Below are 56134 nucleotides of genomic sequence, written 5' to 3'. Positions count from 1 at the left end.
CATCACGACGGCGCTGCCGGCGGTCAGTTCGCGGAAGTGCGCCATGTCCTCGGGCACGTGCCAGGGGATGCCCCCGCCGTCGCCGATCACCCCACCGCGGGCCTCGGCCCAGATGAGCGAGACGGTCACACGGCCACCGCGGCGCGGATCGCCGGGTGGTGCTCGTACCCGACGACCTCGAAGTCCTCGTACTCGTAATCGAAGACACTCGGCCGCTCGGCCGTGATGCGAAGGGTCGGCGGGACGAACGGCGCCCGGGTGAGCTGCTCCTCCACCTGCTCGACGTGGTTGTCGTAGATGTGGCAGTCCCCGCCGGTCCAGACGAATTCGCCGAGGCCGAGACCGGTCTGCGCCGCGATCATCTGGGTCAGCAGCGCGTAGCTCGCGATGTTGAAGGGCACCCCGAGGAACAGGTCGGCGCTGCGCTGATAGAGCTGGCACGAGAGCTTGCCGTCGGCCACGTAGAACTGGAACAGGGCGTGGCAGGGAGCCAGCGCCATCCCGGGGATCTCGGCCACGTTCCAGGCTGACACGATCATGCGACGCGAGTCGGGGTCGGTGCGGATCGTGTCGATCACCTGCTGGATCTGGTCGATCTGCTGCCCGTCGGGGGTCGGCCACGACCGCCACTGCACCCCGTAGACCGGGCCCAGCTCGCCGTCGGCGTCGGCCCACTCGTCCCAGATGCTGACCCCGTGCTCATGCAGCCAGCGCACGTTGCTCTCGCCGCGCAGGAACCACAGCAACTCGTACGCGATCGACTTGAAGTGCACGCGTTTGGTCGTGATCAGCGGGAAGCCCTCGGCGAGATCGAACCGCAGCTGACGGCCGAACACACTGCGTGTTCCGGTGCCCGTGCGGTCGGACTTCGGGGTGCCGTGCTCGAGCGTCTCGCGCAGCAGGTCTTCGTACGGAGTGGCGATGGCGGAGGTCACGCTTCGACCTTATCCGCTGGCGCCGACGCGTGGTCGAAGTACGCTGAGCACCGAGGGAAGGACGCACGACGTGAAGCGGATCAACATCCTGTACGCAGGCAAGCAGTACTCCATCTCGGGGCGCGATCTCGAGGAGGTCAAGGAGGAGATCCGCTCCGCCGTCGAGACCGCCGTGCCGTCGTGGCTCGAGGTCAACGTCGGCGAGGGCCGCTTCAAGCGCGCCGACATCCTGCTCTCGCCCGGCGTCGACATCACGGTCATCGGCATCGACGCCGACAGCTGACCCTCTGCCCCCACCATGACCCCCGCCGCCCACCCGCCCGACGCCGCCCGCGACGGCGCCGACCGCCCGTCGGACTCTGCCGCCAGCCCCCTCGACGCCGGCCGCGATGCCGCCGACCGTACGTCGGACCCGGCCGCGCATCCTGCCTACCGGCGGGAACCCGAGCCCATCGACCGGATCGCACCGCCGCTCGCCGGCCTGCTGCACGAGCAGGACTGGCAGTCGCTGACCTTCCTGCACTGGCGGGTCGACCCCGACGAGGTCGCGCCGCACCTTCCACCCGGAACCCGCCCCGACGTGTTCGACGGATCGTCCTGGGTCGGCCTCATCCCGTTCCGCCTCGCCAATGCCACCGCACCCGGCTTCCACGCCCTCGGCCCGATCCCCTACGCCGGGACCTTCCCCGAGATCAACGTGCGCCTCTACTCCGTCGGCCCCGACGGTCGCCGCGGTGTCGTCTTCTCGTCTCTGGAATCGTCCCGGCTGGCCGCGGTCTCGGCGGCGCACGCTCTCTTCGGTCTGCCCTACCGCTGGGCCCGCATGTCCATCAGCACGGCCGCTGACGGCACCATCAGCTATCGCTCCGAGCGCCTGGGTCGCAACGGCTTCGGCGGCGGCCCCGGCCCGCACTCCCGGATCGACGCGCGTCCCGGCACCGACGATCGTTCCACCGACCCCCTCGCACTGTTCCTCACCGCCCGCTGGGGCCTGCACACCGCCGCCCGACCCCGCCGGCCCCGCGGCCGCGGAGGCCGCACCCTGTTCATCCCGAACGAGCACCCGCCGTGGCCCCTGGTCGACGCCGAGCTCCGCTTCCTCGACGACGAGCTCCTCGCCGCCGCCGGCTTCCCCGACCTCGCCTCGCGCGCCCCCGACTCGGTGCTCTTCTCGCCCGGCATCCACACCGCCTTCGGCCGCGCCCTCCCCGCCACCTGACCGCGCGCCGTCTCCTGGACTCGCGCCTCCATCTGACCGCGCGACGCCCCCTGGACTCGCGCTTCCACCCGACGGCGGCGCGGATGGCCACGCAACCCAACCCGACCGCGCAGCGGCGTCGCACGCGAGCCGGGCACGGAGAGGCGACCGTGCGGGGTCCGAGCGCGCATCCGCCGCCCGGGATAATGGTCGGGTGACCCCTGAGACCCCCGCCCTAGGCCTGCTGCTCGACGTCGACGGGCCGATCGCCAACCCCGTCACGCGCAGCATCGTCATCCCCTCGATCGCCGCCGACCTCGTGGCGCTCGCGAACGCGGGGATTCCGATCGCGTTCAACACGGGGCGCTCGGACGGCTTCCTGAAGGGCGAGGTGGTGGGCCCCCTCGTGGATGGCGGACTCGGCCAGGACGCCCGCGTGTTCGGCGTCTGCGAGAAGGGCGCGGTGTGGTTCGCGATCACACCCGACGGGGCGGGGGAGCTGTTCATGGCGGAGAGCCTCGTTCCGACGAAGGAGTTCTCGACCGCGGTCGAGCGGATGGTCGACGAGCGCTTCGCGGAGTGGATGTTCTTCGACCACACCAAGCGCGCGTCGCTCGCCGTCGAGCAGCGCACCGACGTCGAGTCGTCCGACTATCTCGCAGTGCAGGACGACTTCTGCCGCGCCGCCGTCGATCTGTGCAGAGAATTCGACTACGGCGTGATGTGGAGGAACGAGTCCTTCCCGGCTGCCGACGGCCGTGTCACCACGCGCATCGACCCCACGATCATCTCGGTCGACATCGAGTCGATCGTCGTCGGCAAGGACTACGGCGCCGAACGCGCCATCGCCCTGATCGAGGCGACCGGCGCGGTGCCCCGCCGCTGGCACACCGTCGGCGATTCCCGCACCGACTACGCGATGGCCGACTGGCTGCACGCCCGCGACTTCGACGTCGAGCATGTCGACGTGCGCCCCGCCGACGGCCTGCTCGCCAAGCCCTACCCGGTGCTCACCGCGACCGACCCGTCACTGACGAACGACGCCGCCGGCGCCGCGTTCCTCCGCACCTGGACGACAGCCCTCCTCGGCGCCTGAAGCCCGACCGCTCAGCCCCGCCGGATCCGCCCGACCCGCCCCCGCACGACCTCCACGAGATCCCCCGGCGCCAGCTCGATGTCGAACCCCCGTCGCCCGCCCGACACGAAGATCGTCTCGAACTCCAGCGCCGCGTCGTCGAGCACGGTGTCGAGCGGCGTCTTCTGCCCCACGGGCGAGATGCCGCCGACGACGTAGCCGCTCTTGCGCTCGGCGACCGCCTTGTCGGCCATCGCCGCCTTCTTCGCCCCGAGCGCCCCCGCCAGCGCCTTGAGGTCGAGCTGGTCCCGCACCGACACGATCCCGATCCCGAACCCGGCGTCGGTCGCGACCATCAGCGTCTTGAACACGCGCGCCGCGTCGACGCCGAGCTCCCGCGCGGCCTCGGCACCGAAGTCGGTCGCGGCAGCATCGTGCTCGTACACATGCGGCACGAAGCGGATGCCCGCCCGCACCAGCCCCAGCGTCGCCGCCGTCGTGGGCCCCGCCCCCGCGCCGCCGCCCTTCCGCTTCACCACGGCCGGGCCTCCGCCGCCCGCCTCACGCCATCCCCTCGAGCCCCAGCGTCACCCGCAGGAACGCCGACACGTCGTCCATCTCCTCCCGCGAGATCGAGTGCGCGATCCCGGGGTACACCCGCTCCACCACCCGGAACCGTCCGGGCACGAACTCTGCGGTGCGGGCGATCGCGTCGGCCGCGATCACGGGGTCGGCCACGTCCCGGCCCCAGAACAGCGGCGGCTGCACCGCGGCGAGCTCCTCGTCCGTCGGGAGGACGCCGGGGGCGCTCGCGCCCGAGAGGTTCACGGCCGCGGCGAAGCGGTGCACGCGCATCCCGAGCAGCTGGATCGACATCATGCCGCCCTGCGAGAAGCCCATCGCCGCGATGGCGCGCGGCGCGCCGTACTCGGCCTCGACCCGGTCGAGCCAGCCGAGCACCGCGTCGGCCGCCGCACTCGCGGCCGAGGACGTCACGCCCCCCGGCGCGTCGAGCGGGAACCAGCTCCAGCCGCCGAGCCCCCACGGCGCACCCGAGATCGGCGCGCGCAGGAAGGCGTAGACGGCGTCGGCCGGCAGCATCGGCAGCAGCTGGGCCAGGTCGTTCTCGTGCGAGCCGCGGCCGTGCATGACGATCACGAGCGGCGCATCGACGAGCCGCTCGGACAGTTCCTCGCGCGGCACCGACCACACCACGGCGCTGTCGTCGAGGACGAGATGGGTGTCGTTCATGGTCCGAATCTACCGCCCCGCCCGCGCACCTTCCGCTCGGGCCCGAGGCGGGCGTAGCATGCCGGGCATGGAGCATCCGCGGCTGTTCGACCCCGCCGACACGGTGGTCGGCCGCCTGCGCGAGCTCTGTCTGCTCTACCCCGAGTCGGCCGAGGTCGAGGCCTGGGGGAGGCCCACCTTCCGCGCGGGCAAGAAGCTGTTCGCCATCGCGGGCGCCTCGATGCACCGGGCGTCGAGCGTGGTGTTCAAGCCGGCGACGGATGAGCATCCGGCCCTCATGGAGCTCGACGACGTCTTCGTGCCGCCCTACTTCGGCCCCGCGGGCTGGCTCGCCATCGACCTCGGCCCGCGCACCGACTGGACGTTCGTCGCCGAACTCCTCGACACCTCCTACCGCCAGGTCGCCCTCAAGCGCCAGATCGCCGCCCTCGACGCGGCCACGGAGGCCCCGCTCCGCACAGGAGCGCCCTGACCGCCGCCACCGCGAGGCCCGCCCAGCAAGCGTGCACTCGGCCCCCGCCCGCCATGCGAGCGTGCACCCGGCACCACCCGCCATACGAGCGCACACCCGGCAGCACCCCGCCCATAACACCTACGTCTGGCAGTGCGGGCACCAGTACGTCTCCCGCAGCGACAGCTCAGTCGCCCCCAGCTGCCCGTGACGGATGCGCGTTCCGCACCGACGGCACGGCTTGTTCTCGCGCCCGTACACCCAGACCTGCCGCCCCGGCCGGAGGTCGCCAGTGGTCGTGCGCTCGACCCGGTCGCGATTCACCGTGATCAGCTTCTTCGCCAGCGCCACGACCGCCGGCAGGTCGGGCACCTCGGCCACGGGCCGCTGCGGTCGCACCCCGCGGAGGAAGCACAGCTCGTTCGCGTAGACGTTGCCTAGCCCCGCGAGGTTGCGCTGGTCGAGCAGCGCCACGTCGATCTCGCGATCTCCGTCGGCCGCCAGGCGCCGCACCGCCTCCTCGGCGTCCCAGTCGGGGCCGAGCAGATCGGGCCCGAGGTGGCCGACGACCTCGTCCTCCCTGTCGCGCGGCACGATCTCGACCGTGCCGAGGTCGAACCCCACCGTGACCCAGTCGGCATTCTCGAGGATGATGCGCGCCTGGTGCGTCGGCCGCCGCCACGCGGTGCCGTGCCGGTAGATGTGCCACGACCCCTCCATCTTCAGGTGGGTGTGGATGCTCGCCGCCCCCACCCGCGTCAGCAGGTGCTTGCCCCGCGCCACCACCCCTTCCACGAGCTGGCCCGTGAAGTCGACGGCGGCATGCTGCGGCACCCGGATGTCGCAGCGCGTGAGCACCCTCCCCGCCAGCGCCTCGTCGAGGTGCACGGCGGTTCGGTAGACGGTGTCTCCCTCAGGCACGGAGCCTCAACCCCCGCGGCGTGCCGGTGAAGCCCGCGGCCTCGAGCGCACCGCCCACGGTGGTGCCCAGCACGAAGTCGCCGTTGACGCGCTCGACCGCGAGCTTGTCGACCCGCCCGGTGGTGACGGCCTGGGCGAGCGAACGGGTGGCCACCGCCAGCACCTCCTCGGAGTCGCTGAAGGCCAGCGCCGTCTTGCCGCCGCGCTCGAGGTAGAGCGTGAGCTCGCCGTCGACGAGAACCACGAGCGCTCCCGCCTTGCGGCCGGGCTTGTGCCCCTCGACCGTCGGCCAGGGCAGGGCGGCGCCGAACGGGTTCGCCGGATCGGTCGCGGCGAGCGTCATGGCTTCCGGTGGACGGTCACGGCCGCTGTCGCGCCCGACCGCGTCGGGAGCGAAGCCCCGGAGGCGGTCGATGGTGCCTCCGGTGGCGAACTGCGCGGCGCCGAGTGTCTCGACGAAGTAGCCGCGACGGCAGCGCCCCGACTCCTCGAACTGGCTGAGCACCCGGTAGACCAGCGCGAAGCCGCCCGGCACCCGCTCGTTCATCACCGAGCCGCGCGTGACGAGGCCGTAGCGGTCGAGCAGCATCTCGGCGGTGCCATGGGCGCGCAGGGTGGCGTCGCCCACCGGCTCGGGGAGCAGCGACCAGCGCCCACCCGCGGTGGGCGGCCCGACCCGGGTCTGCATCGAGGCCCGGGCGATTCCGCGGCCGCGGTACATGCGCGAGCGGGCGGCCGGGCGCTTGGTGGCGTGCGCGGCCTTGCCCGAGCCGGTGAGGGTGCGCAGCGGCGCGACGGTGTCGTTCGTGACGAGACCGGCCCAGACCAAGTCCCAGATCGCGTCGACCACGGCCTGGTCGGTGGGCGGCACCACGAGCGCCGAGGAGGCCGGGCGCGGGGCGGACTCAGCCGTATCGGCGGCGGAGGCGTCATCAGGAGCTGACGCACCCCGCAGGATCGCCGCCCCCACCTCGTCGGCCAGCGACCGGAAGAAGTAGGCGCCACCCCGCGACAGCGCCGCGAGCACCGCCGCGTGCACCGGTGTCTCGTCGAAGGGCTCGGGCGGCGTCGCCGACAGCGGCAGCGTGTCGAGCGTGTGGAAGGCGACCCACCCGTCGCTGCCCGGCAGCGAGCCGCGCCCCGACCAGACGACCTCGCCCGACGCGGTGAGCTCGTCGAGCATGGCCGGGCTGTAGTCGCGCACCCGGGCGGGCAGCACCAGGTTCTCCCAGGCCGACGCCGGCACGGGCACACCGGCGAGCTGCTCGATCACGGTGAGCACGCCGTCGACGCCGCGCAGGGACCCGCCGACGTGCTGCCACGACGGCAGGAAGCGCGCCAGCGTCTGCGTGCCGACGGGCTCGACCTCGTGGCGCAGTGCGGCGAGCGAACGGCTGCGCAACCGTCGCAGCACCTCGGCGTCGCACCACTCGGTGCCGCCGGCCTGCCCGAGCGCCGGCAGCACGGCAGGCGGGTCGCCGTCGAGCACGGCGAGGGATCCACCGGCATCCGCCGCCGCATCGCCGGCCCCCACACCGCCCAAGCCCGCGCCGCTACCGCCCGCACCGACAGAACCTTCACCGCCCGAGCCCGAACCCCCGGCACCCGCATCCGCGACCACCACCGGCCCCGACCCCGTCGGCCTGAACTCCCCCTCGACCACCCGTCGATCGGCCGAGAGCCGCCGCAGCGCATCCGTCACCACCGCCACACCCAGCCCGAACCGCGCCGCCACCTCGTGAGCGAGGAACGGCCCGTGCGTGCGGGCGTACCGGCTCACCAGGTCGATGACCGGATGCTCGACCGGCGCGATGAAGGCATCGGGCACGCCGAAGGGGATCGGCACCCCGAGCGCGTCGCGCAGCCGCCCCGCGTCTTCGATGCTCGCCCACTGCGACCGCCCCGCGAACGTCACGGGCAGTGCCCGCTTGGCGGCCACGAGCTCGGTCAGCGCCGCGGTCACGTCGAACTCCTGCGACCGGGCGGTCACCTCGGCCGTGGTGAGCGGCCCGAGCATGCGCAGCAGGTCGGCCACACCCTCGAGGTCGCGGGCGCGACGGTCGGGAGCGAGTCGTTGCAGCTCGCGCTCGGTGTCGTCGATCACCGAGGGGTCGAGCAGTTCGCGCAGCTCGGCGCGACCGAGCAGCTCGGAGAGCAGGCTCGGGTCGAGCGCCAGCGCCGCGGCCCGGCGTTCGGCCAGCGGGCTGTCGCCCTCATAGACGAACGAGGCGACGTAGCCGAACAGCAGCGAACGGGCGAACGGCGACGCCTCGCCCGATTCGACCTCCACCACCCGGATGCGCCGCGAGTCGAGATCGCGGGCCAGCGCGAGCAGCGACGGGAGGTCGTAGACGTCTTGCAGGCACTCCCTTACGGTCTCGAGGATGATCGGGAACGACGGGTACTTGCGCGCCACCTCGAGCAGCTGCGCCGAGCGCTGCCGCTGCTGCCAGAGCGGCGACCGCTTGCCGGGGTTCTGCCGGGGAAGCAGCAGTGCCCGGGCCGCGTTCTCGCGGAACCGCGAGGCGAACAGCGCCGAGCCGCCGACCTCCTCGGTGACGAGCTGCTCGAGCTCGACCGGGTCGAAGAGGAACAGCTCGGCCGACGGGGGCTCGCTCTCGGTGTCGGGCAGGCGCACGACGATGCCGTCGTCGCTCGCCACCGCGTTGGCGTCGATGCCGAAGCGCTCCCGGATGCGCGCGTTGATCGCCAGCGCCCAGGGCGAGTGCACCTGCATGCCGTACGGGGAATGCAGCACCACCCGCCAGTCGCCGAGCTCGTCACGGAAGCGCTCGACCACCATCGTGCGGTCGCTCGGCACGTGCCCGGTGGCCTCGCGCTGTTCGGTGATGAAGGCCACGAGGTTCGCCGCGGCCCATTCGTCGAGCCCCGCCCGCTCGGCCAGCTCGCGCGCTCCCTGCTCGTCGGCCGCCGCCACCGAGCGGGTGAACTCGCCGATGGCGCGACCGAGCTCGGCGGGGCGGCCGATGCCCTCGCCGCGCCAGAACGGCAGTCGCCCGGGCTGCCCGAACGCTGGTGTCACGAGCACTCGGTCGTGGGTGATCTCGTGGATGCGCCAGCTCGTCGCCCCCAGCGCGAAGACGTCGCCGACCCGCGACTCGTAGACCATCTCCTCGTCGAGCTCGCCCACCCGGCGGCCCGGTGCGGAGCGCGCCGTCCCGGTCGACGGATCGGCATCCGTCGGCTCGCCGCCCACCATGAAGACGCCGAACAGCCCACGGTCGGGGATGGTGCCGCCGCTCGTGACCGCGAGTCGCTGCGCGCCGGGCCGGCCCGTGAGGGTGCCGGCGTCGCGGTCCCAGACGAGGCGAGGCCGCAGCTCGGCGAACTCGTCGGAGGGGTAGAGCCCGGAGAGCAGGTCGAGCGTGGCCTCGTAGGCCGAGCGGGGGAGGTTCGTGAACGAGGCGCTCCGCCGCATCACGTCGAACCACTCCTCGACGTCGATGGGCTCGAGCGCACAGGCCGCGACCGTCTGCTGCGCGAGGATGTCGAGCGGGTTCGCGGGCACCGACAGCGTCTCGATCAGCCCCTCGCTCATGCGCAGCGAGACCACCGCCGAGTGGATGAGGTCGGCCCGGTGCTTCGGGTAGAGCAGACCCTTCGACACCTCGCCGACCTGGTGCCCCGCCCGGCCGACGCGCTGCAGGCCGCTGGCGACCGAGGGTGGCGCCTCGACCTGCACCACGAGGTCGACGGCACCCATGTCGATGCCGAGCTCGAGGCTCGACGTGGCGACCACACAGCGCAGCCGACCCGACTTCAGGTCGTCCTCGATGATCGCCCGCTGCTCCTTCGAGACCGAGCCGTGGTGCGCGCGGGCGAGCACCAGCTCGGCGCCCTCGGTCTGGCCCGCCTGACCCATCAGCTGCGCAGGTGGGGCGGATGCGCTGGCGGCACCCTCCTCGGGCGGCATCGTGACGACCGCCCCCGCTTCGCGCAGCAGACGCGCGACACCCTCCTCGAGCATCGCGTCGACGCCGCGCTCGAGCTCCTGGGCCGTGGCGAGCCGCTCGCTGTAGATCTCGTTCAGGCGTGCGGTGAGCCGCTCGGCGAGACGGCGGGAGTTGGCGAACACGATCGACGAGCGGTGCTCGAGGATGCGGTCGACGATGTCCTCCTCGACGTGCGGCCAGATCGAGCCCTGCTCGGGTGCGCTCGCCGCCGCCGCGGACCCCTCGAGCACCGACCGGTTCTCGGCGGGCGGGATCTGCGACATGTCCTCCACCGGCACGATGACCCGCAGGTCGAACTTCTTCGTCGACGGCGGGGCGACGATGGTGACCGGGCGGCCGCCGGCGAGGAAACGGGCGACCTCCTCGCGGGGTCGCACGGTCGCCGACAGCCCGATGCGCTGCGCCGGCTGGGGCAGCAGGGTGTCGAGCCGGTCGAGGCTCACGGCGAGGTGGGCGCCGCGCTTGGTCGCGGCGACCGCGTGCACCTCGTCGATGATCACCGTGGTGACCTCGGCGAGCGACTCCCGCGCGCTCGAGGTGAGCATGAGGAAGAGCGACTCGGGGGTGGTGATGAGGATGTCGGGCGGGTTCTTCGCGAGCCCACGACGATCGGCGGCCGGGGTGTCGCCCGAGCGCACGCCCACGGTGATGACCGGGGGCTTCGCACCGAGACGCTTCGCCGTCTGCGTGATGCCGACCAGCGGGGAGCGCAGGTTGCGCTCGACGTCGACCGCCAGCGCCTTCAGCGGCGAGACGTAGAGCACCGAGGTCTTGCGCGGGGTGTCGTCGCGCACCGTCGTCGCGAGGCGGTCGATGGCCCAGAGGAAGGACGCGAGCGTCTTGCCCGACCCGGTGGGCGCCACGACGAGCGCGTGGGCGCCGCTGGACACCGCCGTCCAGGCGCCGACCTGCGCCGCGGTCGGCCCCGAGAAGGCGCCACGGAACCACTCGCGGGTCGCGGGGGAGAACTGGTCGAGCACGTCGCTCATCCCCTCATCCTGTCCCACACCACCGACATCGGCGCGGACGCGGGTGGGCATCGGGTAAGAATGGAGCATGAGCGTGCGCACCCCCGACCCGAACTCCGGCTGGCTGAGCGACGGCGAGCTCGCCGAGATCAGGCGCCGCCTGCCGCTGCTCTACGTCGAGGCCGTGCCCGTGCGGGTCGACGGCCTGGGTCAGGTCGTCGAGGTCGGTGTGCTGCTGCGCGTCGGCCCGAGCGGCACGATCGCGCGCACCCTCGTCTCCGGCCGCGTGATGTACGGCGAGACCCTCCGCGACGCGCTCTTCCGCCACCTCGAGAAGGACCTCGGGCCGATGGCGTTCCCGCAGCTGCCCGCGAGCCCCGTGCCGTTCCAGGTCGCCGAGTACTTCCCGCTGCCGGGCGTCTCGCCGTTCTACGACGAGCGCCAGCACGCCGTCTCCCTCGCCTATGTCGTTCCGGTCACCGGCACGTGCGAGCCCCGCCAGGATGCGCTGGAACTCACCTGGATGACGCCACAGGAGGCCGCGTCTAACGCCGTGGCCGACGAGATGGAGGGCGGCCGAGGAGGGCTCCTCCGCTCGGCCCTCGCCTCGGTCGGTAAGCTGCTCTAGTTCCGTGCCGGCCGACTACCCGCACCACCAGTTCGACGACGCGGCGGCCTTCGACGCCTTTCTCGCCGAGCACGGCGCGAGCGAGCCCGGCATCCGGTTGCGCATCGCGAAGAAGGGCAGTGAGCACACCACGGTCTCGTACTCCGACGCGGTCGACGTCGCCCTCTGCCACGGCTGGATCGACGGACGACGCAACGCCCTCGACGACGACTTCTTCCTGCAGACCTTCACGCCCCGCCGCCCGCGCGGCCTCTGGTCGAAGGTCAACCGGCTGCGCGTCGAGGCCCTCATCGCTGCAGGGCGGATGCGCCCGGACGGCCACGCGGAGATCGACCAGGCGAAGGCCGACGGCCGGTGGGAGGCGGCGTACGACTCCCCGAGCACGATCGAGGTGCAGCCCGACCTCGCCGCGGCGCTCGCCGCGAACCCCGAGGCGGCGGCGTTCTTCGCGACGCTGACGAGCCAGAACCGCTACGCGATCCTGTTCCGCCTGCACAACCTCAAGCGCGCCGAGACGCGGGCCCGCCGCATCGAGGAGTTCGTCGCGATGCTGGCGCGGCACGAGACGGTGTACCCGCAGTAGCCATCCGGGCGGCGGCGGCCGCGCATCCGCTCGCCCTGCCCTGCGTGAGGTGCCGAAGACGGCGAACGGCCCGCCTCACGAGAAGACGGGCCGTTCGATGGTTCAGGATGCTCGATCAGCGCGAGCGGCGGCGACCGCCGGCCGAGCCGGCCGAGAACGAGGCCGCGGACTGACGCGGGCGGTCGGAGCCGCCGCCCTGGCCACCGCGACGGCTGCTCTCGCCGGAGCCCGACGCCGAGCCGTGGCCCGAGGCGCCGGAGCCGCCCGAGGACGTGCTGTAGAACGAGCGGCTTCCGCCGGCGACGCCGCCACCGGCGGAACCGCCGCGACGACCGCGACCCGAGCCGCCGTTGCCGCCGGCACCGCCGGAGCGCGAACCGGCGCCCGCGCCGACACCCTCGCCCGAGCCTGCGCCGCCACCGGCTGAGCCGCCGCGGCCGTTGCGCTTGCGCTGCGCGTTGGCGCCGGTCGAGGTGCCGCCGTTGCGGCCGCGCGAGACGCCGTCGTTGCCCGTGCGGCGCTGACCCGACTCGGGCAGCGGCGTCACGACGGGCTTGACGTACGCGGCGACCTCGCCGACAAGGGCGGTGACCGACGCGGAGTCGGCGTTCACGGCCTCGGGAGTGACCTGGATGGCCGCCTTGCGGAGGAGGTCCTTCACGTCCTTACGCTGCGCGGGCAGCATGATCGTGACGACGTCACCCGTCGAGCCGGCGCGAGCGGTGCGGCCCGAGCGGTGCAGGTACGCCTTGTGCTCCTCCGGCGGGTCGACGTGGATGACGAGCTCGATGTCGTCGACGTGCACACCGCGGGCGGCCACGTCGGTGGCGACGAGCACCTTGACGGTGCCGGCGCTGAAGGCCGCGAGGTTGCGGTCACGGGCGACCTGCGACAGGTTGCCGTGCAGGTCGACGGCCGGGATGCCCGAGGCGGTCAGCTGCTTCGCGAGCTTCTTCGCGTGGTGCTTGGTGCGCATGAAGAGGATGCGGCGGCCGGTGCCCGAGGCGAGCTTCTCGACGAGGACGCGCTTGGACTCGACCGACTCGGTCTCGAAGACGTGGTGGGTCATCGCGGCGACGGGGGAGTTGGCCTCGTCGACCGAGTGCAGCACCTCGTTGTGGAGGAAGCGGCGCACCAGCTTGTCCACGCCGTTGTCGAGCGTGGCCGAGAACAGCAGGCGCTGACCGGTCGACGGGGTCTTGTCGAGGATGCGCGTGACGACGGGGAGGAAGCCCAGGTCGGCCATGTGGTCGGCCTCGTCGAGCACGGTGATCTCGACGGCGTCGAGCGAGACGAAGCCCTGCTTCATCAGGTCTTCGAGGCGGCCGGGGCAGGCCACGACGATATCGACGCCGGCCTTGAGCGCGGCTACCTGGCGGGACTGCGAGACGCCGCCGAAGATCGTGGTGGTGGTCATGCCGTAGGCCTTGGCCATCGGCGCCAGCACGGCGTCGATCTGGGTGGCCAGCTCGCGGGTCGGGGCGAGCACGAGGCCGACGGGGCGGCCGGGGCGGCGCTTGCCGCCGGCGAGGGTGCCGCCGAGGCGGGCCACCATCGGGATGGAGAAGGCCAGGGTCTTGCCCGAGCCGGTCTTGCCGCGGCCGAGCACGTCGCGGCCGTTCAGGGTGTCGGGGAGCGTGTCGACCTGGATCGGGAAGGGCTCCGTGATGCCACTCGCGGTCAGCGTGGCCACCAGGGGGGCCGGGACGCCGAGAGCTGCGAAGGACGTGGGGGTCTGAGTCAAAGGGGGACTGCCTTTCAGGCATTCGTCCGGACACGCCGCATTTCTCGCAGCCCATCCGGATGGATGGCGAACGCACCGACGGTGCATCCGTTCGCCGCAAGAAGTATCTGCAAATGGAGCGGCACACGAGGCCGCATCCAGAGAAGAGGGAGCGTTCTTTCGACGCACGGGGCTCGCTATCGAGCCCTCGAGTGACTTCAGTCTAGCGCATCGACCCCGGGAGCCTGGTCGAGCGGCGCGTCGCCGTAGCTCTCGCCCACCCCGATCGGCACCGGGACGCGGTTGCCGGGCTGCGCGAGGGGGCAGGCCCAGGCCGGGTCGTAGGCGCAGGAGGGGTTGTAGGAGAAGTTGAAGTCGAGCACGAGGCGGGTGTCGCCGGCCGGGTCGGTGCCGGGTGCCAGCGCGGAGTTCAGCGCAGCCCCCTTGATCGTGTCGATCAGGTAGCGGCCGCCGCCGTAGGTGCCGCCGGGCTTGCCCGCCAGGGCGTCTTTCACGGGCACGAACAAGCCGCCGCCGTAGGAGGCGAGCCGCCAGACGTCGAGCTCGCCGACCCCGTCGATGCGCGCGACGCCCAGCAGCTCGAACGGCACGACGCCGTCGGTGCCGGTGGCGAACTCGAACGAGCGGGGCCGCGGGTCGTCGTCGGAGGGCTCATCGATCGTCACCTCGAAGCGCCACGCCGGGTCGTACGGGGCCACCGGCAGGCCGCTGAAAGCCTCCCGATCCTCGGGCAGCAGCGGGGTGGCCGGATGCGCGGCGAACAGCCCGTCGCGTTCGTCGCGCCAGAACGCGTGGGCGTCGGCGACCTGCCCGGCGGCGGTGAGGCGGCGCACCTCGGCGTAGATGCCGAACACGCGCATCCGCCAGTCTGCGGTCTCGAGAGCCGTCACCGCGCGGGCGTTCACGCGGAGGCCGTCTCGATGTCGGACGTGCCGTCGGCGGCGACGCCTTCGACCCCTTCGACCCCTTCGGCCTCGTCGGGCTTCGGCAGGTCGTACGCCCAGGTCGGCGCCAGCTGCTGCAGCTTGCGGCCGCGCCACTGCCAGAACGCCCAGAGGCTGTACCAGGCGAACGGCGTCAGCACGCCGGCGCCGATCTTCAGCTGGTCGCGGTAGAGGGTCTTGCCCGTGCCGGCGGGGTCGGGGGCGATCGCCATCTGATGATCCCAGAGCCTGATGGTGCTGACCGCGCCCGTGACCCCCTGCCCCGAGTCGTGCACGATGCGCACGTCGCCGTGCTGCCGGGTCTCGAAGTTCAGTCGGATGATCTGCTTGCCCATCGGGATGACCCCGCCGCCGCGCATCTCGACCGGGTGCTGCCCCGGCTCCCACACCGTGGGAAACCCGTCGGCCGCCAACGATTCGATCTCGACCAGGGGGCTCGACACCTCGCGGAACACCGCGGGGGAGCGGATCGCCCGCCAGGCGGCGTCGGGATCGCAGTCGAGGACGAGCTTCAGGAGTACGCGCATGATCACAGTGTGGAGGCTGCCTCCGACATCGCCTAGCAGGCGTCTCCCAGACAGGCTCACGGAGGCCCTCGAAGGCGTAGCGTGTGATCGACATTGGAGGTCACATGAAAGCTGTTGTGAACGGCACCGTCATCGCCGAAGCCCCGAAGGACGACCTGATCTCGATCGAGGGCAACTGGTACTTCCCGCCCGCGAGCGTCAAGTCGGAGTACCTCGAGAAGAGCCCCACCCCCTACACCTGCCCCTGGAAGGGCGAGTGCCAGTACTTCAGCGTGAAGGACGGCGACGAGCTGCTGCAGGACCGCGCGTGGAGCTACCCGCACCCCTACGAGGGCGCCTTCGACCGTGTCGGCAAGGACTTCTCGGACTACGTGGCCTTCTGGAAGGAAGTCCAGGTCACCGACTGACCCGTCCCATTCTCGTTGAGTACGAACTGCTCAGGATGCCCCACCTCACTCCTCCCTTAGCGTGATCGGTCGGCGCCCACCCCGGCGCCGCCCGATCCGAGGAGCCCCGATGACCACCGCATCCGCCAGCCGTTCCGCTCTCGTGTCCCTCGCCACGGCGATGGCCACTGTTCTGGGTGTGGTGGTCGCGGTGGGCGGGGGTGCTGCGTCAGCGGGGGCGTGGGAGCTGCCGCCGCGGGACTACGCGAGCTGGCACGAGTACTCGCCCGCGACAGCCGGAGGCAGCCCGGGCCCGGTGGTCGTGGCGCCGGGGGACATCGTCTGGTACGCCGACACCCTGGAGAACGAGATCGTCAAGGTGCCGGCCGCCGCGCCGGCGGCGGTCGAGCATTTCCGACTGGGGGCGTTCGCGCCCGGCATCTCCGATCTCGCTGCGGCGAGCGACGGCACGATCTGGTTCGGTGACTTCCTGAACGCCGCCATCGGGCGGCTCGATCCGGCCACCGGCGACGTGACGGAGCACCCGCTGGGCGGCGCCTTCGACCGGGCGACGTCGCTCACACCGGGCCCCGACGGAGCCCTCTGGTTCGGCGACCCGTCGAACGGCGGCATCGGGCGCATCGCGCTCGACGGCACCATCTCCCGTGTGCCCGACCCGGGTGGCACGGGCGTCTACGACATCGCCGCCGCCGACGACGGGCGCCTCTGGTACACGCGGGACGGTGCCGGGTCGCTCGGCGCCTACGACCCGGCGACGGGCGATCTCGACATCGTGCCGGTCGGTGTGAGCGGCTTCACCGGGCTCACGGCGGCCGCGTCGGGCGGCGTGTGGGTGGCCGGAATCGACACGCTGGTCAAGGTCGAGACCGACGGAACCGTCTCGAAGCGCATCAGCATCCCGTCCGCGCCGTTCGGCTCGGTGGTGCCGCGGCACCTCGTCTCGGCCGACGACGTCGACCTGGCCTTCACCGACGCCGACCGGGGCCTCGGCCGGGTCGACCTGTGGGGCAACGTCTCGTTCTCGAAGCCGCCCTACGCCGGTACCAAGCCCGAGCACCTCGGTGTGACGTCCTACGGCTCCCTCTGGTACTCCGACCGCGGCCGCGACACCCTCGGCAACGTCTGACGGTCCTGACGTGCCACTCGATCCGAGGAGTCCCCTGTCCATGACCCGTCCCCTTCTTCGCCGATCCGCCACCCGCGCCCTCTTCGTCGCCGCCGTGGTCGGGGCCGTCCTGCTTCCCGCCCACGCCGCCGGTACGGCGAGCGCTCAGGGTGTCATCCCCCGCCCCACCTGGCACGAGCACGACACCGCGACCGCGGGCGGCTTCCCCGGGGCGCTCGCCGCCGACCCGGCCGGCGGCGGCATCTGGTACGCCGACGCCGTGAACCGCGAGATCGTGCACGAGTGCTACGAGACCGGCGCGATCGACCGCTACCCGACGGGCCTGCTCGGCTACATCTCGAACCAGGTCGTCGGAGCCGACGGCGGCCTCTGGCTCTCGGCCCCGCTCGACCACGTCGTCGCGCGGCTCGATCCGAGCACCGGTCACATCGACGAGTTCGCCCTCGCAGCCCGGGACTCCAGAGCGACGAGCCTCGCCGTCGCGGCCGACGGCATCTGGTTCGCCGACCCGCACCCGGGCGCCGGGCGCATCGGGCGGATCGGCTACGACGGCTCACTGCTCAGCGTGCCCACCCCGAGCTCCTGGGTCGGCAACGGCATCGCCGTCGACGACGACGGCCTCGTCTGGACGAGCGACCCGCTCTCGACGGACGTGACGTTCTTCGACCCGGCGACCGGCGTCTTCACCGCGATCGACTCGGCGACCACCGGAATCGAGGGGCTCACCCGTTCGACGGAGGGCGGCGTCTGGGCTGCGGGTTCGACCGGCCTGACCAGGATCACCACGGCCGGCATCGCCGAGGACCGCTCCTTCGCGCCGGGGGTCTCGATGTGGATCCGCACCCTCCAGGAGAGCCCGGGCGGCGCCGTCTTCTTCGACGACTTCACCACCGGGCTCGGCTACGTCGACGACTCCGGTGCGGTGGGCATGCTCGAACCGCCGTTTCCCGGCGCCCACCCCGACGAGATGGCGCTGACGTCGGACGGGCTGCTCTGGTACCTCGACTCCGCCCGTGGACAGGTCGGCTGGAAGCTCTAGATGGGAAGCTCCAAGAAAACGCCTACGCCGACCGCGGCGTCGCGCGCCGGGCCGCGCTGACGTCGCGCCGCGTCCACGTGATGAGGTGCGCCGGCGAGAACCCCCGCGCGCACAGACTGCACGACAGCCGCGCGGCCGGCTTGCGGTGGCGGTAAAACGAGTGGCCGGCGGGGCACACCCCCACCCATGGCGCCAGCTCGTCGGCCCGCGTGCCGTCGTGCAACCGCGACCCCTCGTAGCCCAGCGACCGGGCGATCGCCACCCACTTCGGCCCGTGCCCGGCGGCCGACCCGGCCAGGGCGTGCGCCACCTCGTGCAGCAGGATCTGGTGGATCTCGTCGTCGTCGTAGCGCGCCGCCAGGTAGCGCGACACCGTGATGCGGTGCGCCGTGTAGTTGCACTGGCCCGCCCGCGTCTTGGCGTTGTCGAAGCCGAAGCTCCACACCGCGGGATCGAGGTGCATCCTGATCAGGGCGTTCGCCCAGGTCGTGACGCGCGAGAGTTCGGCCATGCAGGAATTATGCCGCGAGCAGCGACTCGGTCACGGCGACCGCCACGAGGGCGCTCTCCAGCTGGTCGATCGAGGCGCCCTGCCGCTCCATCAGGAACACGGCCGCCTTGAAGTCGACGAGCGCGGCGTCGTAGTCCTTCGTCTCGAAGTGCACCTTGCCGCGGCTGAGGGTGGCGATCGCCTCGAGGGCGCCCCACTCGTGGGTCTGCGCCTCCTCGACGCACAATCCCAACTCTTGCAACGCGGCCGGGTACTTGCCTTGAAACTGCTGCACCTGCGCCCGCCGGATGCGTGCCCCGAGCGCCATCTCGCGGTCGCCCGAGAAGCGGGCCTGACGCACCGCCTCGTTCGCGATCACGAAGGCGTCGTCGAGCTTGCCGAGCAGCCGCAGCAGCACGACCTTCTCGTTCAGCGCGCTGAGGCTGCGCAGCAGGCCGAGCTCGTTCAGGCGCTCCGTCGCGGCCTGCACGTCGACGTTCTCGCGCAGGGTGGTCATGTCGTAACCCGTGATGATGCTCAGTTCGTGCTCCTGGTGCTCGAGATCCCTCGTCAAGCGTACCCAGGACGAGGGACATCCCCGGGCGACGCTCCGGCGCGCTCCGTCACCCCGCCGGAACCAGCTCCACCCGGTACAGCACGTCGTCCCCGGCCCGAGGCTCGCCGCGTCCGTCGGTGTTGTTGGTCAGCAGGTACAGCGACGTCCCCGGCCCCCGCACGACGTCGCGGATCCGGCCGAGCTGCCCCGTGTAGTGCTCCTGCGCCGACCCGTCGAAGCGGATGCTCCACAGCCGTTCCCCGCCGAGCCCCGCCATGAACACCGTGTCGCCGACGACCGCGATCCCCGAGGGGCTGGCGTCGTCGGTCGCCCACTGCTGCACCGGGTCGACGAGCCCTGCCGACCCGGCGATCCCCTCCGCGAGGGGCCACCCGTAGTTCGCGCCGGGTGTGATGCGGTTCATCTCGTCCCAGGTGTTCTGCCCGAACTCCGCGGCCCACATCGTCCCGTCGGCCGCCCAGCCGATCCCCTGCGGATTGCGGTGACCAAGCGAGTACACCGGCGACCCCGGGAACGGGTTGTCGCCCGGCACCTGCCCCTCCGGCGTCACCCGCAGGATCTTGCCCCCCAGCGAGTCGAGCGTCTGCGCGTTCGCCCCGTCGCTCGCGTCGCCCGCCGTGACGTAGAGCATCCCGTCGGGCCCGAACTTGATCCGCCCGCCGTTGTGGTTCGACGCCTTGGGCAGCCCGGTGAGCACCTCGGTGACGGCGCCCGCCGACCGAGCCCCGGGCGCGCCCGACAGCGGCATCCGCACCACCCGGTTGTCGTCGGCCCCGGTGAACATCGCGTAGAGCCAGGTTCCGGATGCGCCTTCCGACGTCGTGATGCCGAGCAGCCCTCCCTCGCCGGCGGCCGACACCCCGGGCACCGTCGTCACGGGCACGGCCGCCCCGTCGACGATCTCCACCACGACCCCCGTGTCCCGTTCCGACAAGAGGATCGACCCGTCGCCGAGCGTGGCGATCGACCACGGAGCGGGGAGCCCGGATGCGACCACCGTCGGGGAGCCCGACGGCACCAGCGGCCCGAGGTCCTCCACAGGCGGTGCGGCCGCAGGCGCAGGCGCAGGCGCAGAGGGGGAGGGTGTGGGGGCTGACGGACTGGCAGACGGCATCGCCGTTGAGGCCGCCGTGGGCCCCCGCGTCACCGCGGGCTCCGCCGAGCATCCGGCCAGCACCACCGCGGCCAGCGCGAGAACACCGGCACTCGTGAACGACACGGAACGGGTCATGACGACCTCCCTCTAGTCGACCATCCTCTTCCGGTCGACCTGGAAAATGCTCCGAGCCGGCGCCGGCGACTTCACGGCGGTCTGATCGGTGGCGACGGCCGCGCCTGCGGTGAACTGCCGCAGCTCGGTGCCGGTGACCATCTTCGCGGGTACGGGGTCGCTCGCGATCAGCCGCGGCATCCGGTCGAACGGCAGCGCGGAGTTCGAGGCGAACGCGACCACGTTGCCGAAGCGGCGGGCCTTCAGCATCTGCGGGTCGGCCACGATCGCCACGTCGGCGAACACCTGCCCGAGCGTGGCCGCCTGGCTGCGGGCGAACGCGAGACCGGCCCCGTCGGCGACGTTCACGGCCACGAGGCCCCGTGGCGACAGGAGTGCGGCGACCGCGGAGTAGAACTCGACGCTCGTCACGTGGGCCGGCGTGCGGGCCCCGGCGAACACGTCGACCACCACGACGTCGGTGGTGCCGCGCAGCCCGGGCGGCAGCCTCTCGAGCACCGCCCGCGCGTCGCCGTGACGAACCCGGATGCTCGCCCCCTTCGGCAGGGGCAGGTGCTCCCGCACGAAGCCGACCAGCTCGCTGTCGATCTCGACCACCTGCTGGCGGGAGCCCGGCCGGGTCGCCTCGACGTAGCGGGGGAGCGTGAAGGCCCCGCCGCCCAGGTGCACCGCGGTGACGGGCTCACCGGCCGGAGCCACGAGGTCGATGCCGTGGCCGATGCGGCGCACATACTCGAAGGAGAGGTAGCGCGGGTCGTCGATGTCGACGTGCGACTGCGGCGTGCCGTCGACGATCAGCACCTGGGAACCGGGCCGGAACCGGTCTTCTTCGAGCGTCGCGAGCAGGCCGTCGGCCAGCCGGGCGCGGGGAATCTCTCGATCTTTCACGCGTTATACCTGAGAAACCCAAACTGGTCAAGAATTCGACTGGACAGGCGTGTCGAAAGCGCCTATTGTGGTTCTTTGCGCTCCCAGAACACTCATGCCTTCATATTGTGGTCGGCAGCTGCCTGGTGACGGTCTTCGAATCGTCCTCTGCAGCAACACTCTAGAACCAGATGGCGGGTTCGGACCATATCTCGGGAGTTCTCGACACCACATCGACCGTAAGTAACGCAAGGGCCCGACGGGGTCCACGGAGGTTATTTCCTTGGCTGCTGCGCGCAACGCAACCACCACTTCACCCAAGAACGGCCGGGCCGCATCGCGGCTCTCGTTCGCCAAGATCACCGACACCCTGACCGTTCCCGATCTGCTCGCCCTGCAGACCGAGAGCTTCGACTGGCTGGTCGGCAACGACGTGTGGAAGGCACGCGTCGCGGAGGCCAAGGAGGCCGGCCGGCAGGATCTGCCGGGCCGCTCGGGCCTCGAGGAGATCTTCGAGGAGATCTCTCCCATCGAAGACCTCGGTGAGACCATGCAGCTCAGCTTCACGAGCCCGTTCCTCGAGCCCGAGAAGTACACCATCGACGAGTGCAAGGAGCGCGGCAAGACCTACGCCGCCCCGCTGTACGTCGAGGCCGAGTTCATGAACCACCAGACCGGTGAGATCAAGACGCAGACCGTCTTCATGGGCGACTTCCCGCTCATGACCGAGCGCGGCACGTTCATCATCAACGGCACCGAGCGCGTCGTCGTCTCGCAGCTCGTGCGCAGCCCCGGCGTGTACTTCGAGCGCACCCCCGAGAAGACCTCCGACAAGGACATCTACTCGGCCCGCGTCATCCCGAGCCGCGGTGCCTGGCTCGAGTTCGAGATCGACAAGCGCGACCAGGTCGGCGTGCGCATCGACCGCAAGCGCAAGCAGTCGGTCACCGTGTTCCTGAAGGCCCTCGGCCTCACCTCCGAGGAGATCCTCGAGGAGTTCAAGGGCTACGCGTCGATCGAGGCCACCCTGGAGAAGGACTCGATCCTCACCAAGGAAGAGGCCCTGAAGGACATCTACCGCAAGCTGCGCCCGGGCGAGCAGGTCGCCGCCGAGGCCGCGCGTGCGCTGCTCGACAACTTCTACTTCAACTCCAAGCGCTACGACCTGGCGAAGGTGGGTCGCTACAAGATCAACCGCAAGCTCGGCATCGACGCGCCGCTGTCCGACTCCGTGCTCACCACGCAGGACATCATCGCGACGATCAAGTACCTGGTCGCCCTGCACGACAACCGCACCACCCTGCCGGGTGTGCGCGACAGCAAGCCGGTCGACATCCGTCTCGACGTGGACGACATCGACCACTTCGGCAACCGTCGCATCCGCGCCGTCGGCGAGCTCATCCAGAACCAGGTCCGCACGGGTCTGTCCCGCATGGAGCGCGTCGTCCGCGAGCGCATGACCACGCAGGACATCGAGGCCATCACCCCGCAGACCCTGATCAACGTGCGCCCCGTCGTCGCCGCGATCAAGGAGTTCTTCGGAACCTCGCAGCTGTCGCAGTTCATGGACCAGAACAACCCCCTCGCGGGCCTGACGCACAAGCGTCGCCTCTCCGCGCTGGGCCCGGGTGGTCTGAGCCGTGAGCGCGCCGGCGTCGAGGTGCGCGACGTGCACCCGAGCCACTACGGCCGCATGTGCCCCATCGAGACCCCGGAAGGCCCGAACATCGGCCTGATCGGCTCGCTGGCATCGTTCGCCCGCATCAACTCGTTCGGCTTCATCGAGACCCCCTACCGTCGCGTCGTCGACGGCGTGGTCACGGCGAACATCGACTACCTCACCGCCTCCGAGGAGGACGAGTACATCGTCGCCCAGGCGAACGCGCCGCTGACCGGCGACGCCAGGTTCGCCGAGGCCCGCGTGCTCGCCCGCAAGAAGGGCGGCGAGGTCGACCTGTTCCCGGCCGAAGACATCGGCTACATGGACGTCTCGCCGCGCCAGATGGTGTCGGTCGCGACCTCGCTCATCCCGTTCCTCGAGCACGACGACGCGAACCGCGCCCTCATGGGTGCGAACATGCAGCGTCAGGCCGTGCCGCTGCTCCGCTCGGAGTCGCCGCTGGTCGGTACCGGTATGGAGGGCTTCGCGGCCATCGACGCCGGCGACGTGGTCACCGCGTCGAACGCCGGTGTGGTGCAGGAGGTGTCGGCCGACGCCGTCACCGTGCAGCTCGACGAGGGCGGAACCGACACCTACTACCTGCGCAAGTTCGACCGCTCCAACCAGGGCACGTCGTACAACCACCGCGTCATCGTCTCCGAGGGTGAGCGCATCGAGGTCGGTCAGGTCATCGCGGATGGCCCGGCCACCGAGAACGGTGAGCTGGCGCTCGGCAAGAACCTCCTCGTGGCGTTCATGCCGTGGGAGGGTCACAACTTCGAGGACGCCATCATCCTGAGCCAGAACCTGGTGAAGGACGACGTGCTGTCGAGCATCCACATCGAGGAGTACGAGGTCGACGCCCGCGACACCAAGCTCGGCAAGGAGGAGATCACCCGTGACCTCCCCAACGTCAGCCCGGAGCTGCTGGCCGACCTCGACGAGCGCGGCATCATCCGCATCGGTGCCGAGGTGCGCCCCGGCGACATCCTCGTCGGCAAGGTCACGCCGAAGGGCGAGACCGAGCTCTCCGCCGAGGAGCGCCTCCTGCGCGCCATCTTCAACGAGAAGTCCCGCGAGGTCCGCGACACGAGCCTCAAGGTGCCTCACGGTGAAGAGGGCACGATCATCGCCGTCAAGGAATTCTCGGCCGAGAACGACGACGAGCTCGGCTCGGGCGTCAACCAGCGCGTCGTGGTCTACATCGCCCAGAAGCGCAAGATCACCGCGGGTGACAAGCTCGCCGGCCGTCACGGCAACAAGGGCGTCATCTCGAAGATCCTGCCGGTGGAGGACATGCCGTTCCTCGCCGACGGCACTCCGGTCGACATCGTCCTGAACCCGATGGGCATCCCGGGCCGCATGAACTTCGGCCAGGTGCTGGAGACCCACCTCGGGTGGATCGCCAAGCAGGGCTGGGAGGTCGACGGCAAGCCGAAGTGGGCCGCGAACCTGCCCGAGCAGGCGCGTTCCGCAGCTCCCGGCACCAAGGTCGCGACCCCGGTGTTCGACGGCGCCTCCGAGGAGGAGATCGCGGGTCTGCTCGACTCGACGACGCTCACCCGCGACGGCGAGCGACTGATCGGCTCCTCCGGAAAGACCCGTCTGTTCGACGGTCGTTCCGGCGAGCCGTACCCGGAGCCCGTCTCGGTCGGCTACATGTACATCCTGAAGCTGCACCACCTCGTCGACGACAAGATCCACGCCCGTTCGACCGGCCCCTACTCGATGATCACGCAGCAGCCGCTGGGTGGTAAGGCGCAGTTCGGTGGCCAGCGCTTCGGTGAGATGGAGGTGTGGGCCCTCGAGGCCTACGGTGCCGCGTACGCGCTGCAGGAGCTCCTGACGATCAAGTCCGACGACATCCTCGGCCGCGTGAAGGTCTACGAGGCCATCGTCAAGGGTGAGAACATCCAGGAGCCCGGCATCCCCGAGTCCTTCAAGGTGCTCATCAAGGAGATGCAGTCGCTCTGCCTGAACGTCGAGGTGCTCTCGGCCGACGGCACGGCGGTCAGCCTCCGCGACACCGACGACGAGGTGTTCCGCGCCGCGGAAGAGCTCGGCATCAACATCTCCAGCCGCTTCGAGTCGTCGTCCATCGACGACATCTGAGCCGGCAGCCACTAGAAGACTTTTTCCAGGAGAGAAGGAAAATTGCTCGACGTAACAACTTTTGATGAGCTGCGGATCGGCCTCGCAACGGCCGACGACATCCGCAAGTGGTCGCACGGTGAGGTCAAGAAGCCCGAGACCATCAACTACCGCACGCTGAAGCCCGAGAAGGACGGCCTCTTCGGAGAGCAGATCTTCGGGCCGAGCCGTGACTGGGAGTGTTCCTGCGGCAAGTACAAGCGGGTGCGCTTCAAGGGCATCGTCTGCGAGCGCTGCGGTGTCGAGGTCACGAAGTCGTCGGTGCGCCGTGAGCGCATGGGCCACATCGAGCTCGCCGCCCCGGTCACGCACATCTGGTACTTCAAGGGCGTTCCGTCGCGCTTGGGCTACCTGCTCGACATGGCGCCGAAAGACCTCGAGAAGGTCATCTACTTCGCCGCGTACATGATCATCTCGGTCGACGAAGACGGCCGTCACGACGACATGCCCGGCCTCGAGAACGAGCTGCGCCTCGAGATCAAGACGCTGTCCGACCAGCGCGATGCCCGCATCGCCGACCGTCTGCAGCGCCTCGAGACCGACCTCGCCGAGCTCGAGAACGAGGGCGCGAAGGCCGACCAGAAGCGTCGCACGAAGGATGGCGCCGAGAAGGAGATGTCGCAGACCCGCAAGGCCTACGACGACCAGATCGCCCAGCTGGAGCGCGTCTGGGAGGACTTCCGCAACCTCAAGGTCGGTGAGCTCAAGCCGGAGGACGCGATCTTCCACGAGCTCCAGGACCGCTACGGCATGTACTTCGAGGCCTACATGGGCGCCGAGGCCATCAAGAAGCGCCTCGAGGCGTTCGACCTCGAGACCGAGGGCGAGAACCTCCGCCTGCAGATCGCCGAGGGCAAGGGTCAGAAGAAGATCCGTGCCATCAAGCGCCTGCGCGTGGTGAGCTCCTTCCTCGCGACCGGCAACTCGCCGGCCGCGATGGTGCTCGACGTGGTGCCGGTCATCCCGCCGGAGCTGCGCCCGATGGTCCAGCTCGACGGTGGCCGCTTCGCGACCTCCGACCTCAACGACCTCTACCGTCGTGTGATCAACCGCAACAACCGCCTCCGTCGTCTGCTCGATCTCGGTGCCCCCGAGATCATCGTGAACAACGAGAAGCGCATGCTGCAGGAGGCCGTCGACGCCCTGTTCGACAACGGTCGCCGTGGTCGTCCCGTCACCGGTACCGGCAACCGCGCCCTGAAGTCCCTGAGCGACATGCTCAAGGGAAAGCAGGGTCGTTTCCGCCAGAACCTGCTGGGCAAGCGCGTCGACTACTCGGGCCGTTCGGTCATCATCGTCGGTCCGCAGCTGAAGCTGCACCAGTGCGGTCTGCCCAAGCAGATGGCGCTGGAGCTGTTCAAGCCGTTCGTGATCAAGCGCCTGATCGACCTGAGCCACGCTCAGAACATCAAGGCCGCGAAGCGCATGGTCGAGCGCAGCCGTCCCCAGGTGTGGGACGTGCTGGAGGAGATCATCCGCGAGCGCCCCGTGCTGCTGAACCGTGCGCCCACGCTGCACCGTCTCGGCATCCAGGCGTTCGAGCCCCAGCTCGTCGAGGGCAAGGCGATCCAGCTGCACCCGCTCGTCTGCGCCGCGTTCAACGCGGACTTCGACGGTGACCAGATGGCCGTCCACCTGCCGCTGTCCGTCGAGGCCCAGGCCGAGGCCCGCATCCTGATGCTGGCGTCGAACAACATCCTGAAGCCGTCCGACGGCCGCCCGGTCACCCTGCCCACGCAGGACATGATCATCGGTCTGCACCACCTCACCACGGTGAAGGAGGGGGCGATCGGCGAGGGCCGCGCGTTCTCCGGTGTGTCCGAGGCCATCCTCGCGAAGGACCAGGGTTCGCTCGACCTCAACGCGGTCGTGAAGATCCGGATGCACGACGTGCACTTCGCCGAAGGCGACGGCCCCGAGGGCTACGAAGGCGGCCCCGTGCTGCTGGAGACCACCCTCGGCCGCGCGCTGTTCAACGAGGCCCTCCCCGAGGACTACCCGTACATGCAGCAGGTCGCCGACAAGGGCGCCATCTCGGCGATCGTCAACGACCTCGCCGAGCGGTACCCGAAGGTGGAGGTCGCCGCATCGCTCGACCGCATCAAGGACGCGGGCTTCTACTGGGCCACGCGCTCCGGTGTGACCGTGGCGCTCTCCGACATCCTGACGCCTCCCACCAAGCGGGAGATCGTCCAGGGCTACGAGAAGCAGGCCGCCAAGGTGCAGGCGCAGTTCGAGAAGGGTCTCACCACCGACCTCGAGCGTCGTCAGGAGCTCATCCAGATCTGGACGAAGGCCACCGACGAGGTCGCCGCAGCCATGCGCGCGAACTTCCCGGTCGACAACACGATCAACCGCATGGTCACCTCGGGTGCTCGTGGTAACTGGCTGCAGGTGCGCAACATCGCCGGCATGCGAGGCCTCGTGAACAACCCGAAGGGTGAGATCATCCCCCGTCCGATCATCTCCTCGTACCGCGAGGGATTGTCGGTGGCGGAGTACTTCATCGCGACCCACGGTGCTCGTAAGGGCCTGGCCGACACGGCTCTCCGTACGGCCGACTCGGGCTACCTGACCCGTCGTCTGGTCGACGTGTCGCAGGACGTCATCATCCGCGAGACCGACTGCGGCACCAGCCGTGGTCTCGACCTGCCGATCGCGATCGAGGGCGCCGACGGCGTCTGGACCCGCGACGACAACGTCGAGAACTCGGTCTACGCCCGCTCGCTCGCCGCCGACGCGGTGAACGAGAAGGGTGAGGTCGTGGCCTCGGCCGGAGACGACGTCGGAGACGTGCTGATCGACAAGCTGGTCGCCGCCGGCGTGCGCACCATCAAGGTGCGCTCGGTGCTGACCTGCGAGTCGGCCGTCGGTGTCTGCGCGACCTGCTACGGCCGTTCGCTGGCCACCGGCAACCTCGTCGACATCGGCGAGGCCGTCGGCATCATCGCGGCCCAGTCGATCGGTGAGCCCGGTACCCAGCTCACGATGCGCACCTTCCACACCGGTGGATCGGCTTCGGCCGACGACATCACGCAGGGTCTGCCCCGCGTGCAGGAGCTCTTCGAGGCCCGCACCCCCAAGGGTGCGTCGCCCATCGTCGAGGCCGCCGGTCGCGTCACGATCGAAGACACCGACCGCAGCCGAAAGGTGATCCTCACGCCCGACAACGGCGACGAGCCGATCGCCTACCCGGTGCTGAAGCGTGCCACCCTCCTCGTCGAGGACGGGCAGCACGTCGAGCTCGGCCAGCAGCTGATCGTCGGCGCCGTCGACCCGAAGGAGGTCCTCCGGGTCAAGGGCGTGCGCGAGGTGCAGAAGCACCTCGTGGGCGGTGTGCAGGGCGTGTACCGCTCGCAGGGTGTGCCGATCCACGACAAGCACATCGAGGTCATCGTGCGCCAGATGCTGCGCAAGGTCACCGTCGTCGAGCACAGCGACACCGACCTGCTCCCCGGCGAGCTCGTCGACCGGTCGCGCTACACCGAGGTGAACCGCGCCGCGGTCGCCGAGGGCAAGCGTCCGGCCTCGGCCCGTCAGGAGGTCATGGGTATCACCAAGGCGTCGCTGGCGACCGAGTCGTGGCTGTCGGCCGCGTCGTTCCAGGAGACCACGCGTGTTCTCACGCAGGCCGCCATGGAGGGCAAGTCCGACCCGCTGGTGGGCCTGAAGGAGAACGTGATCATCGGAAAGCTGATCCCGGCCGGTACCGGTCTCCAGAAGTACCGCAACGTCACCGTCGAGGCGACCGAAGAGGCCAAGGCCGAGCGCTACCCGAACCGCATCTTCACGGATGACTCGGTGTTCTCGGAGGCCGACCTCTCGTTCGTCGACTTCGACAGCTTCTCGAGCGACGACTACACGCCGGGCACCTACAACTAAGGTCCCGACACACGCCGAAGGGCCCCTCACCATCCGTGGTGGGGGGCCCTTCGCCGTGCCGGGGGTCGTGCCCTTGGCGGGCCGCCGTGCCTAGGCAGGCCGCCGCGGGCGGGTCAGCCGAGCCGCGCGAGCACCTGGTTCGCCACGATCCGCCCGGCCCGGTTGGCGCCGATCGTCGACGCCTGCGGCCCGTAGCCCGCGAGGAAGACGCGCGGGTCGCGCAGCACCTTCCCCCGCTCGACGGCGATTCCTCCGCCGTGCTCCCTGAGGTGCAGGGGAGCGAGGTGCCCGAGCTCGGCCCGGAACCCGGTCGCCCAGACGATGTCGTCGGCCTGCTCGAACGACCCGTCGGCGAAGCGCACCCCCTCCGGCTCGATCGAGGTGAACATCGGATGCGCGACCAGCACCCCGCGCTCGATCGCCGCCGTGACGGCCGGCGTGGCCACCAGCCCCGTGCTGCTGACGATGCTCGGCAGCGCGCGGCCCTCCCGCGCGGCCCGATCCTGGACGGCGACCGCCGCGACCCCGGCCTCCGCCGCCAAACCGTCGCCGTCGACGAACTCGGGCGGCCGCCGGGTCACCCACGTGGTGCTCCGGGCGACGCCCTCGAGCTCCAGCAGGATGTTCGTGGCCGACGTCCCGCCGCCGACGACGATCACGCGGCGGTCGCGGAAGTCCTCGGCGCTGCGGTAGTCCACCGTGGTCCAGGAGCGCCCCAGGAAGCCCTCCTCGCCCCGCACGTGGGGTTTGAAGGGGCTGCCCCAGGTGCCGCCCGCGTTCACCACCACCTCGGCCGTGAGCGAGCCGTGGTCGGTCTCGACACGCAGCAGCGGATGCTCGTCCCGGACCGCGCTCACCGTGACCGGACGTCGCACCTCGAGCCCGTACGCCTCCTCGTAGCGGCGGTAGTACTCGGAGACGACGTCGCGCGCCGCCCGCGACCGGTCGGCCGTGTCGAAGCTCAGGCCGAGCTCCGCCATGCCGGGGAGGTCGTTCACGCGGTGCGCCGACCCGAGCCGCAGGGCCTCCCAGCGGTGCTGCCAGGCGCCGCCCGCATCCGGACCACGGTCGAGCACGACGAAGCCGGCGCCCGGCTCGAGTCCCCGGCGGTGCAGGTGGTAGGCGACGGAGAGCCCGGCCTGCCCCGCGCCGATCACGGCGACGCGGGTGCGGGGCGGCAGGGGGAGGGTCATGCCGACTGGAACAGCGAACGCGCCCGATCCCTTCCCGGGCGCGGCAGGGGCGCGGGTCTAGAGTGACGCCATGAGCACCGACGATCGCCACGACGCGCTGCCCGAGTTCCCGGGCTGGCAGGCCCCCGGCGCCGATGACGCCGCCGACGCGCGGCCCACCGACAGCCAGGCGGCCGACAGCCAGGCGGCCGACAGTCAGGCGACCGACGCCCACGTCGGCGACGCACCCGTCGAGCCGGCCGCCGAGGCCCCCCGTCCCGTCGAGATCCCCGAACCGATCGAGATGCCGGCGGCCGCGCATCCGGAGCCCGACCCCGAGCCGGCCCCGGAGCCCGTCGTGCACGACCCGGTGGAGCACGAGCCCGTCGTGCACGCCCCCGTCGCCGAGCAGGCGACCGCGGCCTACGACCGGCAGCCCCTCGGTGGCCCCTACGTCACCTCCGCCGAGCCCGACAACGAGCCGGTCGTCGACCGCCCGGTGGTGCAGGATGCTCCCGCCGACCGCACCCCGTACCCCGCGGCCGCCTTCGCGACCGGCGCCGGCGCCGGTGCCGCCGCTGCCCAGGCCGGCCATACCCCCGCCCCCGTCTCGGAGGGCCCGCCGCCCTACCAGCCGGTGCCCCAGCCGGTGCAGGCGCCCCGTCCGCCCGAGCCCAAGGGCAACCGCGGCGCCGGCAGCCTGATCGCGCTGCTCGGCACGGCGGTCTTCGCCCTGCTCTTCGCCGCGGTGTCGTTCTTCGTGATCGGCGCGAACCTCACGGGCGAGGCCGCGGTCACCGCGTTCCTCGACTTCCTGCGGTCGGCCGCCTTCATCGTGCCCGTCGTGGCGTTCGCGCTGTCGCTCATCCTGATCGTGCTGATCGTCAACCGCGCCGGCTGGTGGGCCTACGTGCTCGGGGGCTTCCTCGTCGCCGTGGTTGTCTACTTCGCCGGCATCGCCGGGGCACTCGTGCACGTGCAGGCCTGGAACTGGCAGCCCCAGCAGCAGTTCGAGTTCGTGCGCTCGCTCACCATGGACCCGCTCACCCTAGGCGGCGCGATCGTCGCCCGCGAGGTCTCGATCTGGACCGGCGCGCTGATCGCCCTGCGCGGACGGCGGCTCAAGGCCCGCAACGCCGCGGCCCGCGAGGAGTGGGACCGCGCCCAGGCGGAGGAGCGGGCATCCGTCGACCGCGCGGAACGAAACCCCGGTGAGGTCCCCGCTCCCAGCACGACCTGGTAGCATCCCTAGGTCCGCGTTGCCGGTCGTCGAGTTCAGACTCGGCGGCATTTGACCCGTCGGGGTCAAAAGGCTAAGATTTTCCGGGTGTGTGCATTCAGCATGCCCAGATTTTCGAGCGAAGCGGGGCCGAGAGCCCCCCACTGCTCTTCCAACCAGCGATACCAGAGCCATTTCGTACCGCCGGTGGATCCAAGACGAACCCGATGCATCCTCGCGATGCGTGCAGGGGCGTGAACGAACGGGTGCGGGAATCCGCGCCCGACATCCAGTGAGAACTGACACCGAGCGTTTCGAATACAAGGAGTACGTAGTGCCAACCATTCAGCAGTTGGTCCGCAAGGGTCGCACCCCGAAGGTCGTCAAGACCAAGGCGCCCGCCCTCAAGGCCAACCCCCAGCAGCGCGGCGTGTGCACCCGTGTGTACACCACCACCCCCAAGAAGCCGAACTCCGCGCTTCGCAAGGTCGCCCGCGTCAAGCTGTCGAACGGCACCGAGGTCACCGCTTACATCCCCGGTGAGGGCCACAACCTGCAGGAGCACTCGATGGTGCTCGTGCGCGGCGGTCGTGTGAAAGACCTCCCCGGCGTCCGTTACAAGATCGTCCGCGGCGCGCTCGACACGCAGGCCGTGAAGAACCGCAAGCAGGCTCGCAGCCGTTACGGCGCGAAGATGGAGAAGAAGTAATGCCTCGCAAGGGTCCCGCCCCGAAGCGTCCCGTTGTCGCCGACCCCGTCTACGGCGCCCCGGTCGTCAGCCAGCTCGTCAACAAGATCCTCCTCGACGGCAAGAAGGCCATCGCCGAGCGCATCGTGTACGACGCCCTCGAGGGTGTCGCGGCGAAGAACGGCCAGGACGCCGTCGTCACGCTGAAGAAGGCGCTCGACAACGTGCGCCCCACTCTCGAGGTCCGCAGCCGCCGCGTCGGTGGTTCGACCTACCAGGTGCCGGTCGAGGTCAAGCCTCACCGCGCCAACACCCTCGCGCTGCGCTGGCTCACCACCTACGCCAAGGGCCGCCGCGAGAAGACGATGACCGAGCGTCTCCAGAACGAGATCCTCGACGCGTCGAACGGTCTGGGCGCCGCTGTCAAGCGTCGCGAAGACACCCACAAGATGGCCGAGTCGAACAAGGCCTTCGCCCACTACCGCTGGTAGTCGTTCGACCCCACCTTCCCTTTCTATCTTTCGGAGGAATCCGTGGCACAGGACGTGCTCACCGACCTGAACAAGGTCCGCAACATCGGCATCATGGCGCACATCGATGCCGGCAAGACCACCACCACCGAGCGCATCCTGTTCTACACGGGCATCACCCACAAGATCGGTGAGGTGCACGACGGCGCCGCCACGATGGACTGGATGGCTCAGGAGCAGGAGCGTGGCATCACGATCACCTCTGCCGCCACGACGTGCTTCTGGAACAAGAATCAGATCAACATCATCGACACGCCCGGTCACGTCGACTTCACCGTCGAGGTGGAGCGTTCGCTCCGCGTCCTCGACGGTGCCGTCGCCGTGTTCGACGGCAAGGAGGGCGTCGAGCCCCAGTCGGAGACCGTCTGGCGCCAGGCCGACAAGTACAACGTGCCCCGCATCTGCTTCGTCAACAAGATGGACAAGCTGGGCGCCGACTTCTACTTCACGGTCGACACCATCATCAACCGCCTCGGCGCCAAGCCGCTGGTGCTGCAGCTCCCGATCGGTGCGGAGTCGTCCTTCGAGGGCGTCGTCGACCTGGTCGAGATGCGCGCGCTGACCTGGCGCGGAGACGCCAAGGGTGACGTGCAGATGGGTGCCAAGTACGAGATCGAGGAGATCCCGGCCGACCTCAAGGAGAAGGCCGACGAGTACCGTCAGCTCCTCCTCGAGACCGTCGCCGAGACCGACGACGCGCTGCTCGAGAAGTTCTTCGGCGGCGAGGAGCTCTCGATCGCCGAGATCAAGGGCGCCATCCGCAAGCTGACCGTCAACTCGGAGATCTACCCCGTGCTGTGCGGTTCGGCGTTCAAGAACCGCGGCGTGCAGCCGATGCTCGACGCGGTCGTCGACTACCTCCCCTCCCCGCTGGATGTGCCTGCGACCGAAGGTCACGACATCCGCGACGAGGAGAAGGTCGTCGAGCGTCACCCCGACCCGACCGACCCCTTCGCGGCTCTGGCGTTCAAGGTCGCTGTGCACCCGTTCTTCGGTCGTCTGACCTACATCCGCGTGTACTCGGGTCACCTCGACTCCGGCGGCCAGGTCATGAACTCGACCAAGGGCAAGAAGGAGCGCATCGGCAAGATCTTCCAGATGCACTCCAACAAGGAGAACCCGGTCGACTCGGTCACCGCCGGTCACATCTACGCGGTCATCGGCCTGAAGGACACCACCACCGGTGACACCCTGTCCGACCCGTCGAACCAGATCGTGCTCGAGTCGATGACCTTCCCGGAGCCCGTGATCGAGGTCGCGATCGAGCCGAAGACGAAGGCCGACCAGGAGAAGCTGGGTGTCGCCATCCAGAAGCTCGCTGAGGAGGACCCGACCTTCCGCACGGAGCAGAACCAGGAGACCGGTCAGACGGTCATCAAGGGAATGGGCGAGCTCCACCTCGACATCCTGGTCGACCGCATGAAGCGCGAGTTCAACGTCGAGGCCAACGTGGGCAAGCCCCAGGTGGCCTACCGCGAGACGATCCGCAAGACCGTCGAGCGCTACGACTACACGCACAAGAAGCAGACCGGTGGTTCGGGTCAGTTCGCGAAGATCCAGATCGCGATCGCGCCCCTCGAGGTCACGGCCGACACGGTCTACGAGTTCGAGAACAAGGTCACCGGTGGCCGCGTGCCCCGTGAGTACATCCCCTCGGTCGACGCCGGAATCCAGGATGCGCTGCAGGTCGGCGTGCTCGCCGGCTACCCGATGGTGGGCGTCAAGGCGACCCTGCTCGACGGCGCGTCGCACGACGTCGACTCCTCGGAGATGGCGTTCAAGATCGCCGGCTCGATGGCCTTCAAGGAGGCTGCCCGCAAGGCCAGCCCCGTGCTGCTCGAGCCGCTCATGGCCGTCGAGGTGCGCACCCCCGAGGAGTACATGGGCGACGTCATCGGCGACCTGAACTCCCGTCGTGGCCAGATCCAGGCCATGGAGGACGCCCAGGGTGTCAAGGTCGTGCGTGCTCACGTGCCGCTGTCGGAGATGTTCGGCTACATCGGAGACCTGCGTTCCAAGACGTCTGGCCGTGCCGTGTACTCGATGACCTTCGAGAGCTACGCCGAGGTCCCGAAGGCTGTGGCCGACGAGATCATCCAGAAGAACAAGGGCGAGTAACACCCGAGTTCGGCGGGCCTCGTAGGTTCGCGTAAAATATCAACAAACCCCCGCCTGGTTCCGGATGCAATCCAGCATCCGGACGACGGCATGAGAGTCCTGAGGAGGACCTAGTGGCTAAGGCCAAGTTCGAGCGGACCAAGCCGCACGTCAACATCGGAACGATCGGTCACGTTGACCACGGTAAGACCACCCTTACCGCTGCCATCTCGAAGGTCCTGGCGGACAAGTTCCCGTCGGCGACCAACGTTCAGCGCGACTTCGCGTCGATCGACTCCGCTCCTGAGGAGCGCCAGCGCGGCATCACGATCAACATCTCGCACGTCGAGTACGAGACGCCCAAGCGTCACTACGCTCACGTCGACGCCCCGGGTCACGCTGACTACATCAAGAACATGATCACCGGTGCGGCTCAGATGGACGGCGCGATCCTCGTGGTCGCCGCCACCGACGGCCCGATGGCTCAGACCCGTGAGCACGTGCTGCTCGCCAAGCAGGTCGGCGTGCCCTACCTGCTCGTCGCCCTGAACAAGGCCGACATGGTCGACGACGAGGAGATCCTGGAGCTCGTCGAGCTCGAGGTCCGCGAGCTCCTCGCCGGTCAGAACTTCGACGAGGACGCACCTGTCGTCCGCGTCTCCGGTCTGAAGGCCCTCGAGGGCGACGAGAAGTGGACCCAGTCCATCCTCGACCTCATGGACGCCGTCGACGAGTCGATCCCCGACCCGATCCGCGACAAGGACAAGCCGTTCCTGATGCCGATCGAGGACGTCTTCACGATCACCGGTCGTGGAACCGTCGTCACGGGCCGCGCCGAGCGTGGCACCCTCGCCATCAACTCCGAGGTCGAGATCGTCGGCATCCGCCCGACGCAGAAGACCACGGTCACCGGTATCGAGATGTTCCACAAGCAGCTCGACGAGGCCTGGGCCGGCGAGAACTGTGGTCTGCTCCTCCGCGGCACCAAGCGCGAGGACGTCGAGCGCGGCCAGGTCGTCGTGAAGCCGGGTTCGGTCACGCCGCACACCGACTTCGAGGGCACCGCGTACATCCTGTCGAAGGACGAGGGTGGCCGTCACAACCCCTTCTACACGAACTACCGCCCGCAGTTCTACTTCCGCACCACCGACGTCACCGGCGTCATCACGCTGCCCGAGGGCACCGAGATGGTCATGCCCGGTGACACCACCGACATCACGGTCGCGCTGATCCAGCCGATCGCGATGGAGGACGGTCTCGGCTTCGCGATCCGCGAGGGTGGCCGCACCGTGGGTGCCGGCACCGTCACCAAGATCATCAAGTAGCACCTGCTCCATCAGAAGGGCCGCGCCTCAGGGCGCGGCCCTTTTGCGTTGCCCGGGGGAGCGGATCCGGCCATGCTGGAGTCATGGCTGGATTCGACGACATCACGCGCAAGGCGAAGGCATTCCTCGACGAGGAGAAGGTGCAGCAGGCACTGAAGAGCGAGAAGGCCGAGGAGGTCAGCGACAAGCTGCTCGACGGCCTCGCGGGGGCCGCGAAGAAGGTCACCGGCGGCAAGCACGACGACAAGATCGAGGATGCCCGGCGCAAGGCCGACGGAGCGGTCGGCGACCGATAGTGGTGTGCTGAGGAGATGGCACGGCTCCGACGCTCCGACTCCTCAGGCCGCGGCCTCCACCGGCTGAAGGCGGGCCGCGGCTTCACCTACCGCGACCACGCCGGCAACACGGTCACCGACCCCGAGCTGCGTGCCCGCATCGAGCACCTGGCGATCCCGCCGGCATGGACCGACGTCTGGATCGCCCCGTACGCGAACGGCCACATCCAGGCCACGGGCGTCGACGGCGCCGGTCGGCGTCAGTACATCTACCACCCGACCTGGCGCGAGCAGAAGGACCGGATCAAGTACGACCGTGCCCTGGCGCTGGCCGAGTCGCTGCCGGCCGCGCGTCGTCGCGTCACGATCGACCTCCGTCACGAGGGCTACCCCGAAGAGCGGGCGCTGGCGGCCGGCTTCCGGATGCTCGACACCGGCTCTCTCCGGGTGGGCAGCGAACGCTACGCGGCCAAGCACGGCAGCCACGGGCTTACCACCCTCCTCGCGGCCCACGCCACGACCAAGGGCGACCGGGTGCACCTCTCGTTCCCCGCCAAGAGCGGGCAGGAGTGGGACTCGGAGATCACCGACGCCGATCTGGCCTCCTTCGTGCGCTCCATGAAGCGGCGTGGCGCGAACGCCCGGCTGATCGCGTGGAAGGACGGGTCGCGCTGGCATCCGGTCTCCGCTGAGGAGATCAACGCCTACGTGCGCGAGCAGACCGGGGGCGAGTTCACCGCCAAGGACTTCCGCACGCTGCACGGCACGCTCGCCGCGGCCGTCAGTCTCGCCCGCTCGGGGCCGCAGGCGACCAAGACCGCGCGGTCGAAGGCCCTCGCCCAGGCCATGCGCGACGCCTGCGCGGTGCTCGGCAACACCCCCTCGATCGCCAAGGCGAGCTACGTCGACCCCCGGGTGGTCGACCACTTCCGGGCCGGCCGCACCATCGACCGCGACCGCCTCGCCTCGGCGGAGACCGAGCTGCGCGCCCTCCTGTTCGACTGAAAAGTCAAGTCTTGTGTTCGAACGGCGAAGGCGCAGAATAGGGGCACTCGTTCTCACGGGAACCCGCCGCCAGACGGTGCGAACAGAGCTCGGCCGGGAGTGGCCAGCGTAGTGATACGTCTGGGCCCCGGGTCCCGTGAGAACGTTCCCTCCGCGACATGCGTCTGAAATCTTCCGGGCCTAGCGTTGAAGGGTGTTCACCAAGACCGATCCCCGGGCGCCCGAGGGCTTCTATGAGGCCGAGGCGGCCGGGCTCGCCTGGTTGGCGGATGCCCGGGGTGCCGCCTGCGTGCGGGTCGAGTCCGTGCATCCGGAGGTCATCGAGCTCGAGGAGCTGCGGCCTGCCCGACCGAGCCGCGAGGCGGCCAGCAGGTTCGGGGAGCAGCTCGCCCGCACCCATCACGCCGGAGCGTCGGCGTTCGGCGCCGCGCCCGCCGGCTGGACGGGCCCCTGCTTCATCGGCCGGCGCGCCCTGAGCACGGGGGAGTGGGCCACCTGGAGCGAGTTCTACCCGAGCCAGCGGGTGATGCCCTACGCCGAGCAGGCCGTGGCGCGCGGCAACCTGTCGGCCGACGGATTCCGGCTGGTCAAGCGGGCGAGCGAGCTGATCGCGAGCGGGATCTTCGAGGACGGCGAACCGCCCGCCCGGCTGCACGGCGACCTCTGGTCGGGGAACGTGATGTGGACGCCGACCGGCGTCGTGCTGATCGACCCGGCGGCGCACGGCGGGCACCGGGAGACCGATCTCGCGATGCTGCGGCTGTTCGGCGCCCCGTTCCTCGATGACATCCTCTGGGGCTACGAGGACGTGGCACCGCTGGCCGACGGGTGGCGGGAACGGGTGCCGCTGCACCAGCTGTTCCCGCTCGCGGTGCACGCCGTGGGCCACGGCCCGTCGTACGGGCTGGAGCTCGGACGCGCCGCCGCCGCGGTGCTGCAGCTGGGGGCGGGTTCGGCGTGATCTCGTGCGACACGCCCGGGTTGCATGTAGCCCCGGAATGTGGCAAACTCTTCTAGTTCAACATTTTGGGCCACTGTGCGTGTGCCCGAATCACTGCTTTGGCAGTGCACAGCTTCCAGAGCTGGGCCGCAGGCAGCAGAACAGAGCTTAATCGCAAACCCCCTCCACCTAGGTGAAGGCTGTGCTGATCTCAGTACGGGGCTGATTTCAGTGCGGGGGCGCGGTGCTTGATAGCAAAACAGAGGGCGTCCAATGCAGTCGAGGCTGTATGACGCGAGACAGAGAGAGAGTCACACATGGCGGGACAGAAGATCCGCATTCGACTTAAGTCGTATGACCACGAGGTCATCGACACCTCGGCGCGCAAGATCGTCGACACGGTCACCCGCGCAGGAGCCACCGTCGTCGGCCCCGTGCCGCTGCCCACCGAGAAGAACGTGGTGGCGGTCATCCGTTCGCCCCACAAGTACAAGGACAGCCGCGAGCACTTCGAGATGCGCACCCACAAGCGCCTCATCGACATCATCGACCCGACGCCGAAGGCCGTCGACTCGCTCATGCGTCTCGACCTCCCCGCCGACGTCAACATCGAGATCAAGCTCTGAGCGGGAAGGAACCACTAGATCATCATGGCAACCACCGCTAAGACCTCCAAGGGCCTGCTCGGCAAGAAGCTCGGCATGACCCAGGTGTGGGACGAGAACAACCGTCTCATCCCCGTGACCGTCGTCGAGATCACCCCGAACGTCGTCACCCAGATCCGCACCCCCGAGAAGGACGGCTACTCGGCCGTCCAGATCGCCGGTGGCCAGATCGACCCGCGCAAGGTCAACAAGCCCTCCGCCGGTCACTTCGAGGCAGCCGGCGTCACGCCGCGCCGCCACCTCACCGAGGTCCGCACCGCGGACGCCGCGGAGTACACCGTCGGCCAGGAGCTCACCGCCGAGGGCACGTTCCAGGCCGGCCAGAAGGTCGACGTCATGGGCACCTCGAAGGGCAAGGGCTTCGCCGGCGTCATGAAGCGCCACAACTTCAAGGGCGTCTCCGCCTCGCACGGTTCGCACCGCAACCACCGCAAGCCCGGCTCGATCGGTGCGTCCTCGACGCCCAGCCGAGTCTTCAAGGGCATGCGCATGGCCGGCCGCATGGGTGGCGAGCGCGTCACCGTGCTCAACCTGGTCGTGCACTCGGTCGACGCCGAGAAGAACCTGCTGCTCGTCAAGGGCGCGGTTCCCGGTGCCAAGGGCCGTCTCGTTTTCGTTCGCAACGCAGTGAAGGGGGCGTAGTCCATGCCTACCGCAACTAACACGCTCGATGTCCTCGACGTCACCGGCAAGAAGTCCGGCACCGTCGAGCTGCCCGCCGAGATCTTCGACGTGCAGACCAACATCCCGCTGATCCACCAGGTCGTCGTCGCCCAGCTCGCCGCCGCCCGCCAGGGCACCCACAAGACCAAGGGTCGTGGCGAGGTCTCCGGTGCCGGTCGCAAGCCGTTCAAGCAGAAGGGAACCGGTCGCGCTCGTCAGGGCTCGATCCGCGCCCCTCAGATGACCGGTGGTGGCATCGTCCACGGACCGGTGCCCCGCAACTACGCCCAGCGCACCCCCAAGAAGATGATCGCCGCAGCCCTGCTCGGCGCCCTCTCCGACCGCGCCCGCGGCGGTCGCCTGCACATCGTCGAGTCCCTCTCGCAGGGTGAGACCCCTTCGACCAAGGCCGTGAACGAGTTCCTCGCCACGATCGCCTCGTCGAAGCACGTCCTCATCGTGCTCGAGCGCGACGACGTGCTGAGCCTGCGCAGCGTGCGCAACATCCCGACCGTTCACGTGCTGCCGGCCGACCAGCTGAACGCCTACGACGTCCTCGTCTCCGACGACATCGTCTTCACCAAGGGCTCGTTCGACGGCTTCGTCGCGTCGAAGGCCAAGCAGGAAGAGGTTTCCGCATGAGCAACGCCGCGTTCAACAAGGACCCGCGCGACATCATCCTGGCGCCGGTCGTCTCCGAGAAGAGCTACGGCCTGATCGACGAGGGCAAGTACACCTTCGTCGTCGACCCCCGCTCGAACAAGACCGAGATCAAGCTCGCCATCGAGAAGATCTTCCAGGTCGAGGTCGCGTCGATCAACACCCTCAACCGTCAGGGCAAGACGCGCCGCACCAAGTTCGGCCAGGGCAAGCGCAAGGACACCAAGCGCGCGATCGTGACGCTCAAGTCCGGCTCCATCGACATCTTCACGGCCGTCGGCTAGGCCCGGAAGCTAGAGGAAAAGACACATGGCTATTCGCAAGTACAAGCCCACGACCCCCGGTCGTCGCGGTTCGTCCGTCTCGGACTTCGCCGAGATCACCCGCTCGACCCCTGAGAAGTCGCTGCTCCGCCCGCTCTCCAAGACCGGTGGCCGCAACAACCAGGGCCGCATCACGACCCGTCACATCGGTGGTGGCCACAAGCGCCAGTACCGCGTCATCGACTTCCGTCGCAATGACAAGGACGGCGTGAACGCCAAGGTCGCGCACATCGAGTACGACCCCAACCGCACCGCCCGTATCGCGCTGCTCCACTTCGTGGACGGCACCAAGCGCTACATCCTCGCTCCCAACAAGCTCGCCCAGGGCGACATCGTGGAGTCGGGCGCCGGCGCGGACATCAAGCCCGGCAACAACCTGCCGCTGCGCAACATCCCCACCGGTACCGTCATCCACGCGATCGAGCTGAAGCCGGGCGGCGGCGCCAAGATGGCCCGCTCCGCCGGTGCCTCGGTGCGCCTCGTGGCGAAGGACGGCCCCTACGCCCAGCTGCGTCTGCCCTCGGGCGAGATCCGCAACGTCGATGCGCGCTGCCGCGCGACCATCGGTGAGGTCGGCAACGCCGAGCAGTCGAACATCAACTGGGGCAAGGCCGGCCGTAACCGCTGGAAGGGCATCCGCCCGACCGTCCGTGGTGTCGCCATGAACCCGGTCGACCACCCGCACGGTGGTGGTGAGGGCAAGACGTCCGGTGGACGTCACCCCGTCAGCCCCTGGGGTCAGGCCGAAGGCCGCACCCGTCACCCCAACAAGGAAAGCGACAAGCTCATCGTGCGTCGTCGGACCGTCGGCAAGAAGCGTAAGTAGGAGTTGTAGAAGATGCCACGCAGTCTCAAGAAGGGCCCCTTCGTTGACGACCACCTGTACCGCAAGGTCGTCACCCAGAACGAAGCCGGCAGCAAGAACGTCATCAAGACCTGGTCGCGCCGATCGATGATCATCCCGGACTTCCTGGGTCACACGATCGCCGTGCACGACGGTCGCAAGCACATCCCGGTGTTCATCACCGAGACCATGGTGGGTCACAAGCTGGGCGAGTTCGCCCCGACCCGCACCTTCCGTGGACACGTGAAGGACGACAAGAAGGGCCGTCGCCGCTAAGCGCGGCGACGTGAAGGAGGAAGAGAAATGGTGGAGTCGATCGCACGCGTGCGTCACATCCGCGTCACCCCCCAGAAGGCCCGTCGTGTCGTCAACCTGATCCGCGGCCGTCAGGCCGTGGAGGCGCTGGCCATCCTGAAGTTCGCCCCGCAGGGCGCTTCGGAGCCGGTGTACAAGCTGGTCGCTTCGGCGATCGCGAACGCCCGGGTCAAGGCAGACGCCTCGAACAGCTACCTCGACGAGCAGGACCTCTTCATCGCGAAGGCGTTCGTCGACGAGGGAACCACGCTCAAGCGCTTCCAGCCCCGTGCTCAGGGACGCGCGTTCCGCATCAACAAGCGCACCAGCCACATCACGATCGTGCTCGCAACCCCTGACGAGGCTGCGACGATCGAGGGCGCGAGCAAGAAGGCGAGCAAGTAATGGGCCAGAAAGTCAATCCGTACGGCTTCCGTCTCGGAATCACCACCGACCACGTGTCGCGCTGGTTCTCCGACAGCACGAAGAAGGGTCAGCGCTACAGCGACTACGTCGCCGAGGACGTGAAGATCCGCAACCTGCTGAAGACCTCCCTCGACCGCGCCGGCGTGGCGAAGATCGAGATCGAGCGCACCCGTGACCGCGTCCGCGTCGACATCCACACCGCCCGTCCGGGCATCGTGATCGGTCGTCGTGGCGCCGAGGCTGAGCGCATTCGCTCCGACCTCGAGAAGCTCACGGGCAAGCAGATCCAGCTGAACATCCTCGAGGTCAAGAACCCCGAGGCCGAGGCTCAGCTCGTCGCCCAGGGCATCGCCGAGCAGCTGACCGCCCGTGTGGCGTTCCGCCGCGCGATGCGCAAGGGCCTCCAGGGCGCTCAGCGCGCCGGCGCCAAGGGTGTCCGCATCCAGGTGTCGGGCCGTCTCGGCGGCGCCGAGATGAGCCGCTCGGAGTTCTACCGTGAGGGTCGCGTTCCGCTGCACACCCTGCGCGCCAACATCGACTACGGCTTCTACGAGGCCAAGACGACGTTCGGCCGCATCGGCGTGAAGGTCTGGATCTACAAGGGCGACATCACCAACAAGGAGCTCGCCCGCGAGCAGGCCAACCAGAAGTCCTCGCGCCCCGAGCGCGGCGACCGTGACCGTCCGCGCCGTAACTCCGCCCCGAAGGCGGACGCACCGGTCGCAGCAGGAGTTGAGGCGTAACCATGCTTATCCCCCGTCGAGTCAAGCACCGCAAGCAGCACCACCCGGGTCGCAGTGGCCACGCCACCGGTGGCACGAAGGTCAGCTTCGGTGAGTTCGGCATCCAGGCCATCACCCCCGCGTACGTGACCAACCGTCAGATCGAGTCCGCTCGTATCGCCATGACGCGTCACATCAAGCGCGGTGGAAAGGTGTGGATCAACATCTACCCCGACCGTCCGCTCACGAAGAAGCCCGCCGAGACCCGCATGGGTTCCGGTAAGGGTTCGCCCGAGTGGTGGGTCGCGAACGTCAAGCCGGGCCGTGTGCTCTTCGAGCTGAGCGGTGTCGACGAGACCGTCGCTCGCGAAGCGCTCACCCGGGCAATCCACAAGCTGCCGCTCAAGGCACGCATCATCAAGCGCGAGGAGGGCGACGCGTAATGGCGATCGGTTCCAAGGAGCTCGCCCCGGCGGAGCTCGACACGTTCGAAGATTCTCGACTTCTCGAGGAGCTTCGCAAGGCCAAGGAAGAGCTGTTCAACCTGCGCTTCCAGTCAGCGACCGGGCAGCTCGAAAGCCACGGCCGACTGCGTGCCGTGAAGCGCGACATCTCGCGCATCTACACGATCATCCGCGAGCGGGAGCTCGGCATCCGTGCCACCCCCGCCCCCGTCGAGGCCCCGGCCAAGGCGACCAAGAAGTCCAAGAAGGCAGCAGAGGCCGAGGCCCCCGCTGCAGACGCTGAGGAGGCGAAGTAATGGCCAAGACCGAAGAGAAGGTCGTCGCAGCCGGACACGAGTCGTCCTCGCACGATGTCAAGGACAAGTCCGCCCGCGGCTACCGCAAGACCCGCCGTGGCTACGTCGTGAGCGACAAGATGGAGAAGACCATCGTCGTCGAGGTCGAGGACCGCGTGAAGCACCCGCTGTACGGCAAGGTCATCCGCCGCACCTCCAAGGTGAAGGCGCACGACGAGGCGAACGGCGCCGGCATCGGCGACCTCGTGCTCATCAGCGAGACCCGTCCGCTGTCCGCGACCAAGCGGTGGCGCCTGGTCGAGATCCTCGAGAAGGCCAAGTAGGCCTCGGCTTACTTAGTTCAGGAAGAGTAGAAGAATGCTTCAGCAAGAATCACGAGTGAAGGTCGCCGACAACACCGGCGCCAAGGAGCTCCTGACGATTCGTGTTCTCGGAGGATCGGGCCGTCGTTACGCGGGACTCGGCGATGTCATCGTCGCGACCGTGAAGGACGCCATCCCCGGTGGCAACGTCAAGAAGGGCGATGTGGTCAAGGCCGTCATCGTCCGCACCGTCAAGTCGACCCGTCGTCCCGACGGCTCGTACATCAAGTTCGACGAGAACGCCGCGGTGATCCTGAAGAACGACGGCGACCCTCGCGGTACCCGCATCTTCGGACCGGTCGGCCGTGAGCTCCGTGACAAGAAGTTCATGAAGATCATCTCGCTGGCACCGGAGGTTATCTAGTCATGGCAAACATCAAGAAGGGTGACCTGGTCCAGGTCATCTCGGGCGCGACCCAGGCCCGCGGCGGAGACCGCGGCAAGCAGGGACGTGTCATCGAGGTGCTCGTCGAGCGCAACCGCGTCGTCGTCGAGGGCGTGAACATGGTCACCAAGCACGTGCGTGTCGGTCAGACCCAGCGCGGCACCAAGACCGGCGGCATCGAGACCATGGAGGCGCCGATCCACCTGTCGAACGTCGCCCTGGTCGACCCCGAGACCAAGAAGCCGACCCGCGTCGGCCACCGCAACGAAGAAGTCACGAAGGACGGCGTCACCAAGACGGTCCGCGTTCGTTACGCGAAGAAGTCAGGAAAAGACCTCTGATGAGCACCGAGACTGCCGCGCCCGCTGGCAAAATCCAGCCGCGCCTGAAGCAGAAGTACAAGAACGAGATCGTCGACCAGCTGACGAAGGACTTCGCCTTCACCAACGTGCACCAGGTGCCCGGACTGGTGAAGATCGTCGTCAACACCGGTGTCGGCGAGGCCGCCCGTGACGGCAAGGTCATCGACGGTGCGGTCAAGGATCTCACCGCGATCACCGGCCAGAAGCCGCAGGTCACGAAGGCCCGCAAGTCGATCGCCCAGTTCAAGCTGCGCGAGGGCCAGCCCATCGGCGCCCACGTCACCCTCCGCGGTGACCGCGCCTGGGAGTTCCTCGACCGCCTGCTGTCGCTCGCGCTTCCCCGCATCCGCGACTTCCGCGGTCTGTCCGACCAGCAGTTCGACGGTCGCGGCAACTACACGTTCGGTCTCCAGGAGCAGTCGATGTTCCACGAGATCGACCAGGACAAGATCGACCGCGTGCGCGGTTTCGACATCACCGTCGTGACCTCCGCGAAGACGGACGACGAGGGCCGCGCGCTGCTCAAGGCGCTGGGCTTCCCGTTCCGGTCGAACGACTCCAGCTCCAACTAGGCACCATCCACCCACGACGACCCAGGTCGGCATCCCTCGTAAAGGGTGTCGAAACCAGGCGCGAAAGGCACCACAATGACAATGACAGATCCGGTCGCAGACATGCTGACCAGACTGCGCAACGCGAACTCGGCACACCACGACACCGTGTCGATGCCGCACTCGAAGCTGAAGTCGCACATCGCCGACATCCTCAAGACCGAGGGCTACATCTCCGGCTGGGAGGTCACCGACGCCAAGGTCGGGCAGACCCTCACCCTGAGCCTCAAGTTCGGCCCCAACCGTGAGCGCTCGATCGCGGGCATCAAGCGCGTGTCGAAGCCCGGCCTCCGGGTCTACGCGAAGTCGACCGAGATCCCCACCGTCCTCGGTGGCCTCGGCGTCGCGATCCTGTCCACCTCCTCGGGTCTGCTCACAGACCGTCAGGCGAGCAAGAAGGGCGTGGGTGGGGAAGTCCTCGCCTACGTGTGGTAACCGACAATGTCACGTATCGGACGTCTTCCCATCGACATCCCCGCCGGCGTCACCGTCACCATCGACGGCCAGCAGGTTGCGGTCAAGGGCCCCAAGGGTGAGCTCGCTCTCGCCATCAAGGAGCCCATCGCGGCCACCGTCGAGGAGAACCAGGTTCTCGTCACCCGTCCCGACGACGAGCGCGAGTCGCGCTCGCTGCACGGCCTCACCCGCACCCTGATCGCGAACCAGATCATCGGCGTCACCACCGGCTACTCCAAGAGCCTCGAGGTCGTCGGAACCGGTTACCGCGTGGCTGCCAAGGGCAGCGGCGTGGAGTTCGCCCTCGGATACTCGCACCCCATCTCGGTCGAGCCGCCCGCGGGCATCTCGTTCACCGTCGAGGGCAACAACAAGCTCACGGTCAACGGCATCGACAAGCAGGCCGTCGGTGAGGTTGCCGCCAACATTCGCAAGCTGCGCAAGCCCGAGCCCTACAAGGGCAAGGGTGTGCGGTACGCCGGCGAGGTCGTTCGCCGCAAGGCCGGAAAGAGTGGTAAGTAGACCATGGCTACTGGAATCAGAGGAAAGTCGAAGTCCGCAGCCCGCGATCGCCGGCACCTGCGCCTTCGCAAGAAGGTCGAGGGCACCGAAGCGCGTCCTCGCCTCGTCGTCACCCGTTCGGCACGTCACGTGTTCGTGCAGGTCGTCGACGACAGCAAGGGTCACACCCTCGCGTCGGCATCGACGCTCGAGTCCGACCTGCGCACCTTCGACGGTGACAAGACCGCGAAGGCCAAGAAGGTCGGTGAGCTGGTCGCCGAGCGTGCCAAGCTCGCCGGTGTCGAGGCCGTCGTGTTCGACCGTGGAGGTAACCGCTACGCCGGTCGCGTCGCCGCGATCGCCGATGGAGCACGAGAGGGAGGTCTGGACCTGTGAGCACTGAAACCAACAAGGAGCCGGACGTGGCAGCAATCGCCGAGGCGCCGGTCGAGACGGCCGCGTCGAGCGGTCAGAACGCGACCGAGCCCCGCGAAGCCCGTCGGGGCGGCCGCGAGCGCAACCCCAACCGCGGTGACCGCGGCAGCCGCGACTCCGACAAGAGCAACTTCCTCGAGCGCGTCGTCACCATCAACCGCGTCTCCAAGGTCGTCAAGGGTGGTCGTCGCTTCAGCTTCACCGCTCTCGTGGTCGTCGGCGACGGCAACGGTCTGGTGGGCGTCGGCTACGGCAAGGCCCGCGAGGTCCCGACCGCCATCTCCAAGGGTGTCGAGGAGGCGAAGAAGAACTTCTTCCGCGTCCCCCGCGTCGGCAACACCATCCCCCACCCCGTCCAGGGTGAGGCTGCAGCCGGTGTGGTGCTCCTGCGCCCGGCCGCTGCCGGTACCGGCGTCATCGCCGGTGGTCCGGTGCGCGCCGTGCTCGAGTGCGCCGGCATCCACGACATCCTGTCGAAGTCGCTCGGCTCGTCGAACACGATCAACATCGTGCACGCGACCGTCGAGGCCCTTCAGCAGCTCGAGGAGCCCCGCGCGGTGGCTGCTCGTCGTGGCCTCCCCTTCGACGACGTCGCCCCGGCCCGCCTCGTGCGCGCCGAGCAGGACGCTCTAGCTGCGAAGGCAGGTGCATGATGGCCACGAGCCTGAAGGTGACCCAGATCAAGTCCAAGATCAGCGAGAAGCAGAACCAGCGGGACACGCTGCGCAGCCTCGGACTGAAGCGCATCGGCGACGTCGTCGTGCGCGAAGACAACGCCCAGAACCGGGGCTACGTGCGCACCGTCGCACACCTGGTGAAGGTCGAGGAGATTGACTAATGGCTGAAGAAGAAGCCAAGGAGACCGCGAAGGCGGCTCCGAAGAAGGCTGCGGCCCCCAAGGCCGCTCCCAAGGAGAAGGCTGCTCCCAAGGCCGCCGCCGCCGACAAGGCGGAGAAGGCCCCCAAGGCGGAGAAGGCTCCGGCCAAGGCCGCTGCCCCGAAGAAGGCCGCCGCCCCCAAGGCTGCTGCCGCCAAGGCCGACGCCGCCGACGCGAAGGCCCCGGCCGCCGCGAAGGCTCCCGCCGCCAAGGCCGCCCCGAAGGCCGACGAGACCGCTGCTCCGCGCGAGCACGTGCTCAAGGTCCACCACCTCCGTCCCGCACCGGGCTCCAAGAAGGAGCGCACCCGCGTCGGCCGTGGTGAGGGCTCGAAGGGAAAGACCGCCGGTCGTGGCACCAAGGGCACCAAGGCCCGCTACACCGTGCGCGTCGGCTTCGAGGGTGGCCAGATGCCGCTGCACATGCGCACCCCGAAGCTGCGCGGCTTCAAGAACCCGTTCCGCGTCGAGTACCAGGTCGTGAACCTGGAGAAGCTCGCGGAGCTCTACCCGGCCGGTGGAGACGTGACCGTCTCCGATCTGGTCGCGAAGGGCGCGGTTCGCAAGAACGAGAAGGTCAAGGTTCTCGGCGATGGCGACATCGCGGTGAAACTGACCGTCGCGGTCGACAAGGTCTCCGGCTCGGCCGAGCAGAAGATCGTCGCCGCGGGTGGTTCCGTCAAGTAGCGAGAACCACTGACCGGTGACCCGATTCCCGGCCCTCACACAGATGCCTCTTCAGAATGAGGTAGCCTGTCGAGGCCACGAATCGGGTCACCGGCATTCTTGGCATTGAGCCACACGAACGCAGGAGGCCCTTTTTGTTCAAAGCCGTCGCGAGGATCTTCCGTACGCCGGATCTCCGCAGAAAGATTGGCTTCACGCTCGGCATCGTCGCGCTGTTCCGTCTGGGATCGTTCATCCCCGCACCGTTCGTCGACTTCGGCAACGTGCAGACGTGTCTCGCGGCCAACCAGGGCACCTCGGGCCTCTACGAGCTCGTCAACCTGTTCTCGGGTGGCGCGCTCCTCCAGCTCTCCATCTTCGCGCTGGGCATCATGCCGTACATCACGGCGTCGATCATCGTCCAGCTGCTCCGCGTGGTCATCCCGCACTTCGAGACCCTCTACAAGGAGGGCGCCTCCGGCCAGAGCCGCCTGACGCAGTACACCCGCTACCTCACCATCGCGCTCGGTGTGCTCCAGTCCACGACTCTGATCACCGTGGCCCGCTCCGGCGCCCTGTTCGGCACTTCCACCGTCGCCGAGTGCGGCCAGCTGATCACGAACGACGCCTGGTACGCCATCCTCCTCATGGTCATCACCATGACCGCCGGCACCGGCGTCATCATGTGGATGGGCGAGCTCGTCACCGAGCGCGGCGTCGGCAACGGCATGTCGCTGCTGATCTTCACCTCGATCGCCTCGACCTTCCCCTCCTCGCTCTGGCTGATCGCCCAGACCCAGGGCTTCGAGACCTTCCTCGCCGTGCTCGCGGTCGGTGTCGCGGTGGTCTTCGGCGTGGTCTTCGTCGAGCTCTCCCAGCGCCGCATCCCGGTGCAGTACGCCAAGCGGGTGGTGGGCCGCAGAACCTACGGCGGCAACAACACCTACATCCCGATCAAGGTGAACATGGCGGGCGTGGTGCCGGTCATCTTCGCCTCGTCGCTGCTCTACCTGCCCGCGCTGATCGCCCAGTTCAACCAGCCCGCCGCCGGCCAGGCCCCGGCCGGCTGGGTCACCTGGATCAACAACTACCTCGTGCGCGGTGACCACCCGCTGTACATGCTGATGTACTTCCTGCTCATCGTCGGCTTCACCTACTTCTACGTCGCGATCACCTTCAACCCCGAAGAGGTCGCCGACAACATGAAGAAGTTCGGCGGGTTCATCCCCGGCATCCGCGCGGGCCGCCCCACGGCCGAGTACCTCGACTACGTACTTACCCGCATCACGCTCCCGGGCTCGATCTACCTGGGCGTGATCGCGCTCCTGCCGCTGATCGCCCTGGTCGCGGTCGGCGCCAACCAGAACTTCCCGTTCGGTGGCGCGTCGATCCTGATCATCGTCGGTGTCGGCCTCGAGACCGTGAAGCAGATCGACTCGCAGCTGCAGCAGCGCCACTACGAGGGGCTGCTCCGATGACCGGAGCGGCACCGTCCGAGGTGGCACAGTCCGCGGCGCTCCGCCTGCTGATCATCGGCCCTCCCGGCGCCGGCAAGGGCACGCAGGCGGCCCGGCTCTCGGCGGCCTACGGCATCCCCGCCGTGTCGACCGGAGACATCTTCCGCGAGAACGTCAAGAACGGCACCGAGCTCGGAGTCAAGGCCAAGACGTTCATGGACGCCGGTCAGTACGTTCCGGATGCGCTCACCAACGACCTGGTGCGCGACCGCCTCCAGCAGCCCGACGCGGCCGACGGCTTCCTGCTCGACGGCTACCCGCGCACCCTGCAGCAGGTGGAGGAGCTCGACGACATCCTCGGCGTCTCTGGCACCTCGCTCGACGCGGTCATCGTGCTCGAGGCCGACACCGACGAGGTGGTGCGCCGCCTGCTCAAGCGCTCCGCCGAGCAGGGCCGCAGCGACGACACCGAAGACGTCATCCGCAAGCGCCTCGACGTCTACGCCGAGCAGACCGCTCCGCTGGTCGAGGTCTACGACGGCCGCGGCCTCGTGGTGACCGTCGACGGTCTCGGCGAGATCGACGACGTGACGGGCCGCATCATCGCCGCCCTCGCCGCTCGCTGAGCACCATGGCCTTCGGCAAGAACAAGGGCATCTACAAGACCCCGGCCGAGCTGCGGCTGATGGTGCAGCCGGGGCTCGTCACGGCCGCCTCGCTGACCGCGGTGCGCGAGGCGATCCGCCCGGGCATCACCACGCTCGAGCTCGACGCCGTCGCCGACCGCACCATCCGGTCGCTCGGGGGCATCTCGAACTTCCAGCTGGTGCCCGGCTACCGGCACACCGTCTGCACCTCGGTGAACGACGACATCGTGCACGGCATCCCGGGTGGGCGGATGCTCGAGCCGGGCGACATCGTCTCCATCGACTCGGGCGCCGAGGTCGACGGCTGGAACGGCGACTCCGCCATCACGATCGTGCTCGACGACCCCTCCCGCCCCGAGGAGGTCGCCGCGCGGCGCCTGCTCTCGGAGGTGACCGAGCAGTCGATGTGGCACGGGATCGCCCGCCTCGCATCCGCCCGCCACCTGAACGAGGTGGGGGAGGCCATCGAGGAGTTCGTGGAGGAGCACCCCTCGACCCGCCAGGGTGCGGTCTACGGCATCCTCACCGACTACGTGGGTCACGGCATCGGCCGCAGCATGCACGAGGCGCCGCCGGTGTTCAACTACCGCGTGCGCCAGCGCGGCCCCGAGGTGAAGCCCGGTCTCGTCGTGGCGATCGAGCCGATGATCACGGCCGGCACCACCGAGACCTTCACCCGCGACGACGAGTGGACGGTGGCCTCCGCCGACGGCAGCATGGCCTCGCACTGGGAGCACTCGGTCGCGGTGCACGCCGACGGCATCTGGGTGCTCACGTCCCCCGACGGCGGTGCGGCCGCCCTGGCCCCCCTCGGCGTCACCCCCGTCCCCATCCCGTAGCGATCGGGGCGCCCGGGGCGGGTAGGAGGTGAGCCGAGCAACGCCCGTCAGGTGTCCATGACGTGGACGAGCTCGTCGATGAACGAGGCGAAGTCGGTGGCGCGGCGCACGATGCGCTGCACGTCGTCGCGGTCGGAGAAGACCTCGACGAGCTGGTCGAAGACCGTCTGGAAGGCGCGTCGGCCCGAGGCGCTGAAGGCGAAGAGGGCGATGACGTTGACGCGGTTCTCGCCCCAGGTCATCGGCGTCTCGTTCACGACGATCGCGATCGCGGTGCGCGATGCGCTCATCGCCATGGCGTGCGGCACGGCGATGGTGTCGGTGAAGGCGGTCGACGACATGCGCTCGCGCTCGATGGCGCCCTCGACGTAGCTCTCGTCGATGATGCCGAGCGCGACCATCGAGTCGCCGAGGGTGCGGATCATGGCCGCCTCGTCGCCAGCGTGCAGGTTGCGCCGGAACAGGCGCTCGTCGAAGTACTGCAGCAGCTCGTCCTTCAGCTGCATGCGGCGGCGGTGCCGGCGCACCGTCGTGATCGCGCGGCGCACCGCCTCGAGGTCGCCGGCCGTGAGGAACGGCTGGATGACCACGACGTTGTCACGGGCCGCCGGCACCGAGATGGTGGTCACGACGATGTCGGAGGAGAGCGCCGCCCAATCGACGTCGGCGCGGGTGATCACGGCGTCGACCTGCAGCTCCGAGCCGAGCTCGGCCTCGAGGCGCTGACGCAGGACGACGTGCATGTCGTAGTAGTTCGGGCACACGATCGCGCAGGTCACGCGCTCCTGGCGCAGGTTCTGCCGCTCGAGGTGCGAGCCCACGTGCAGGGCGATGTAGGCGATCTCGTCGTCGTTGATGACGATGCCCTCGCGCCGCTGGATCTGGCTGGCGATGAACACCGCGAGCTCGTAGATCATCGGGAACGTGCTCTTGATCGAGCGGGTCATGGGGTTCCGCGAGTACGACTTCTCCTGCGCCCGGGCGACCAGGTTCCGGATGTGCAGGCTGAGCCGCACGATGAAGTCCTCGTCGTCGAGGTCGACGAGGTACTCCTCGCTCGCCAGCCGCACGATGCGGCGCATCGCGGCCAGGTCATCGGCCTCGAGGTAGGAGTCGGCCACGTCCTGCGCGGGCCGGTCGTGCCCCGGGGTGAGCACGCGGGTGGTGAGCAGCACGGAGAGGTAGTCAAGCTCGCGGGCGCTCAGCGCCGCGTCGAAGTGCGCCCGCACGAGGGTGTCGAGCTGCGCCGCCACCTCGCGCACGGTCTCCGAGGCCGGGCGGGCGTCGTCGTCGGCCGGCCCGATCGACTGCTTCTTGGCCACCCGGTCGACGGCGATGGCGACGTGCAGCAGCACGTTGTCGATCGAGTACTCGTTGACGAAGAAGCCGTTGCCGTCGAGCATGGCGATCAGCTCCGACTTGAACGAGGTCAGGTCGCCCGAGAGGAACTCCCGCTGGATGTTCTGCAGGTCGAGGAACCCCTGCGCGCTCTCCTCGCGGAACAGCCGGCTGAGCAGTCGCCGCCGGTTGAGCTCGCTGCCGGTGAGGGCGACGACGCTGCCGCGCCGGCTCAGCCCGAGACCGGCGTCCTCCACGAGGAGCTTGGCCTTCCGCAGGTCGGCCTCGACGGTCGACTCGCTGACGAACATCGTCGCGGCGAGGTCGTAGACGTCGAGCCCGTCGGGGGCGTCGCCGAGACCGCGGATGATGGCGTGCACCCGGTCGCGCGGGCTGCCGGACTCGGCGTCCCGCCCCCGCAGGCCCTCCAGGAAGCTGGCGTACGCCTCCCGGTTCAGCCGGTACCCGCTGGTGGACGAGGCGATGACCTCGAGCGGCTTGGCCGCGGTCTTCACACTGGTGACGTAGCTGCGCACGCTGCGCGTCGTCACCCCGAGCCGATCCGCCAGCTCGCCGGCCGTGACCCAGTCGGTGGTCTCGGCCAGATACTCCAGCAGGCGCTCGTACTTCGCAGTCATCACTGTCACCCTAAGCGGTTCCGGGGAGCAGGGCTTCCTAGGGGCCGGAAGCAAGCCTGCTGGCCAGATCCCCAGCACTCGGTCAGGATCGTAGGAGATCGGATCAGGACGCGAGGAGGCGTGCGTGGACAGAGTGCTCATCGTCTGCGGTGCAGGAGCATCGAGCACCTTCCTCGCCGTGAGACTGCGCCGGATCATCCGGGACCGCGATCTCGACCTGGTCGTGGACGCGGGCACGCTGGCCGATCTCGACGACAGGCTCGCGGCGACGCGCATCTTGCTCGTCGGCCCTCACCTCGCCGACCGCTTCGCCGGGCTGGCCGAGCGGGCCGAGCGGGCGGGTGCCGTGGCGGAGCTCCTCCCCGAGAACGTCTTCGGGCGGGACGGCGCCGAACTCGCCGCCCGAAGGATCGAAGAACTCGCCGGGCTGCGGTCCCCGGCAGACGAGACCGCGACATCAACACCGATCAAAGGAGTCCACCATGGCTGAACGAACCGTCGAACTGGCATCGAAGCACGGGCTGCACGCCCGTCCGGCCACGCTCTTCACCCAGACCGTGGCGAAGTCCGGCCTGCCCGTGCAGATCTCCAAGAACGGCAAGGCCGTCAACGCCGCGAGCATCCTCGGCGTCATCTCGCTCGGCATCGAGCACGGCGACACCGTCACGCTCGTCTCCGAGGCGCCCGACTCCGACGGGTTGCTCGACGAGCTCGCGACCCTGCTCTCCACCGACCTGGACGCCGAGTGATGTCGTCCTCCCTCACCGGCACCGGCATCGGCCGCGGCATCGCCGTCGGCGGGGTGCTCCGGATGCCCGACCCGCTCCCCGAGCCCGACGACACCGCCTCGGCGCTCACCCCCGACGCCGAGAAGGAGCGCGCCCGCGCCTCACTGGCGGCCACCGCCGCGATCATCCGGCACCGGGGAGAGCGCGCCGGCGGCTCGGCCAAGGACGTGCTCGAGGCGCAGGCCTTCATGGCCGAGGACCCGACGCTGATCGACGACATCGGCACCCGGCTCGACTCCGGCAAGACCGCCGAGCGCGCGGTCTTCGAGGCGTTCGCCTCCTTCCGCGACCTGCTCGTCAGCATGGGCGGCTACATGGGGGAGCGCGCGACCGACCTCGACGACGTCTCGCAGCGCGTCGTGGCGCACCTGCGCGGCGTCCCCGCTCCGGGAGTGCCCGACCCCGAGCATCCGTTCGTTCTCGTCGCCCGCGACCTCGCGCCGGCCGACACCGCCCTGCTCGACCTGTCGAAGGTGCTCGCGCTCGTCACGAGCGACGGCGGCCCCACCTCGCACACCGCGATCCTCGCCCGCGAGAAGTCGATCGTGGCCGTCGTCGGGGTGACGGATGCGCTCACCCTCGCCGACGGCACCGAGATCGTCGTCGATGCGGCCACCGGCACCGTGACGGTCGCCCCGAGCTCCGAGGAGCGCACCGCCGCCGAGGCGAAGGCCGCCGAGATCAAGGCGGCCCGCAGCTCGGCGACCGGCCCCGGAGCCCTCGCCGACGGCACCCTCGTGCCGCTCCTGGCGAACCTCGGTTCGGCCGACGGCGCCGCGGACGCGCTCGAGAAGGGCGCGGAGGGTGTCGGACTCTTCCGCACCGAGTTCCTCTTCCTCGACTCCTCGAGCGCACCCACCGTCGAGGAGCAGAAGGCGCAGTACAAGCGTCTGCTCGAGGCCTTCGCCGGCAAGAAGGTCGTCGTGCGCGCGCTCGACGCCGGAGCCGACAAGCCGCTGAGCTTCCTCAACGACGCCCCCGAGGAGAACCCGGCGCTGGGTCTCCGCGGCCTTCGGGCGCTGCGGGCGAACGAGCCCATCCTGCGGGACCAGCTCGCCGCCCTCGCGGCCGCCGAGGCCGAGACCGACGCCGACGTCTGGGTGATGGCGCCGATGGTCTCGACCGTCGAGGAGACCCGCTACTTCACCGCCCTCGCCCGCGAGGTCGGCCTGAAGACCGCCGGCGTCATGGTGGAGGTGCCCTCGTCCGCCCTGCTGGCCGACCGCATCCTCGCCGACGCCGACTTCGCGTCGATCGGCACCAACGACCTGACGCAGTACACCCTGGCGGCCGACCGGCTGCTGGGCTCGGTTGCCTCATTCCAGGACCCGTGGCACCCGGCCGTGCTGAAGCTCGTCGGGGAGGTCGGCAAGGCCGGCCGTGCCACCGGCAAGCCCGTCGGGATCTGCGGCGAGGCCGCCGCCGACCCCCTTCTCGCCGTGGTGCTCGTGGGCCTCGGCGCGACCACGCTCTCCATGTCGCCGTCGGCTCTCGCCGACGTGCGCGCGGAGCTCGCCCGCTTCACGCTCGACGAGGCCCAGCACTTCGCCGAACTGGCCCTCTCGGCGAACAGCGCCGTCGAGGCCCGTGGAGCGGTCACCACCGCAGCAGCATCCCAGTGATCCCATCCCTACACCCACACGAATTGGAGCAGTCGTCATGACAACGACGTCAGAAGCAAAGACCGGAGGGGGAGCGCGCATCCGCGTGCAGCGCTTCGGCACCTTCCTCTCGGGCATGGTCATGCCCAACATCCCGGCGTTCATCGCCTGGGGTCTCATCACCTCGCTGTTCATCGCGACCGGCTGGCTGCCCAACGGCATCCTCGGCGGCTTCGGCAACGCCGACGTCATCGGCTGGACGGGTGCGGCGACCTCGCTCGCCCAGGCGGACGACGGCACCACCTTCCCGCAGTACCTGGGTCTCGTCGCCCCGATGATCACCTACCTGCTGCCGCTCCTGATCGCGAACACCGGTGGCCGCATGGTCTACGGCGCCCGCGGCGGCGTGATCGGCACCATCGCCACGATGGGTGTGATCGTCGGTGCGAACATTCCGATGTTCATCGGCGCCATGATCATGGGCCCGCTGGCCGCCTACCTGCTGAAGCAGCTCGACAAGCTGTGGGCCGGCAAGATCAAGCCCGGCTTCGAGATGCTGGTCGACAACTTCTCGTCGGGCATCCTGGGCGCGCTGCTCGCAGTCGCCGGCTTCTTCGGCATCGCCCCGGTCATCCAGGGCCTGTCGAAGGCGCTCGAGGCCGGTGTCGACTGGCTGATCTCGGTCGGTCTGCTGCCGCTCGCCTCGATCCTCGTCGAGCCCGGCAAGGTGCTGTTCCTGAACAACGCCATCAACCACGGCGTCTTCACCCCGCTCGGGGTGCAGCAGGTCGCCGAGCAGGGCAAGTCGATCCTGTTCCTGATCGAGGCGAACCCCGGCCCGGGCCTCGGCATCCTGCTCGCCTTCGCGATCTTCGGTGTGGGGCTGGCCAAGGCGAGCGCCCCCGGCGCCGTCATCATCCAGTTCTTCGGCGGCA

Annotated in this window: 61 protein-coding genes (2 of these 61 running past the window's edge); 46 read left to right on the top strand and 15 right to left on the bottom strand. The window is 69.3% G+C overall.

What is annotated here, in order from left to right:
* Positions 1 to 129 carry the 5' end (the start) of a dihydrofolate reductase gene (locus tag NVV95_RS10105; RefSeq protein ID WP_259486396.1) on the bottom strand. 411 nt of this gene lie to the left of the window's left edge, so the window shows 129 of its 540 coding nt (coding positions 1–129); the start codon lies at positions 127 to 129; its stop codon lies off the left edge, out of view.
* Complete coding sequence (locus tag NVV95_RS10100) at positions 126 to 935, bottom strand: thymidylate synthase (protein WP_259486395.1); 810 nt, start codon at positions 933 to 935, stop codon at positions 126 to 128. The genes NVV95_RS10105 and NVV95_RS10100 overlap by 4 nt, the downstream gene beginning before the upstream one ends.
* A 70-nt stretch (positions 936 to 1005) precedes the next feature.
* On the opposite strand from NVV95_RS10100, the gene NVV95_RS10095 reads away from it, so the two are divergent.
* From NVV95_RS10095 to NVV95_RS10085, 3 genes are all read left to right on the top strand, one after another.
* Positions 1006 to 1218, top strand: coding sequence for a hypothetical protein (locus tag NVV95_RS10095; RefSeq protein WP_259486394.1), 213 nt, complete (start codon positions 1006 to 1008; stop codon positions 1216 to 1218).
* A 15-nt stretch (positions 1219 to 1233) separates the two neighbouring features.
* On the top strand, positions 1234 to 2154 hold the full coding sequence (locus tag NVV95_RS10090) for a YqjF family protein (protein WP_259486393.1): 921 nt from the start codon (positions 1234 to 1236) through the stop codon (positions 2152 to 2154).
* A 193-nt stretch (positions 2155 to 2347) separates the two neighbouring features.
* A complete protein-coding gene (locus tag NVV95_RS10085; RefSeq protein WP_259486392.1) occupies positions 2348 to 3229 on the top strand; it encodes a hypothetical protein in 882 nt (293 codons plus the stop codon).
* A gap of 11 nt (positions 3230 to 3240) precedes the next feature.
* Here NVV95_RS10085 and ybaK read toward each other — a convergent pair whose 3' ends face one another.
* Positions 3241 to 3744: a Cys-tRNA(Pro) deacylase gene (gene ybaK, locus NVV95_RS10080; protein WP_375163805.1), complete on the bottom strand. Its 504-nt coding sequence runs from the start codon at positions 3742 to 3744 to the stop codon at positions 3241 to 3243.
* 25 nt (positions 3745 to 3769) lie between these two features.
* Positions 3770 to 4459, bottom strand: a complete 690-nt coding sequence (locus NVV95_RS10075; RefSeq protein WP_259486390.1) for an alpha/beta hydrolase — start codon at positions 4457 to 4459, stop codon at positions 3770 to 3772.
* A gap of 67 nt (positions 4460 to 4526) precedes the next feature.
* On the opposite strand from NVV95_RS10075, the gene NVV95_RS10070 reads away from it, so the two are divergent.
* A complete protein-coding gene (locus NVV95_RS10070) occupies positions 4527 to 4931 on the top strand; it encodes an MmcQ/YjbR family DNA-binding protein (protein ID WP_269909044.1) in 405 nt (134 codons plus the stop codon).
* Positions 4932 to 5051: 120 nt separating this feature from the next.
* Here the strand turns inward: NVV95_RS10070 and NVV95_RS10065 are convergent, their stop codons facing one another.
* Both NVV95_RS10065 and NVV95_RS10060 read right to left on the bottom strand, forming a co-directional pair.
* Positions 5052 to 5831, bottom strand: a complete 780-nt coding sequence (locus NVV95_RS10065; RefSeq protein WP_259486389.1) for a DNA-formamidopyrimidine glycosylase family protein — start codon at positions 5829 to 5831, stop codon at positions 5052 to 5054.
* Positions 5824 to 10794, bottom strand: a complete 4971-nt coding sequence (locus tag NVV95_RS10060; protein ID WP_259486388.1) for an ATP-dependent helicase — start codon at positions 10792 to 10794, stop codon at positions 5824 to 5826. Before NVV95_RS10060 ends, NVV95_RS10065 begins: the two co-directional genes overlap by 8 nt.
* A 67-nt stretch (positions 10795 to 10861) precedes the next feature.
* On the opposite strand from NVV95_RS10060, the gene NVV95_RS10055 reads away from it, so the two are divergent.
* Entirely contained in the window at positions 10862 to 11401 is a 540-nt protein-coding gene (locus NVV95_RS10055) for an NUDIX hydrolase family protein (RefSeq protein WP_259486387.1), read from the top strand.
* Between the two features lie 4 nt (positions 11402 to 11405).
* Positions 11406 to 11984 (top strand): YdeI/OmpD-associated family protein, encoded by a 579-nt coding sequence (locus NVV95_RS10050; protein WP_259486386.1) that lies wholly within the window; start codon positions 11406 to 11408, stop codon positions 11982 to 11984.
* Between the two features lie 115 nt (positions 11985 to 12099).
* On the opposite strand, the gene NVV95_RS10045 is transcribed toward NVV95_RS10050, so the two are convergent.
* The 3 genes from NVV95_RS10045 to NVV95_RS10035 form a co-directional block, all read right to left on the bottom strand.
* A complete protein-coding gene (locus tag NVV95_RS10045; protein ID WP_375163799.1) occupies positions 12100 to 13815 on the bottom strand; it encodes a DEAD/DEAH box helicase in 1716 nt (571 codons plus the stop codon).
* A gap of 110 nt (positions 13816 to 13925) precedes the next feature.
* The gene (locus NVV95_RS10040; protein WP_259486481.1) at positions 13926 to 14588 is read right to left on the bottom strand and encodes a DUF1684 domain-containing protein; all 663 of its coding nucleotides are present in this window, start codon (positions 14586 to 14588) and stop codon (positions 13926 to 13928) included.
* 41 nt (positions 14589 to 14629) lie between these two features.
* The gene (locus NVV95_RS10035) at positions 14630 to 15199 is read right to left on the bottom strand and encodes a hypothetical protein (protein ID WP_259486383.1); all 570 of its coding nucleotides are present in this window, start codon (positions 15197 to 15199) and stop codon (positions 14630 to 14632) included.
* 92 nt (positions 15200 to 15291) lie between these two features.
* On the opposite strand from NVV95_RS10035, the gene NVV95_RS10030 reads away from it, so the two are divergent.
* The 3 genes from NVV95_RS10030 (at position 15292) to NVV95_RS10020 (ending at position 17771) form a co-directional block, all read left to right on the top strand.
* Positions 15292 to 15606, top strand: a complete 315-nt coding sequence (locus tag NVV95_RS10030; RefSeq protein WP_510732599.1) for a DUF427 domain-containing protein — start codon at positions 15292 to 15294, stop codon at positions 15604 to 15606.
* Positions 15607 to 15715: 109 nt separating this feature from the next.
* Positions 15716 to 16732: a Vgb family protein gene (locus NVV95_RS10025; RefSeq protein WP_259486381.1), complete on the top strand. Its 1017-nt coding sequence runs from the start codon at positions 15716 to 15718 to the stop codon at positions 16730 to 16732.
* Between the two features lie 40 nt (positions 16733 to 16772).
* Positions 16773 to 17771, top strand: a complete 999-nt coding sequence (locus NVV95_RS10020; protein WP_259486380.1) for a Vgb family protein — start codon at positions 16773 to 16775, stop codon at positions 17769 to 17771.
* A gap of 22 nt (positions 17772 to 17793) precedes the next feature.
* Here the strand turns inward: NVV95_RS10020 and NVV95_RS10015 are convergent, their stop codons facing one another.
* The 4 genes from NVV95_RS10015 to NVV95_RS10000 are packed head-to-tail and all read right to left on the bottom strand — an operon-like array spanning position 17794 to position 20957.
* Positions 17794 to 18282 carry a SprT-like domain-containing protein gene (locus tag NVV95_RS10015; RefSeq protein ID WP_259486379.1) on the bottom strand — a complete coding sequence of 163 codons (489 nt, stop codon included), beginning with the start codon at positions 18280 to 18282 and terminating at the stop codon, positions 17794 to 17796.
* A gap of 7 nt (positions 18283 to 18289) precedes the next feature.
* On the bottom strand, positions 18290 to 18835 hold the full coding sequence (locus NVV95_RS10010; protein ID WP_259486378.1) for a hypothetical protein: 546 nt from the start codon (positions 18833 to 18835) through the stop codon (positions 18290 to 18292).
* Positions 18836 to 18884: 49 nt separating this feature from the next.
* Positions 18885 to 20069 (bottom strand): PQQ-dependent sugar dehydrogenase, encoded by a 1185-nt coding sequence (locus tag NVV95_RS10005; RefSeq protein ID WP_259486377.1) that lies wholly within the window; start codon positions 20067 to 20069, stop codon positions 18885 to 18887.
* Positions 20070 to 20081: 12 nt separating this feature from the next.
* Positions 20082 to 20957 carry a spermidine synthase gene (locus tag NVV95_RS10000; protein WP_259486376.1) on the bottom strand — a complete coding sequence of 292 codons (876 nt, stop codon included), beginning with the start codon at positions 20955 to 20957 and terminating at the stop codon, positions 20082 to 20084.
* Between the two features lie 262 nt (positions 20958 to 21219).
* On the opposite strand from NVV95_RS10000, the gene rpoB reads away from it, so the two are divergent.
* The gene (gene rpoB, locus NVV95_RS09995; protein ID WP_259486375.1) at positions 21220 to 24708 is read left to right on the top strand and encodes a DNA-directed RNA polymerase subunit beta; all 3489 of its coding nucleotides are present in this window, start codon (positions 21220 to 21222) and stop codon (positions 24706 to 24708) included.
* 42 nt (positions 24709 to 24750) lie between these two features.
* Complete coding sequence (gene rpoC / locus NVV95_RS09990) at positions 24751 to 28629, top strand: DNA-directed RNA polymerase subunit beta' (RefSeq protein ID WP_259486374.1); 3879 nt, start codon at positions 24751 to 24753, stop codon at positions 28627 to 28629.
* 113 nt (positions 28630 to 28742) lie between these two features.
* On the opposite strand, the gene NVV95_RS09985 is transcribed toward rpoC, so the two are convergent.
* A complete protein-coding gene (locus NVV95_RS09985) occupies positions 28743 to 29822 on the bottom strand; it encodes an FAD-dependent oxidoreductase (RefSeq protein ID WP_259486373.1) in 1080 nt (359 codons plus the stop codon).
* Between the two features lie 70 nt (positions 29823 to 29892).
* Here NVV95_RS09985 and NVV95_RS09980 point away from each other — a divergent pair, with 70 nt between their 5' ends.
* The 31 genes from NVV95_RS09980 to map all read left to right on the top strand — a co-directional run bounded on the left by NVV95_RS09980 (position 29893) and on the right by map (position 50834).
* Complete coding sequence (locus NVV95_RS09980) at positions 29893 to 31044, top strand: hypothetical protein (RefSeq protein ID WP_259486372.1); 1152 nt, start codon at positions 29893 to 29895, stop codon at positions 31042 to 31044.
* Between the two features lie 310 nt (positions 31045 to 31354).
* Positions 31355 to 31729 (top strand): 30S ribosomal protein S12, encoded by a 375-nt coding sequence (rpsL, locus tag NVV95_RS09975; protein WP_055964941.1) that lies wholly within the window; start codon positions 31355 to 31357, stop codon positions 31727 to 31729.
* Positions 31729 to 32199, top strand: a complete 471-nt coding sequence (rpsG, locus tag NVV95_RS09970) for a 30S ribosomal protein S7 (RefSeq protein WP_173183329.1) — start codon at positions 31729 to 31731, stop codon at positions 32197 to 32199. The genes rpsL and rpsG overlap by 1 nt, the downstream gene beginning before the upstream one ends.
* Before the next feature lie 42 nt (positions 32200 to 32241).
* Positions 32242 to 34356, top strand: a complete 2115-nt coding sequence (fusA, locus tag NVV95_RS09965; protein ID WP_269909043.1) for an elongation factor G — start codon at positions 32242 to 32244, stop codon at positions 34354 to 34356.
* A 113-nt stretch (positions 34357 to 34469) separates the two neighbouring features.
* Positions 34470 to 35660 carry an elongation factor Tu gene (gene tuf / locus NVV95_RS09960; RefSeq protein ID WP_259486371.1) on the top strand — a complete coding sequence of 397 codons (1191 nt, stop codon included), beginning with the start codon at positions 34470 to 34472 and terminating at the stop codon, positions 35658 to 35660.
* 83 nt (positions 35661 to 35743) lie between these two features.
* The gene (locus tag NVV95_RS09955; protein WP_259486370.1) at positions 35744 to 35956 is read left to right on the top strand and encodes an Rv0909 family putative TA system antitoxin; all 213 of its coding nucleotides are present in this window, start codon (positions 35744 to 35746) and stop codon (positions 35954 to 35956) included.
* A gap of 15 nt (positions 35957 to 35971) precedes the next feature.
* Positions 35972 to 36940, top strand: a complete 969-nt coding sequence (locus NVV95_RS09950; protein WP_259486369.1) for a DNA topoisomerase IB — start codon at positions 35972 to 35974, stop codon at positions 36938 to 36940.
* Positions 36941 to 37133: 193 nt separating this feature from the next.
* Positions 37134 to 37901 carry a fructosamine kinase family protein gene (locus tag NVV95_RS09945; RefSeq protein ID WP_259486368.1) on the top strand — a complete coding sequence of 256 codons (768 nt, stop codon included), beginning with the start codon at positions 37134 to 37136 and terminating at the stop codon, positions 37899 to 37901.
* Positions 37902 to 38197: 296 nt separating this feature from the next.
* On the top strand, positions 38198 to 38506 hold the full coding sequence (gene rpsJ / locus NVV95_RS09940) for a 30S ribosomal protein S10 (protein ID WP_022895514.1): 309 nt from the start codon (positions 38198 to 38200) through the stop codon (positions 38504 to 38506).
* 24 nt (positions 38507 to 38530) lie between these two features.
* Positions 38531 to 39187, top strand: a complete 657-nt coding sequence (gene rplC, locus NVV95_RS09935) for a 50S ribosomal protein L3 (RefSeq protein ID WP_259486367.1) — start codon at positions 38531 to 38533, stop codon at positions 39185 to 39187.
* A 3-nt stretch (positions 39188 to 39190) separates the two neighbouring features.
* Positions 39191 to 39850, top strand: a complete 660-nt coding sequence (gene rplD, locus NVV95_RS09930; protein ID WP_259486366.1) for a 50S ribosomal protein L4 — start codon at positions 39191 to 39193, stop codon at positions 39848 to 39850.
* A complete protein-coding gene (gene rplW / locus NVV95_RS09925; protein WP_137837178.1) occupies positions 39847 to 40152 on the top strand; it encodes a 50S ribosomal protein L23 in 306 nt (101 codons plus the stop codon). Before rplD ends, rplW begins: the two co-directional genes overlap by 4 nt.
* A 25-nt stretch (positions 40153 to 40177) precedes the next feature.
* Positions 40178 to 41017 carry a 50S ribosomal protein L2 gene (rplB, locus tag NVV95_RS09920; protein ID WP_066041181.1) on the top strand — a complete coding sequence of 280 codons (840 nt, stop codon included), beginning with the start codon at positions 40178 to 40180 and terminating at the stop codon, positions 41015 to 41017.
* A 12-nt stretch (positions 41018 to 41029) separates the two neighbouring features.
* Positions 41030 to 41311, top strand: coding sequence for a 30S ribosomal protein S19 (gene rpsS / locus NVV95_RS09915; RefSeq protein WP_066041179.1), 282 nt, complete (start codon positions 41030 to 41032; stop codon positions 41309 to 41311).
* A gap of 27 nt (positions 41312 to 41338) precedes the next feature.
* Positions 41339 to 41734: a 50S ribosomal protein L22 gene (gene rplV / locus NVV95_RS09910; RefSeq protein ID WP_179547448.1), complete on the top strand. Its 396-nt coding sequence runs from the start codon at positions 41339 to 41341 to the stop codon at positions 41732 to 41734.
* Positions 41734 to 42498: a 30S ribosomal protein S3 gene (gene rpsC / locus NVV95_RS09905; protein ID WP_173183340.1), complete on the top strand. Its 765-nt coding sequence runs from the start codon at positions 41734 to 41736 to the stop codon at positions 42496 to 42498. Before rplV ends, rpsC begins: the two co-directional genes overlap by 1 nt.
* A gap of 2 nt (positions 42499 to 42500) precedes the next feature.
* On the top strand, positions 42501 to 42920 hold the full coding sequence (gene rplP / locus NVV95_RS09900) for a 50S ribosomal protein L16 (protein ID WP_259486365.1): 420 nt from the start codon (positions 42501 to 42503) through the stop codon (positions 42918 to 42920).
* Positions 42920 to 43237, top strand: coding sequence for a 50S ribosomal protein L29 (rpmC, locus tag NVV95_RS09895; RefSeq protein ID WP_259486364.1), 318 nt, complete (start codon positions 42920 to 42922; stop codon positions 43235 to 43237). Before rplP ends, rpmC begins: the two co-directional genes overlap by 1 nt.
* Positions 43237 to 43560, top strand: a complete 324-nt coding sequence (gene rpsQ / locus NVV95_RS09890; RefSeq protein WP_259486363.1) for a 30S ribosomal protein S17 — start codon at positions 43237 to 43239, stop codon at positions 43558 to 43560. The genes rpmC and rpsQ overlap by 1 nt, the downstream gene beginning before the upstream one ends.
* 34 nt (positions 43561 to 43594) lie before the next feature.
* Positions 43595 to 43963 carry a 50S ribosomal protein L14 gene (gene rplN, locus NVV95_RS09885; RefSeq protein WP_137837171.1) on the top strand — a complete coding sequence of 123 codons (369 nt, stop codon included), beginning with the start codon at positions 43595 to 43597 and terminating at the stop codon, positions 43961 to 43963.
* A gap of 2 nt (positions 43964 to 43965) precedes the next feature.
* Positions 43966 to 44325 carry a 50S ribosomal protein L24 gene (gene rplX / locus NVV95_RS09880; protein WP_259486362.1) on the top strand — a complete coding sequence of 120 codons (360 nt, stop codon included), beginning with the start codon at positions 43966 to 43968 and terminating at the stop codon, positions 44323 to 44325.
* Positions 44325 to 44918 carry a 50S ribosomal protein L5 gene (gene rplE / locus NVV95_RS09875; protein ID WP_259486361.1) on the top strand — a complete coding sequence of 198 codons (594 nt, stop codon included), beginning with the start codon at positions 44325 to 44327 and terminating at the stop codon, positions 44916 to 44918. The genes rplX and rplE overlap by 1 nt, the downstream gene beginning before the upstream one ends.
* 75 nt (positions 44919 to 44993) lie before the next feature.
* A complete protein-coding gene (rpsH, locus tag NVV95_RS09870) occupies positions 44994 to 45392 on the top strand; it encodes a 30S ribosomal protein S8 (protein WP_259486359.1) in 399 nt (132 codons plus the stop codon).
* Positions 45393 to 45398: 6 nt separating this feature from the next.
* On the top strand, positions 45399 to 45935 hold the full coding sequence (gene rplF, locus NVV95_RS09865) for a 50S ribosomal protein L6 (protein ID WP_259486358.1): 537 nt from the start codon (positions 45399 to 45401) through the stop codon (positions 45933 to 45935).
* Positions 45936 to 45938: 3 nt separating this feature from the next.
* Positions 45939 to 46310 (top strand): 50S ribosomal protein L18, encoded by a 372-nt coding sequence (gene rplR / locus NVV95_RS09860; protein WP_173183347.1) that lies wholly within the window; start codon positions 45939 to 45941, stop codon positions 46308 to 46310.
* 35 nt (positions 46311 to 46345) lie between these two features.
* Positions 46346 to 47002 (top strand): 30S ribosomal protein S5, encoded by a 657-nt coding sequence (gene rpsE, locus NVV95_RS09855; protein ID WP_259486479.1) that lies wholly within the window; start codon positions 46346 to 46348, stop codon positions 47000 to 47002.
* Positions 47002 to 47187: a 50S ribosomal protein L30 gene (gene rpmD / locus NVV95_RS09850; RefSeq protein WP_022897975.1), complete on the top strand. Its 186-nt coding sequence runs from the start codon at positions 47002 to 47004 to the stop codon at positions 47185 to 47187. Before rpsE ends, rpmD begins: the two co-directional genes overlap by 1 nt.
* Positions 47187 to 47912 carry a 50S ribosomal protein L15 gene (gene rplO, locus NVV95_RS09845; RefSeq protein ID WP_259486357.1) on the top strand — a complete coding sequence of 242 codons (726 nt, stop codon included), beginning with the start codon at positions 47187 to 47189 and terminating at the stop codon, positions 47910 to 47912. Before rpmD ends, rplO begins: the two co-directional genes overlap by 1 nt.
* A 134-nt stretch (positions 47913 to 48046) precedes the next feature.
* Positions 48047 to 49369, top strand: a complete 1323-nt coding sequence (secY, locus tag NVV95_RS09840; protein WP_259486356.1) for a preprotein translocase subunit SecY — start codon at positions 48047 to 48049, stop codon at positions 49367 to 49369.
* Positions 49366 to 49974, top strand: coding sequence for an adenylate kinase (locus tag NVV95_RS09835; RefSeq protein ID WP_259486355.1), 609 nt, complete (start codon positions 49366 to 49368; stop codon positions 49972 to 49974). The genes secY and NVV95_RS09835 overlap by 4 nt, the downstream gene beginning before the upstream one ends.
* A 5-nt stretch (positions 49975 to 49979) precedes the next feature.
* Positions 49980 to 50834, top strand: a complete 855-nt coding sequence (gene map / locus NVV95_RS09830; RefSeq protein WP_259486354.1) for a type I methionyl aminopeptidase — start codon at positions 49980 to 49982, stop codon at positions 50832 to 50834.
* 47 nt (positions 50835 to 50881) lie between these two features.
* On the opposite strand, the gene NVV95_RS09825 is transcribed toward map, so the two are convergent.
* Complete coding sequence (locus NVV95_RS09825; protein ID WP_259486353.1) at positions 50882 to 52810, bottom strand: BglG family transcription antiterminator; 1929 nt, start codon at positions 52808 to 52810, stop codon at positions 50882 to 50884.
* A gap of 124 nt (positions 52811 to 52934) precedes the next feature.
* Between NVV95_RS09825 and NVV95_RS09820 the strand changes: the two genes are divergently transcribed.
* The 4 genes from NVV95_RS09820 to NVV95_RS09805 all read left to right on the top strand — a co-directional run.
* Complete coding sequence (locus tag NVV95_RS09820) at positions 52935 to 53300, top strand: PTS sugar transporter (protein ID WP_259486352.1); 366 nt, start codon at positions 52935 to 52937, stop codon at positions 53298 to 53300.
* Positions 53293 to 53559 carry an HPr family phosphocarrier protein gene (locus NVV95_RS09815; protein WP_259486351.1) on the top strand — a complete coding sequence of 89 codons (267 nt, stop codon included), beginning with the start codon at positions 53293 to 53295 and terminating at the stop codon, positions 53557 to 53559. The genes NVV95_RS09820 and NVV95_RS09815 overlap by 8 nt, the downstream gene beginning before the upstream one ends.
* A gap of 62 nt (positions 53560 to 53621) precedes the next feature.
* A complete protein-coding gene (gene ptsP, locus NVV95_RS09810; protein WP_375163804.1) occupies positions 53622 to 55220 on the top strand; it encodes a phosphoenolpyruvate--protein phosphotransferase in 1599 nt (532 codons plus the stop codon).
* A gap of 37 nt (positions 55221 to 55257) precedes the next feature.
* Positions 55258 to 56134 carry the 5' portion of a PTS mannitol transporter subunit IIBC gene (locus NVV95_RS09805; protein ID WP_259486349.1) on the top strand. Its footprint extends 716 nt past the window's final position, so only the first 877 of its 1593 coding nucleotides appear in the window; the start codon lies at positions 55258 to 55260; its stop codon lies off the right edge, out of view.

The organism is Herbiconiux gentiana (assembly GCF_024978135.1).
GTDB classification, from domain to species: Bacteria; Actinomycetota; Actinomycetes; order Actinomycetales; family Microbacteriaceae; genus Herbiconiux; species Herbiconiux gentiana.
Note: the sequence above shows the minus strand (reverse complement) of the source record. Positions and strands in the feature narration are given on the sequence as shown.

Coding starts and splice junctions, on each gene's coding strand:
- rpsQ (WP_259486363.1), top strand. CDS start 43,237: ATGGCCAAGACCGAAGAGAAGGTCGTCGCAGCCGGACACGAGTCGTCC.
- NVV95_RS10035 (WP_259486383.1), bottom strand. CDS start 15,199: ATGCGCGTACTCCTGAAGCTCGTCCTCGACTGCGATCCCGACGCCGCC.
- rpsS (WP_066041179.1), top strand. CDS start 41,030: ATGCCACGCAGTCTCAAGAAGGGCCCCTTCGTTGACGACCACCTGTAC.
- NVV95_RS10040 (WP_259486481.1), bottom strand. CDS start 14,588: ATGCGCGTGTTCGGCATCTACGCCGAGGTGCGCCGCCTCACCGCCGCC.
- NVV95_RS10055 (WP_259486387.1), top strand. CDS start 10,862: ATGAGCGTGCGCACCCCCGACCCGAACTCCGGCTGGCTGAGCGACGGC.
- rplR (WP_173183347.1), top strand. CDS start 45,939: ATGGCTACTGGAATCAGAGGAAAGTCGAAGTCCGCAGCCCGCGATCGC.
- rplF (WP_259486358.1), top strand. CDS start 45,399: ATGTCACGTATCGGACGTCTTCCCATCGACATCCCCGCCGGCGTCACC.
- rplV (WP_179547448.1), top strand. CDS start 41,339: ATGGTGGAGTCGATCGCACGCGTGCGTCACATCCGCGTCACCCCCCAG.
- rplP (WP_259486365.1), top strand. CDS start 42,501: ATGCTTATCCCCCGTCGAGTCAAGCACCGCAAGCAGCACCACCCGGGT.
- NVV95_RS09955 (WP_259486370.1), top strand. CDS start 35,744: ATGGCTGGATTCGACGACATCACGCGCAAGGCGAAGGCATTCCTCGAC.
- NVV95_RS09985 (WP_259486373.1), bottom strand. CDS start 29,822: ATGACCCTCCCCCTGCCGCCCCGCACCCGCGTCGCCGTGATCGGCGCG.
- NVV95_RS09835 (WP_259486355.1), top strand. CDS start 49,366: ATGACCGGAGCGGCACCGTCCGAGGTGGCACAGTCCGCGGCGCTCCGC.
- NVV95_RS10025 (WP_259486381.1), top strand. CDS start 15,716: ATGACCACCGCATCCGCCAGCCGTTCCGCTCTCGTGTCCCTCGCCACG.
- NVV95_RS09950 (WP_259486369.1), top strand. CDS start 35,972: ATGGCACGGCTCCGACGCTCCGACTCCTCAGGCCGCGGCCTCCACCGG.
- NVV95_RS10070 (WP_269909044.1), top strand. CDS start 4,527: ATGGAGCATCCGCGGCTGTTCGACCCCGCCGACACGGTGGTCGGCCGC.
- ptsP (WP_375163804.1), top strand. CDS start 53,622: ATGCCCGACCCGCTCCCCGAGCCCGACGACACCGCCTCGGCGCTCACC.
- rplE (WP_259486361.1), top strand. CDS start 44,325: ATGAGCACCGAGACTGCCGCGCCCGCTGGCAAAATCCAGCCGCGCCTG.
- rpsC (WP_173183340.1), top strand. CDS start 41,734: ATGGGCCAGAAAGTCAATCCGTACGGCTTCCGTCTCGGAATCACCACC.
- NVV95_RS10060 (WP_259486388.1), bottom strand. CDS start 10,794: ATGAGCGACGTGCTCGACCAGTTCTCCCCCGCGACCCGCGAGTGGTTC.
- NVV95_RS09980 (WP_259486372.1), top strand. CDS start 29,893: ATGAGCACCGACGATCGCCACGACGCGCTGCCCGAGTTCCCGGGCTGG.
- NVV95_RS10015 (WP_259486379.1), bottom strand. CDS start 18,282: ATGGCCGAACTCTCGCGCGTCACGACCTGGGCGAACGCCCTGATCAGG.
- map (WP_259486354.1), top strand. CDS start 49,980: ATGGCCTTCGGCAAGAACAAGGGCATCTACAAGACCCCGGCCGAGCTG.
- rpsJ (WP_022895514.1), top strand. CDS start 38,198: ATGGCGGGACAGAAGATCCGCATTCGACTTAAGTCGTATGACCACGAG.
- NVV95_RS10090 (WP_259486393.1), top strand. CDS start 1,234: ATGACCCCCGCCGCCCACCCGCCCGACGCCGCCCGCGACGGCGCCGAC.
- rplN (WP_137837171.1), top strand. CDS start 43,595: ATGCTTCAGCAAGAATCACGAGTGAAGGTCGCCGACAACACCGGCGCC.
- NVV95_RS10075 (WP_259486390.1), bottom strand. CDS start 4,459: ATGAACGACACCCATCTCGTCCTCGACGACAGCGCCGTGGTGTGGTCG.
- rpsG (WP_173183329.1), top strand. CDS start 31,729: ATGCCTCGCAAGGGTCCCGCCCCGAAGCGTCCCGTTGTCGCCGACCCC.
- NVV95_RS09815 (WP_259486351.1), top strand. CDS start 53,293: ATGGCTGAACGAACCGTCGAACTGGCATCGAAGCACGGGCTGCACGCC.
- rplD (WP_259486366.1), top strand. CDS start 39,191: ATGCCTACCGCAACTAACACGCTCGATGTCCTCGACGTCACCGGCAAG.
- NVV95_RS10005 (WP_259486377.1), bottom strand. CDS start 20,069: ATGACCCGTTCCGTGTCGTTCACGAGTGCCGGTGTTCTCGCGCTGGCC.
- rpmC (WP_259486364.1), top strand. CDS start 42,920: ATGGCGATCGGTTCCAAGGAGCTCGCCCCGGCGGAGCTCGACACGTTC.
- rplC (WP_259486367.1), top strand. CDS start 38,531: ATGGCAACCACCGCTAAGACCTCCAAGGGCCTGCTCGGCAAGAAGCTC.
- rpmD (WP_022897975.1), top strand. CDS start 47,002: ATGGCCACGAGCCTGAAGGTGACCCAGATCAAGTCCAAGATCAGCGAG.
- rplO (WP_259486357.1), top strand. CDS start 47,187: ATGGCTGAAGAAGAAGCCAAGGAGACCGCGAAGGCGGCTCCGAAGAAG.
- rplW (WP_137837178.1), top strand. CDS start 39,847: ATGAGCAACGCCGCGTTCAACAAGGACCCGCGCGACATCATCCTGGCG.
- NVV95_RS10020 (WP_259486380.1), top strand. CDS start 16,773: ATGACCCGTCCCCTTCTTCGCCGATCCGCCACCCGCGCCCTCTTCGTC.
- rpsH (WP_259486359.1), top strand. CDS start 44,994: ATGACAATGACAGATCCGGTCGCAGACATGCTGACCAGACTGCGCAAC.
- rplX (WP_259486362.1), top strand. CDS start 43,966: ATGGCAAACATCAAGAAGGGTGACCTGGTCCAGGTCATCTCGGGCGCG.
- rplB (WP_066041181.1), top strand. CDS start 40,178: ATGGCTATTCGCAAGTACAAGCCCACGACCCCCGGTCGTCGCGGTTCG.
- NVV95_RS09825 (WP_259486353.1), bottom strand. CDS start 52,810: ATGACTGCGAAGTACGAGCGCCTGCTGGAGTATCTGGCCGAGACCACC.
- NVV95_RS10045 (WP_375163799.1), bottom strand. CDS start 13,815: ATGCACCGTCGGTGCGTTCGCCATCCATCCGGATGGGCTGCGAGAAAT.